The 51,160-nt window shown below is 71.8% G+C and carries 39 protein-coding genes, 1 tRNA gene and 1 pseudogene (1 of these 41 only partly in view); 23 read left to right on the top strand and 18 right to left on the bottom strand.

What is annotated here, in order from left to right; all coding sequences use genetic code 11:
* Positions 1-183 precede the first annotated feature (183 nt).
* The 4 genes and pseudogenes from AB0I68_RS27055 to AB0I68_RS27040 form a co-directional block, all read right to left on the bottom strand.
* On the bottom strand, positions 184-888 hold the full coding sequence (locus tag AB0I68_RS27055; protein WP_363179969.1) for an IPT/TIG domain-containing protein: 705 nt from the start codon (positions 886-888) through the stop codon (positions 184-186).
* Positions 867-1,232, bottom strand: a pseudogene (locus AB0I68_RS27050) (Tn3 family transposase); the annotation flags it as partial. The gene AB0I68_RS27055 and the pseudogene AB0I68_RS27050, both read right to left, overlap by 22 nt.
* A gap of 281 nt (positions 1,233-1,513) precedes the next feature.
* Positions 1,514-2,725, bottom strand: coding sequence for an MFS transporter (locus tag AB0I68_RS27045; RefSeq protein ID WP_363179968.1), 1,212 nt, complete (start codon positions 2,723-2,725; stop codon positions 1,514-1,516).
* Complete coding sequence (locus AB0I68_RS27040) at positions 2,722-5,262, bottom strand: MDR family MFS transporter (RefSeq protein WP_363179967.1); 2,541 nt, start codon at positions 5,260-5,262, stop codon at positions 2,722-2,724. Before AB0I68_RS27040 ends, AB0I68_RS27045 begins: the two co-directional genes overlap by 4 nt.
* Before the next feature lie 390 nt (positions 5,263-5,652).
* Here AB0I68_RS27040 and AB0I68_RS27035 point away from each other — a divergent pair, with 390 nt between their 5' ends.
* The 3 genes from AB0I68_RS27035 to AB0I68_RS27025 are packed head-to-tail and all read left to right on the top strand — an operon-like array spanning position 5,653 to position 10,170.
* Positions 5,653-6,480, top strand: coding sequence for an FAD binding domain-containing protein (locus AB0I68_RS27035; protein WP_363179965.1), 828 nt, complete (start codon positions 5,653-5,655; stop codon positions 6,478-6,480).
* Positions 6,477-9,194 carry a molybdopterin cofactor-binding domain-containing protein gene (locus tag AB0I68_RS27030; protein WP_363179964.1) on the top strand — a complete coding sequence of 906 codons (2,718 nt, stop codon included), beginning with the start codon at positions 6,477-6,479 and terminating at the stop codon, positions 9,192-9,194. Before AB0I68_RS27035 ends, AB0I68_RS27030 begins: the two co-directional genes overlap by 4 nt.
* Positions 9,195-9,198: 4 nt before the next feature.
* Positions 9,199-10,170, top strand: a complete 972-nt coding sequence (locus tag AB0I68_RS27025; RefSeq protein ID WP_363179963.1) for an antibiotic biosynthesis monooxygenase — start codon at positions 9,199-9,201, stop codon at positions 10,168-10,170.
* A gap of 49 nt (positions 10,171-10,219) precedes the next feature.
* Here the strand turns inward: AB0I68_RS27025 and AB0I68_RS27020 are convergent, their stop codons facing one another.
* Positions 10,220-10,945: a DUF2993 domain-containing protein gene (locus tag AB0I68_RS27020; protein WP_363179962.1), complete on the bottom strand. Its 726-nt coding sequence runs from the start codon at positions 10,943-10,945 to the stop codon at positions 10,220-10,222.
* The gene (locus tag AB0I68_RS27015) at positions 10,936-13,236 is read right to left on the bottom strand and encodes an MMPL family transporter (RefSeq protein ID WP_363179961.1); all 2,301 of its coding nucleotides are present in this window, start codon (positions 13,234-13,236) and stop codon (positions 10,936-10,938) included. Before AB0I68_RS27015 ends, AB0I68_RS27020 begins: the two co-directional genes overlap by 10 nt.
* A 98-nt stretch (positions 13,237-13,334) precedes the next feature.
* On the opposite strand from AB0I68_RS27015, the gene AB0I68_RS27010 reads away from it, so the two are divergent.
* Both AB0I68_RS27010 and AB0I68_RS27005 read left to right on the top strand, forming a co-directional pair.
* Complete coding sequence (locus tag AB0I68_RS27010; protein ID WP_363179960.1) at positions 13,335-14,048, top strand: TetR/AcrR family transcriptional regulator; 714 nt, start codon at positions 13,335-13,337, stop codon at positions 14,046-14,048.
* A gap of 167 nt (positions 14,049-14,215) precedes the next feature.
* Entirely contained in the window at positions 14,216-14,428 is a 213-nt protein-coding gene (locus AB0I68_RS27005; RefSeq protein ID WP_363179959.1) for a hypothetical protein, read from the top strand.
* A 92-nt stretch (positions 14,429-14,520) separates the two neighbouring features.
* On the opposite strand, the gene AB0I68_RS27000 is transcribed toward AB0I68_RS27005, so the two are convergent.
* The 4 genes from AB0I68_RS27000 to AB0I68_RS26985 form a co-directional block, all read right to left on the bottom strand.
* Positions 14,521-15,402: a geranyl diphosphate 2-C-methyltransferase gene (locus AB0I68_RS27000; protein WP_363179958.1), complete on the bottom strand. Its 882-nt coding sequence runs from the start codon at positions 15,400-15,402 to the stop codon at positions 14,521-14,523.
* A 14-nt stretch (positions 15,403-15,416) separates the two neighbouring features.
* Positions 15,417-16,664: a family 2 encapsulin nanocompartment cargo protein terpene cyclase gene (locus tag AB0I68_RS26995; RefSeq protein ID WP_363179957.1), complete on the bottom strand. Its 1,248-nt coding sequence runs from the start codon at positions 16,662-16,664 to the stop codon at positions 15,417-15,419.
* 107 nt (positions 16,665-16,771) lie between these two features.
* Positions 16,772-18,184, bottom strand: a complete 1,413-nt coding sequence (locus AB0I68_RS26990) for a family 2B encapsulin nanocompartment shell protein (protein WP_363179956.1) — start codon at positions 18,182-18,184, stop codon at positions 16,772-16,774.
* Between the two features lie 255 nt (positions 18,185-18,439).
* Entirely contained in the window at positions 18,440-19,480 is a 1,041-nt protein-coding gene (locus AB0I68_RS26985; RefSeq protein WP_363179955.1) for a PP2C family protein-serine/threonine phosphatase, read from the bottom strand.
* A gap of 259 nt (positions 19,481-19,739) precedes the next feature.
* Between AB0I68_RS26985 and AB0I68_RS26980 the strand changes: the two genes are divergently transcribed.
* The 6 genes from AB0I68_RS26980 to AB0I68_RS26955 all read left to right on the top strand — a co-directional run bounded on the left by AB0I68_RS26980 (position 19,740) and on the right by AB0I68_RS26955 (position 27,685).
* Positions 19,740-20,708 carry a cyclase family protein gene (locus AB0I68_RS26980; RefSeq protein WP_363179954.1) on the top strand — a complete coding sequence of 323 codons (969 nt, stop codon included), beginning with the start codon at positions 19,740-19,742 and terminating at the stop codon, positions 20,706-20,708.
* Between the two features lie 105 nt (positions 20,709-20,813).
* Positions 20,814-23,552, top strand: coding sequence for a SpoIIE family protein phosphatase (locus AB0I68_RS26975; RefSeq protein WP_363179953.1), 2,739 nt, complete (start codon positions 20,814-20,816; stop codon positions 23,550-23,552).
* A gap of 134 nt (positions 23,553-23,686) precedes the next feature.
* A complete protein-coding gene (locus AB0I68_RS26970; RefSeq protein WP_363179952.1) occupies positions 23,687-25,300 on the top strand; it encodes a sugar ABC transporter ATP-binding protein in 1,614 nt (537 codons plus the stop codon).
* Entirely contained in the window at positions 25,297-26,379 is a 1,083-nt protein-coding gene (locus AB0I68_RS26965; protein ID WP_363179951.1) for an ABC transporter permease, read from the top strand. The genes AB0I68_RS26970 and AB0I68_RS26965 overlap by 4 nt, the downstream gene beginning before the upstream one ends.
* A gap of 47 nt (positions 26,380-26,426) precedes the next feature.
* Positions 26,427-27,566, top strand: a complete 1,140-nt coding sequence (locus AB0I68_RS26960) for a substrate-binding domain-containing protein (protein ID WP_363179950.1) — start codon at positions 26,427-26,429, stop codon at positions 27,564-27,566.
* Between the two features lie 44 nt (positions 27,567-27,610).
* A tRNA-Trp gene (locus AB0I68_RS26955) sits at positions 27,611-27,685 on the top strand.
* 24 nt (positions 27,686-27,709) lie between these two features.
* Here the strand turns inward: AB0I68_RS26955 and AB0I68_RS26950 are convergent.
* The gene (locus AB0I68_RS26950) at positions 27,710-28,459 is read right to left on the bottom strand and encodes an NPP1 family protein (RefSeq protein ID WP_363179949.1); all 750 of its coding nucleotides are present in this window, start codon (positions 28,457-28,459) and stop codon (positions 27,710-27,712) included.
* A gap of 655 nt (positions 28,460-29,114) precedes the next feature.
* On the opposite strand from AB0I68_RS26950, the gene AB0I68_RS26945 reads away from it, so the two are divergent.
* From AB0I68_RS26945 to iolD, 11 genes are all read left to right on the top strand, one after another.
* Positions 29,115-29,885, top strand: a complete 771-nt coding sequence (locus AB0I68_RS26945; RefSeq protein ID WP_363179947.1) for a CAP domain-containing protein — start codon at positions 29,115-29,117, stop codon at positions 29,883-29,885.
* A 207-nt stretch (positions 29,886-30,092) separates the two neighbouring features.
* Positions 30,093-30,836: a GntR family transcriptional regulator gene (locus tag AB0I68_RS26940; protein WP_363179946.1), complete on the top strand. Its 744-nt coding sequence runs from the start codon at positions 30,093-30,095 to the stop codon at positions 30,834-30,836.
* Between the two features lie 354 nt (positions 30,837-31,190).
* On the top strand, positions 31,191-32,243 hold the full coding sequence (locus AB0I68_RS26935; RefSeq protein ID WP_363179945.1) for a sugar ABC transporter substrate-binding protein: 1,053 nt from the start codon (positions 31,191-31,193) through the stop codon (positions 32,241-32,243).
* Positions 32,240-33,316 carry an ABC transporter permease gene (locus tag AB0I68_RS26930; RefSeq protein WP_363179944.1) on the top strand — a complete coding sequence of 359 codons (1,077 nt, stop codon included), beginning with the start codon at positions 32,240-32,242 and terminating at the stop codon, positions 33,314-33,316. Before AB0I68_RS26935 ends, AB0I68_RS26930 begins: the two co-directional genes overlap by 4 nt.
* On the top strand, positions 33,313-34,131 hold the full coding sequence (locus tag AB0I68_RS26925; protein ID WP_363179943.1) for an ATP-binding cassette domain-containing protein: 819 nt from the start codon (positions 33,313-33,315) through the stop codon (positions 34,129-34,131). Before AB0I68_RS26930 ends, AB0I68_RS26925 begins: the two co-directional genes overlap by 4 nt.
* Before the next feature lie 65 nt (positions 34,132-34,196).
* Entirely contained in the window at positions 34,197-35,234 is a 1,038-nt protein-coding gene (locus AB0I68_RS26920) for a Gfo/Idh/MocA family oxidoreductase (protein ID WP_363179941.1), read from the top strand.
* The gene (locus AB0I68_RS26915; protein ID WP_363179940.1) at positions 35,231-36,145 is read left to right on the top strand and encodes a TIM barrel protein; all 915 of its coding nucleotides are present in this window, start codon (positions 35,231-35,233) and stop codon (positions 36,143-36,145) included. The genes AB0I68_RS26920 and AB0I68_RS26915 overlap by 4 nt, the downstream gene beginning before the upstream one ends.
* The gene (gene iolC, locus AB0I68_RS26910; protein ID WP_363179939.1) at positions 36,142-37,224 is read left to right on the top strand and encodes a 5-dehydro-2-deoxygluconokinase; all 1,083 of its coding nucleotides are present in this window, start codon (positions 36,142-36,144) and stop codon (positions 37,222-37,224) included. Before AB0I68_RS26915 ends, iolC begins: the two co-directional genes overlap by 4 nt.
* Complete coding sequence (locus AB0I68_RS26905) at positions 37,221-38,153, top strand: deoxyribose-phosphate aldolase (RefSeq protein ID WP_363179938.1); 933 nt, start codon at positions 37,221-37,223, stop codon at positions 38,151-38,153. The genes iolC and AB0I68_RS26905 overlap by 4 nt, the downstream gene beginning before the upstream one ends.
* 104 nt (positions 38,154-38,257) lie before the next feature.
* Positions 38,258-39,142, top strand: a complete 885-nt coding sequence (gene iolB, locus AB0I68_RS26900) for a 5-deoxy-glucuronate isomerase (RefSeq protein ID WP_363179973.1) — start codon at positions 38,258-38,260, stop codon at positions 39,140-39,142.
* On the top strand, positions 39,142-41,070 hold the full coding sequence (gene iolD / locus AB0I68_RS26895; RefSeq protein ID WP_363179937.1) for a 3D-(3,5/4)-trihydroxycyclohexane-1,2-dione acylhydrolase (decyclizing): 1,929 nt from the start codon (positions 39,142-39,144) through the stop codon (positions 41,068-41,070). Before iolB ends, iolD begins: the two co-directional genes overlap by 1 nt.
* A 172-nt stretch (positions 41,071-41,242) precedes the next feature.
* Here iolD and AB0I68_RS26890 read toward each other — a convergent pair whose 3' ends face one another.
* The 6 genes from AB0I68_RS26890 to AB0I68_RS26865 all read right to left on the bottom strand — a co-directional run bounded on the left by AB0I68_RS26890 (position 41,243) and on the right by AB0I68_RS26865 (position 49,879).
* Entirely contained in the window at positions 41,243-42,460 is a 1,218-nt protein-coding gene (locus AB0I68_RS26890) for a cytochrome P450 (protein WP_363179936.1), read from the bottom strand.
* Positions 42,457-43,164 carry a tRNA-dependent cyclodipeptide synthase gene (locus AB0I68_RS26885; RefSeq protein WP_363179935.1) on the bottom strand — a complete coding sequence of 236 codons (708 nt, stop codon included), beginning with the start codon at positions 43,162-43,164 and terminating at the stop codon, positions 42,457-42,459. The genes AB0I68_RS26890 and AB0I68_RS26885 overlap by 4 nt, the downstream gene beginning before the upstream one ends.
* A gap of 168 nt (positions 43,165-43,332) precedes the next feature.
* The gene (locus tag AB0I68_RS26880) at positions 43,333-43,887 is read right to left on the bottom strand and encodes a hypothetical protein (protein ID WP_363179934.1); all 555 of its coding nucleotides are present in this window, start codon (positions 43,885-43,887) and stop codon (positions 43,333-43,335) included.
* Positions 43,888-43,923: 36 nt separating this feature from the next.
* Positions 43,924-48,204, bottom strand: a complete 4,281-nt coding sequence (locus tag AB0I68_RS26875) for a trypsin-like peptidase domain-containing protein (RefSeq protein WP_363179933.1) — start codon at positions 48,202-48,204, stop codon at positions 43,924-43,926.
* On the bottom strand, positions 48,201-48,527 hold the full coding sequence (locus AB0I68_RS26870; RefSeq protein WP_363179932.1) for a CU044_2847 family protein: 327 nt from the start codon (positions 48,525-48,527) through the stop codon (positions 48,201-48,203). Before AB0I68_RS26870 ends, AB0I68_RS26875 begins: the two co-directional genes overlap by 4 nt.
* Positions 48,528-48,604: 77 nt before the next feature.
* Positions 48,605-49,879, bottom strand: coding sequence for an AfsR/SARP family transcriptional regulator (locus AB0I68_RS26865; RefSeq protein WP_363179931.1), 1,275 nt, complete (start codon positions 49,877-49,879; stop codon positions 48,605-48,607).
* A 266-nt stretch (positions 49,880-50,145) separates the two neighbouring features.
* Here AB0I68_RS26865 and AB0I68_RS26860 point away from each other — a divergent pair, with 266 nt between their 5' ends.
* Positions 50,146-50,496, top strand: a complete 351-nt coding sequence (locus AB0I68_RS26860; protein WP_363179930.1) for a hypothetical protein — start codon at positions 50,146-50,148, stop codon at positions 50,494-50,496.
* Positions 50,497-50,530: 34 nt separating this feature from the next.
* Here AB0I68_RS26860 and AB0I68_RS26855 read toward each other — a convergent pair whose 3' ends face one another.
* Positions 50,531-51,160 carry the 3' portion of a TetR/AcrR family transcriptional regulator gene (locus tag AB0I68_RS26855; protein ID WP_363179929.1) on the bottom strand. It continues 57 nt past the right edge of the window, so the window shows 630 of its 687 coding nt (coding positions 58-687); its start codon lies off the right edge, out of view; its stop codon occupies positions 50,531-50,533.

Raw genomic sequence — 51,160 nt, 5'->3', positions numbered from 1 at the left:
TCGCCGCCAGCGCCACCGCTATGTCTTCGATCGCTTCCATAGCACACCAACGACCACCGAACCGGGAAGCTACGGGTAAATCATCTGCAAGCCCTTAGCGTTACCGGCTGTTCCGCTGGCCCCAAGGCCGACCTCGAAGCGGAACTGGCGCTACCGCCAACCAGTGGTCGGGTGGCGGCAGGGTCAGACGGCGGGGCCGTCGAGGTAGGTGTAGGTGCTCCTGGCGCTGCCGCCGAGGGTGGTGACCGTGATGGTGACGTCGCCGGCGGGGTGGGGCGGGGCGGTGGCGTTGATCATCTGGTCGGAGATGACGGTGAACGGTGCGGGCGCGTTGTCGAAGGTGACCTCCTGGGTGGTGGCCAGGTGGTCGCCGGTGAGGGTGATGTCGGTGCCGCCGCCGGTGGGTCCGGAGGCGGGGCTGGCGCCGGTCAGGGTGGGGGTGTCGAGGTAGACGAAGGTCAGGCCGCCGGCGCTGCCGCCGTGGGTGATGACGGTGACGGGGACCGGGCCGAAGGACGGGACGGCGGGGATGGTGACGGTGACGGTGGTATCGGTGGCGGACTCGATGGTGGCCGTTCGGGAGCCGAAGCGCACCGAGGTGGCTCCGGCCAGGTTGGTCCCGGTGATGACTGCGGTGCCGCCCCCAGTGTAGGGACCCATGGCGGAGCCTGCGTCGGTGGTGATCGCGGTCAGCAGCGGGGCGGGGAGGTAGTAGAAGGTGCCGAAGACGGCGGTGCCGCCGGGGGTGGTGACGGTGACGGGGACCGGGCCCGATCCGGCGGGGGTGCGGACGGTGACCGAGGTCGCAGTGCCACCCCCAGCGGCGAGAGGCCGACGAACGGGTGACAATAGTTGGTCGCGCGGCATCACCCGAACGGCGCAGCGCACTCGTCGTCATCGTCGAGGTCGACAGCGTCCGGGTCGCGCAGAGGCCGCAGTGACCCGGCGGCCGGGGTGGAGGCGGTGAAGCTGTAGCGGCCCAGGCAGTTGAGGTTCTCGTGCTTGAGCGGGGACAGCCCGCCGTGGCAGATGTCGCGGGCGAGCTTGTGGCGGGACTCCTGGACCGTCAGCTGCTTGTGCATCTGCCGCCGGTAGGTGCCATCGACGGGGTCGACGACGGTGAGCAGGTGCACCGTTTTGGCGATGCGTCCGTACTCGGCGAACGCCTGCCCCGGCGGGGTGGGGTGGCCCTCGCGGCCGAAGATCCGCAGCAGGTCGTAGGCGCGGAACGTCACGGCGCTTGAGCGCGCGGAAGAGCTGCTCCAGCGCGCACACCACATAGGCGTCACGGTCCACCGCCCCCTGGGGCAGCTCGGCGTCCGCGTACACCGCCTTGCGCCAGTGCGCCGGCACCAGCTTGTCGTCGATATCGCGCGGCAGCAGCGGCTTCTCGCCCACCTTCGGCCGCGCCAGCGCCGGGAGCCGTTGCACCCCGGCGAGAATCCGTCTGCCGCCGGGCGCCCGATACTGGCTGCTCCGTTGGTCCCCACGGCGGGAGTCTGCGGTGCGACGATCACAGCGCGGCCGTGTCGCGCCGTGACGGCACTTCGGCCGGGCCTTCGGACGGCTGTGTGGTGAACTCCGAGGCAGCGGCCGGCCCGTGGGGCATGCGGCGGGAGGCGGCGGTGATGAGGAGGGCGACCGCGATGCCCGTGGCGATGCCGGTACGGAGCGAGGTGGCTTCGGCGACGAAGCCGATCAGGACGGGCCCCACCAGCAGCCCCGCGTAGCCGATCGCCGACACCTGGGCGATCGCGGCGTCCGGGCGGCCGGGGGCCACGGCTCCGGCCAGGGAGATGCACAGGGGCACCACGATGCAGACGGCCAGCCCCGTCAGGGCGAATCCGGCGATGGCCCGGACGGCGGAAGGGGCCGACACCACCAGCAGTACGCCCAGCGCGGTCGTGGTGCCGGCGGCCGCGAGGAGCGACCGGCTGCCGAAGCGCAGCCGGAGCCGGTCGCCGAAGAGCCGCCCGGAGAACGTGGCGAGTTCGTACACCGGATAGGCGATCGCGGCGACGGCTTGCGTCGTGTGCAGGTCGCGGGCGAGGAGAAGGCCGCTCCAGTCGGCCACCAGCCCTTCGAGGAGGAGCGCCAGGAAGGCCACGGCGCCGATCAGGTAGACGATGCCGGGAAGGTTGCGGCGCGGCGTGGACTCCTCCGCTTCGACGGGCTCGTCGAGGTGGGTCCGGCCCACCGCGAGGGCGAACGGGAAGGCGACGGCCGCGACGCCCAGCACCGAGGCGGTATAGGGGACGTCCAGCGCGGAGAGCAGCACGGCGAGGAGTCCGCCGGCCACCGCACCGGCGCTCCATCCGGCGTGGAAGCCGTTCATCAGGGGGCGCGCGGCGCGGCGTTCGACCAGGCTGCCCTGGGCGTTCATCATGGCCTCGGCCATGCCGGAGGCGACCCCGAAGCCGGCGGCGGCCGCGAGCAGCAGGGGAAACGAGGGGCTGAGGGCGGTGAGCCCGACGGTGACGGTGACCAGCAGGGTGCCGACGCGCAGCAACAGCCGGTTTCCCGGCGCCGCGACGATCCAGCGCATGCACTGCATGGTCACCGTGGCCGCAACGCCCCAGGAGAGGATGACCAGCCCCACGTCGCCAGTGTCCAGGCCGAGTTTGGCGGCCAGCCCCGGCAGCCTGGCCGCCAGAACGCCGTTCACCACGCCGACGAGGGCGAAGGTGGCGACGACTCCTCTGCGGGCACGCCGCAGGGCGGTCACCAGGCTGCCGTGTGGACCGGCGCCGTGCTGCCCTTGGGGGCCTTGGCCGTGACCAGCAGGCCGGCGATCAGGCCCGCGAGCAGCATGCTGCCGGCCGCCCACCAAAGGAGGGTGGTGTAGCTGTGCAGAAGCGCTGCGGCGAGCGCCTCGGGCAGCCGTGACGCAAGACGCAGGCGGCTGGTGAGTACGGTGCTGAGCAGCGCCGAGCCGAGCGCCTGGCCCAGTTGGTGGGACGCGGCGATGACAGCCGAGGTGGCGCCGGAGTGCGGCGGGGTCGCGACGGTGGCGGTGGCGAAGATCGGCATGGAGGCCAGGCCGATGCCGAAGCCGGTGAGGAGCGTGCCGGGCAGTACCTGGGTGGAATACGCGCCGCCGGCCTCGAAGCCGGTCAGGAGCGCCAGGCCGAGGGCCGCGATCACGAAGCCCGCCACGATCAGGACGCGGGGCCCGGCGCGGTGCAGCAGGCGGGCCGAGACCTGGGTGGAGCCGATGACGATCGCGGCGACCATCGGCATCAAGGCCCCTCCGGCCCGGACCGGGGGGTAGCCGAGGATGTGCTGCAGGGAGAAGGCCAGGGACGCGAGCAGGGCGAGACTGCCGACGCCGGCCAGGAGCATGGCGAGGACGCAGCCGACGCGGTTGCGGTCCTTGACGATGTACGGCGCAAGGACGGGGCCCGACGTCCGGGTCTGCCACCACAGGAAGACCGCGAGCAGGACGATGCCCGCCGCGAGCAGGACCACGGTCTGGCCGTCGGCCCAACCGCGCGACCCGGCGTCGTCGAAGCCGTAGGTGAGGGCGGCGATTCCCGCGGTGCCGAGCAGCACGCCGAGCACGTCGAGCCGGGCGCCGGTGCGCCCGGGGTGGTCGTGCACCAGGGTGACCGTGCCGATCAGGGCGATTACGGCAAGGGGGATGCCGGCGTACAGGGTCCAGCGCCAGCCCAGGATCTCGAGGAGCCATCCGCCCGTGAACAGCCCGAGCGCGACACCGCCGACGGCGATCGCGGCGTAGATCCCGAAGGCCCTGCTGCGCTCCTTCGGGTCGGTGAAGCCGGTGGCCACCAGCGACAGCGCGGACGGTGTCAGCAGCGCGGCGAAGACGCCCTGCGCGGCGCGGGCCCAGACCAGCGTCCCGGAATCGCCGGCCGATCCGGCGAGCGCGGAGGCCGCCGCGAATCCGACCAGGCTGATGATCAACGTCCGTTTACGCCCCACGACGTCGGCGATGTGCCCGCCGAACAGCAACAGCCCGCCGAAGGCCAGTACATAGGCATTGATCACCGGAGTCAGGTCGGCTGCGTTGAGGTGCAGGGCGGCCCTGATGGACGGCACCGCCAGGTTCACGGTCGTGGCCTGGAACAGCACCGTCAGCTGCGCCAGGCAGATCACCACCAGGCCCCACCAGCGCCTGGGGTGCGGGGCCACCGGATCCTGCGGGTAGCCCGGGGGCGGGGGTGCGGACCAGGCGCTCGGGGGCGGGCCCGGGGGTGGTCCGAATCCCTGCGCGGGATCGTAGTGCGCGGGGGCCGTCGGGGCGTACGCAGGCGGCGGGGACGGCAGGGGTCGGGGCTGCGAGTCGGGCGTTTCGGCGGGGGCCCGGGCCGGGGCTTCGGCGGGGGCCCTGGCAGGCGCCGAGGGCGCGTAGTCCAGCAACTCGGCGGCATGGCGGCCGAGTTGCGCCAGGACCGCGCCCGGCAGCCATTCCCCGGCCTGATCCGTCGCCGTGCGCTCGGCCACCTCCTGGGGAGTGGGCCGCTGGGCCGGGTCCTTGTGCAGGCACGCGCGTACGAGGTCGACCAGCGTCTCCGGTACACCGGTCAGGTCCGCCTCCTCCTCGGCGACCCGGAAGAGGTGGGCGTTGAGGCCGGTGTCGGTGGCGCCGAAGAGGAGGCGGCCGGTGGCGGCGTAGACGAGGACGGCACCCAGGCAGAAGACGTCGCTGGCAGGGGTGAGTTCGAGGCCGCGGACCTGTTCCGGCGACATGAAGCCGGGGGAACCGATCAGCATGCCGGTGCGGGTGTGCAGGCTGTTGTCCTCGGCGAGGCTGTCCATCGCCCGTGCGATGCCGAAGTCGATGACACGGGGGCCGTCGACGGTGACGAGGACGTTGGACGGCTTGAGGTCGCGATGGATCAGGCCCGCCTCGTGCACGGCCCGGAGGGCGAGGGCAAGGCGGTTGGCAAGGGTGTGGACGGAGTGCTCGGGCAGTGGCCCGAAGTCCTTGGCGACCACGGCGTGCAGGTCGGGCCCCGGGATGTACTGGGTGGCCACCCAGGGGATGGCGGCCTCGGGATCGGCATCGAGCACGGCTGCCGTACAACTCCCGCCCACCCGCCGTGCGGCGGCCACTTCGCGGGCGAAGCGCCTGCGGAACTCGGGGTGCCCGGCGTACTCGGCCTGAACGACTTTCACGGCGACGGTACGGCCGCCCTCGGAACGACCCAGATAGACGAGGCCCATGCCGCCGGCGCCCAGCCGGGCGATCAGTCGGTAGGGACCTATGCGGGGCGGGTCTTCGGCGATCAGCTGGTCCACGGGAGGAGAATAGGCCAACTATCCAACAACGGTGGGGGTATCAGGCGTATCGCAGATACACGATGGTCCATCCGAGGGCCGTACCGGTGGCCTGCCCCGAAGATCGACGACTGCCACCGTCCGGCGCTCAGATGAGCACCGGCTTCACGGCCGGCGCCGGCCCTCTCACGGCACGGGCGCAGCCGCCCTGCGCCGCAGCGCTCGCTTGGCGGGCCTCGCCGGTCCTGCGTATCCTGGAATGGAATTTCTGCACCCGCCGGTCCTCCTTCGGGCAGTTCGACCGCAGCGGCCGGCCGGGACTCTGTCGCATCGTGACCCGTCGATCGCACATCGGTTGACCGGTCGGCAGGCGATCCGTCGCTCGATGAGCGCCGAGGGAGATCACTTCCCATGGACCTCAACACCATCACCGAAGTCATCCGTTCGCCGTCCGACCGTCCAGGCGCGGACTGGTGCGAAGGCGACGCCTGGCTCGCGGGCGGAACGTGGCTGTTCTCGGCGGAGCAACCGAGCCTGCGCCGCCTGATCGACCTGACGGCGTTGCGTTGGGACCCGCTCGTCCCGAGCGACAAGGGCCTTGAAATCGGCGCCACGTGCACCATCCGCGACCTGTATGCCTTCGCACCGCCTGCCGATTGGACCGCGGGCGGCCTTTTCGCGACGAGTTGCGAGGCGTTCCTGTCCTCGTTCAAGGTCTGGAACTCGGCGACCGTCGGCGGCAACGTCTGCATGTCCCTGCCCGCCGGCCCCATGATCACGCTGACGGTGGCACTCGAGGCGCAGTACGAGCTGTGGGCTCCGGACGGGTCCACGCGCATCGTCGATGCCCTCGATTTCGTGACCGGCGACCACAAGAACATCCTCACGCCCGGGGAAATCCTGCGGCGCATCGACATTCCGGCACACGCCCTGCGGAAACGCACCACGCACCGCCGCTTCACGCTCACCCACCTCGGCCGATCGACGGTGTTCCTCATCGGTACGCAGACGCCGGGAACGAGCGACCTGTTGCTCACCGTCACAGCGGGCACCACGCGCCCTGTGCGCATGGCTTTCGACAGCATGCCCGATGCCGCAACGCTGCAGCAGAGCATCGACGTCATCCCCACCGACGTCTGGTTCGCAGATCCCAACGGAACCCCCGACCACCGTCGCCACCTGACGAAGCACTTCGTCGAGGAGATTCGCCGCGAACTCATGCCCGGGAGCCCGTCATGACCTACATCGTGAACGGCAAGAGCTTCGACGAGGAACCGGAACCCGGCCAGTGCCTGCGCACGTTCCTCCGCTCCCTCGGCCACCACGGCGTCAAGAAGGGGTGCGACGCGGGCGACTGCGGCGCGTGCACCGTGTGGCTGGACGGCAACCCGGTACACAGCTGCATCACCCCCGCGTTCCGTGCGGAGGGCCGGGCGGTGACCACGATCGAGGGGCTCGGATCGCCGGGCAACCTGCATCCGATGCAGCGCCAGTTCCGCGACGCCCCGGGGTTCCAATGCGGTTTCTGCACCGCAGGGATGATCATGACCGCGGCCACGTTCACCGAGGCCCAGAAGGCGGACCTGCCCCGGGCGCTGAAGGGCAACCTCTGCCGCTGCACCGGATATCGGGGGATCGAGGACGCCGTGAAGGGCGTCGTCGGCGTGGAGACGGCCGCGCCGGGGAAGGCCGTCGGGACGAGCGTCGGGGCGCCGGCCGCCAACGACGTGGTGACCGGTCGCGCCGAGTTCACGATGGACACCCGCATCGAAGGCATGCTGCACCTCAAGGTGCTGCACTCACCGCACGCGCACGCCCGGATCGTCTCGATCGACAAGACGGCCGCACTCGCCGTTCCCGGCGTGCAGCGCGTCTACACCTGGGAAGACGTGCCGCGCAGGCGCTTCACCACGGCGATCCACACCGACCACCTCGTCGATCCGGACGACACCTTCATCCTCGACAACACGGTCCGCTTCGTCGGCCAACGCGTCGTCGCGGTCGTGGCCGACACGGCCGCGGCGGCAGAAGAAGGCTGCCGCAGGGTCGACGTCACGTACGAGATGCTGCCGGCGGTGTTCGACCCCGAAGAGGCGATGGCCGAGGGGGCGCCACAACTCCACGGCGCGCACGATCCGTTCGCCCGTGATCCCGTCCACAACATCCTGCTCGAAATGCATGCGCACATCGGCGACGTCGACGCGGGGTTCGCCGAGGCGGACGTGGTCCACGAAGGCACGTACTTCTCACCGCGCGTACAGCACGCGCATCTCGAGACCCACGGCTCTATCGCCTGGATGGAGAACGGCCGGCTGAACGTCCGCACCAGTTCGCAGTCGCCGTCCATCGCGAAGGTCAAACTCGCCTATCTGTTCGCGCTGCGCCCGGACCAGCTGCGCGTGTTCTGCAAACGCGTCGGCGGCGGCTTCGGCGGCAAGCAGGAAGTGATCTCGGAGGATCTGGTCGCGCTCGCCACCCTGGACACCGGGCGGCCGGTCTGCTTCGAGTACACCCGCGAGGAGGAGTTCACCACGGCTTCGCCGCGGCATCCGATGAAGCTGACGGTCAAGCTCGGCGCGAAGGCGGACGGAACCCTCACGGCGTTCCAGGTCCGCAACGTGTCGAACACGGGCGCCTACGGCAACCACGGCGGTGAAACCCTGTACGCAGGCGGCGCGGCCGTGATGATCTACCGCTGTCCCAACAAGAGGTACGACGCGTACTCGGTGTACACCAACACCGTGCCGAGCGGGGCACTGCGCGGCTACGGGATGACGCAGCCGGCGTTCGCCGTGGAATCGGCGATGCACGAACTGGCACTCGCGCTGCACATGGATCCGCTCGAACTGCGACGCCGCAACATCGTGCGACCGGGTGATCCACTCGTCGCCATGCACGACGGCCCGGATGACGTGGTCTTCACCGAGGACGGGCTCTCGAAATGCATCGACCAGGTGGACAAGGCCATGGCCCGGACGGCCGATCAGCCGCCGCCCGGCCCCGGGTGGCTCGTCGGGGTCGGCGTCGCGAGTTCCCTGCACGAGACCGCACCCCCGACCGAACACATCTCGGAGGCCTGGGTCACGCTCGGCGACGACCTCATCTACGAACTGGCCGTCGGGACCGTCGAATTCGGCGAGGGGACGTCGACCGCCCACGTCCAGATCGCCGCCAACCAGCTGGGCACGACGCCGTCCCGGATCTGCCTGGTGCAGTCCGACACCGACCGCACGGGATTCGACACCGGCGCCTTCGCGAGTGCGGGCCTCTTCGTGTCGGGCAACGCGGTACTTCGAGCGGCCAACGCCGTACGCGACCGGATCCTGGAATTCGCCGCCGCCCACACGGGCGTCCACCTCGTGATGTGCTCCATGGCCGACGACGGCGTCGTCTGCGGCGACCAGCGCGTGTCGTTGGCCGAGCTCGTCGCCGTCGCCCGGGCGCGCGGGATCCGGTTCACCGCCGCCCGCAAGGCGTACGGCTCGCCCCGAAGCGTCGTCTCCAATACGCAAGGGTTCCGGATCGCCGTCCATCCGGTGACGGGCGAGATCCGTATCCTTTACAGCGTCCAGGCGACCGATGCCGCCGTCTTGATCAATCCGGTGCAGGTCCGCGGGCAGGTGGAAGGCGGAGTCGCCCAGGGAATCGGCTTCACGCTGACCGAGAACTACCAGGTCGACGCGAACGGTGTCATGGTCAACCCGAACCTCCGCAACTACCGCATCCCCACCTACGCCGACGTCCCCCGCACCGACGTGCTCCTGGTGAACTCGGCGGATTCCGTCGGGCCCATGCGGTCGAAGGGGATGGCGGAGTGCTGCATCAATCCCGTGGCCCCCGCGTTGGCGAATGCCCTCCAGGACGCCACCGGTGTCCGATACCGCGCACTGCCTCTGACTCCCGAACGCATCTACAGCCGGCTGGGCGAAAGTCAGTCGGTACAGACGGCCTGAGAACATGAACGCCGAAAGGCTCGAAGAATCCACGGCGACCGCGATCATCGGTCAGAAGGTCCTGCCCGGACTGGAGCGGGAATACGAAACGTGGCAAGAGGACGTCAACGCCGCTGCAGCCGAATATCCCGGGGCCCTCGGATCCGAGATCTCCCCGCCGACCTCCCTGCAACCCGACTGGGTCACCGTCTACCGCTTCGACTCGATCGCCCATCTGCAAACGTGGATCAACAGCGCCACCAGACAGCGGCTCCTCGATGCCGGCAGCAAGTACTTTGACGGCCCGGCGACCCAGCAGGTGGTCAGCGGTGGCACACGGCCGGCCGATCCGCTGGTGACCGTGGTGGTCACCCACCGGGTCCACCCGGATTCCGTCGACGACTTCCTCGCCTGGCAGCGCCACATGAGCGAGGAGGAAGGCAGGTTCGAAGGCTTTCGCGGAACCGAGCTCTTCCGCCCGGTCGAGGGAATCCAGGACGAATGGACCACGCTGTACCGATTCGACAATGCCGAGCACCTCGACGCCTGGCTGACGTCGGCCAAACGGCAGGAAGTCCTCGCCGAAGGAAAGAAGTTCAGCGACTACAGGATGCGCACCATCGACAACTCGTTCGGCAGCTGGTTCGCCTTCGACGAGAACGGCAAGGAAGCACCACCGCCCTCAGTCACCAAGACCGCCATCGCGGTCTGGGTCGGCCTGTACCCGACGGTCGTGCTGCTGGCACTCGCCCTGTCGCCGCTGAAACTGCCGATCTGGATCGGGCTGCTGGTGGGCAACCTGCTGTCGAGCCTGATCATGAGCTTCTTCACCATGCCGTACTACGTGAACCCGCTGCTCAAGCGGTGGCTCCGACCGTCTCCGGACGAACCGGCGATGAAGACCAACCTCATCGGCCTCGGCATCGTCGCCGCGCTGAACCTGTTCTGGGTCGTCGTCTTCTACATGGTGACGACCCAGATCTGGAAGCTGCCCTGACCGGGCGACCTGAGCCGCGCGAGCGACGGCCCGTCGGCCCTCGGCCGCGTCAGGTGAGGTCCACGCGGTGCGCTCGGGCGTGCACGGTGACCCCGTCGGAGCCCACCGATACGGCGGTGGCCTCCAGGCCCATCGGAAGGGGCGGCAGCTGCCGGCGGCGCTCCGACAGCGCCCTGTCGATGGCGGGGGCGGCCGGGTCGATCGGGCGGCCGGCCAGGGCTGCGCTGTCCGCGTGCAGGGTGACGGCGCCTGCGTCGAGGCGGAGTTCGGCCGTGATGACCAGCGGCATGCCCACGACGCCCGCCTCGATCCGCACCCGGCCGTTGCCCGCGTCGGAAAGCCGGACGTCGCGGCCGCCGCGGGAGCCGAGCGAGTCGAACCGGGCCGTGAACGCGGCGTCCACCGACGCCGCCGCGTAACCGCCGGCACGCTCGGACACCTCGTGGAGATCGACCGCGGCCTTCACCGGGAGGCCGTCGCTCGTGCGCGCGTCGGCCTTGACCCGCACCTCGGGGTGGGTGCCGCGGGCGGCGTCGAGCAGGAAGGGATAGCCCTTGATGGTGACCTCGGGCGCGGCCGGGCCGCCCTGACGGGCGGCGATCCGGTCGGCGAACCTCTCCTCGGCCACCTGCCGGGCGACGGCGTCGACCGTGAGCAGTGCGGCGCCGGCCAGAACGGCCACGGCGACGGCACGCCGGGCCGGCCGCCGCAGCGGAGCGGTACGTACGGTGCGCTTCTTGGGAGGTGTCGGGGTGTGCGGGGACTTCAGGGGCATGGGTGGGTACCTCGGGAAGCGGGAAGCCGGTCGGGGCCGGATGCGGCAGTGGATGCGGCCGGGAGAACCGGAGCGGGGGCGACGGCCGCGGGCGGGCCGTCTGCGGCGGGTGCCGGGGTGCCCTCGATGTCCACCCGGGGGAGGATTCGGTCGAGCCGTACGGGCAGCCACCAGTTGCGCTCGCCGAGCAGCACCATGCTGGTCGGGACGAGCAGTGCGCGGACGACGGTGGCGTCCAGGGCCACGGCCGTGGCCAGTCCGATGCCGAACATCTTCACCACGGGGTCCTCGGACAGCAGGTAGCTGAGGAACACACAGACCATGATCATCGCCGCCGAGGTGATGATCCGGGCCGTACCGGCCAGTCCGTCGACGACCGCGCGCGTGTTGTCCCGGTGCCGGAGGTACGATGCGCGCACGGCGCTCAGGAGGAACACCTCGTAGTCCATGGAGAGTCCGAACAGCACCGCGAACATCAGCAGCGGGACGTATCCCGGGATCGGCACCGGGCCGTCGAGGCCGAGCAGGCGCGCCCCCCACCCCCACTGGAACACGGCGGTCAGCACGCCGTACGAGGCCGCGACCGATATCAGGTTCATCGCGGCCGCCTTGGCCGCGACCACCGGTGCGCGGAAGGCCAGGAGGAGGAGCAGGCCGGCGACGAGGACGACGGTGGCGATGATGGCCGGCATCCGGGCGGCGAGCCGCGCGTTCAGGTCGGCCTGGGCGGCCGTCGGCCCGCCGACGTGGGCGGTGGCCCCGGTGCCGGCGGTGGCCTGCGGCAGGGCGGTGTCCCGCAGCCGGTCCACCAGCGTGACGGTGGCCGGATCGCCGGGGCCGGTGGTCGGGGTGACCTGCCAGAGGACGCTGCGGCCGTCCGGGCCCAGCCGGGCCGGGCTCACCGCGGCCACGCCGGGGGTCTGCTCGAGGGTCTCGGTGACCGTCGCAACGCGGTGGTCGGACGGTCCGTCGGCCGCCGTGGGCAAGCTTTCGGCCACTTGGAGGGGGCCGTTCGCGCCCGGCCCGAAGGCCTCGGCCAGGCGCTCGTACGCGGTACGGCTCGACGTACCGGCCGCCTTGTCCCCCGCGTCGAGTTGGCCGAACGTCAGCTGGGCGGCCGGCGCGGCCAGTACGGCCACCAGGATCAGGCTCGCGAGCAGGTAGCGCCAGGGGCGGCCGGCCACGTGCGCGGCGAACCGCTGCCAGCGTACGCCCGCGGGGTCGCTCGGATCAGCCGCATCAGCCGTGTCGGCGGGTTTCGCCGGGGCGGGCCGGCGGCCCGGCTTCCGGCCCAGCCGGTGGCCGAGCAGCGCGAGCAGGGCCGGCAGCAGGGTCAGGGCCGCGAGGACCGCGACGAGTACGGCGATCGCCGGCGCGAGCGCCAGCGCGTACAGCAGCGGCAGCCCGCCGAGTGCCAGACCCGCCAGAGCGGCCGCGACCGCGCAGCCGGCGAAGGCGGCGGCCTTGCCGGCGCCCGCCGTGGTGTACCCGGCGGCGTCCACCACCCCGTGCCCGTCGGCCAGGAGCTCACGGAAGCGCGTCAGGCAGAAGAGGGTGTAGTCGATGCCCACGCCGAGGCCGATCATCGCCGCGATCGTGGCGCCCGCCGAGGGCATGTCGAGGACGTGCCCGACCAGACCGATCGCCGACAGCGAGATCACGAGCCCCACGACCCCCACCACCAGGGGAAGCCCGGCCGCGAGGACCCTGCGCAGCCCGAGGAACAGGATGACCGCGGCCGCCGCGAGACCGATGAGCTCGCTGTGGGCCGTGGACCCCTTGTCGGCGGCGGCCGCGAGGTCGCCGCCGGCCGTGACCTCGACGCCCGCCTGCCGGGCGGGCTCGGTGGCCGACCGTACGGCCTCGCTGATCTCCGGGGTGATGTCGCGGCCGGTCACGTCCAGCGCGACCGACAGGTAGGCCGTGTGGCCGTCCGGGCTCATGGCCGCCCGGCCCGAAGGCCCGTACGGCGCGGCGACGCTCACCACGTGGTCCACCCGGGCCACGTCCGCGGCCGCCGCCTCGACCGCCTTCTGCGCGGTGGCGGAGGTCAGCACCGGGCCGTCCGGTGTCGTGTGCAGTACGAGCGGCTGGTTGCCGGAGGCGGGCCCGTGGAAGCCGTCGGCCACGGCGCGGGCCGCCTGGCTGTCGCTGCCGGGGATGACCACCGCCTCGCTGGTGACCCGGCCGTGGAGCAGCACGGCGGCGGCGACGGCGATCGTCACGGCCGCCCAGACGGCGAGGATCCGTCTCGGTCTACGGGCGCACCAGCGGCCCAGGGCAAGGAACATCGTGCTGTGCTTCCCTCCAGGAATGAAGTTGCACTCCGAGTGCACATTTACCGTTGCACTCGGAGTGCAATAATGTCAATCGGAGAGAGGAGCCCCAGGTGGGACGGCATCCCGATCAGGACACCCCGCGGCGACCGGAGCACGGCAGTCCGTCGGCCGCCGGAGCCGCTGCCGCCGGCGCCGCCACCGCTGCTGCCGCCGCCACGGACGGCCGGACCGAGCGCGGCCGGCAGACCCGCGAGAAGATCGCCGACGCTTTGCTCGTGCTCCTCGACGAAGGGGTGACGGACTTCCCCGCCGACCGGGTGGCCCAGTACGCGGGGGTCTCACGGCGATCGGTGTTCCACCACTTCGACGACATGGCCCAGCTCGTGGACACCGCCATCACCCGGCGGCTGGAACAACTCGCCGAGCAGATCAGGCCGTTGCCCACCGAGGGTCCGCGCACCGCACGGGTGGCGGCCCTGGTCGAACAGCGTGCCCGGATCCTCGAATGGATCACCCCGGCACGCCTGGCGATGCTTCGCATGGACCACCCCTCGGAGCGCATCCGTCAAGTCACCGAGGAGGCCTTCGCCGACGCCCGCCGGCGCCTGGAGGCGGTGCTGGCCGAGGAACTCGACCGCCTGTCGGGCCGGCGGCGTACGGACCTGGTCAACGGGCTGGACGCGGTCACCACCTGGGGCGCCTGGCACCACTGGCGATCCACCGGGCTCGGCCCCGAGGAGGCGCGGCACGCCATGGAGGCCACCGTGCTGAACCTGCTCGCCGCGATCGACCCGCCCGGTCCGGTGCCGCACGGGTCCGCGTGAACGCGGAAAACGCGGGGCGGCGCCGCCGCGGCGCCACGGGGTGAGCGGGGGCCGCCATCCGGGTGTGGCGCGGGCCGCGTCCGGCCCCGCGGCCGGGCCGTCTCTCGCATCCTGGGCGAGGGCCGCCGCAGGTCCCGCGTCCCACCCAGCCACCCAAGGAGTACGGGATGTCTTTCGACGCCGTCGGACGTTTCCTGGCCGCCCTCGACCCGGCACACCGGGAGGCCGTAGAGGGCAGGCCGCACGAGGAGCAGGAGCGGCTCGCCGCGGCCTGGGAGGAAGAGCTGGAGCGGGACACCGACATCGACATCCTGGACGAGCTGTCACCCCCGGCTGCCGAGAGCGAGGCGGCGCGGCGGGTGATGGCGCGCAACGAGTAGCCGGCCGCGGGGGAACCGTCGTCCCCGTCGGATGCGGAAAGGCCGGGCCCGCGGGTCACGGGCCCGGCCGCCCCTTGCGGGCTTCCGCCGGATCAGACGCGGTCGGCCGCGATCAGGACGTACTGGAACGAGCCGTCCTTGTAGGAGTTGATGAACGCCTCTTCGATGCCGGTGACCAGGGAGGACGTGGCCCGCAGCTCCCAGTACGGCAGGGTCGCGGGGGTCAGGTCGATGACGGCCTGCGGTACGAGACGGTTGTCGGCCATGGCCCGCATGTACTGCCGGCGGGAGTGGATGTTGCACTCGAAGTGGGCATTGATCTGGGAGACCCACTTCGAGGGCTGGCCGTAACGGGGGTTCCAGCAGCCGGTGATGGTCACGTAGCGGCCGCCGACGGCAAGGACGCGGGAATGTTCGGCGAACAGGTCGTGCAGGTCGACGTACATGCTCGACTCGTTGTTCCACGAGCCCGCCGCCTGCCCCGTCTCGAAGGGCATGTCGAGCATGTTGCAGACGCGGGCGCGGACGGAGTCCTCGATGCCGAGCTCGCCGGCGCGCCGGTTCGCGAAGTCGGCCTGCTTGGCCGACAGGGTGACGCCCTCGACCTTGCATCCGAACCGCTGGTGGGCCATGACCATCGATCCGCCGCGGCCGCAGCCCGCGTCCACGAGCGTGTCGCCCCGGCCGATGGGTCCGAGCTGGTCCAGGAGGACGTCGGCCTGCGCCGACTCCAGGCGGTGGAGCTCGGCGATCAGCTTCTTCTCGTAAGCGCTGTCGTCGGTGTCTCCGAGGGCAGCGTGGTCGATGTCACCGATGCCGTAGTGGTGGTGGTAGAGACCGTCGACGTCGCCGAGACGCAGGTTCACCGGCCGGGCCTCGTGGTCCCAGTAACGGGCGATGTCACCCTGGTAGGGCGTCGCCGGGGCAGGGATGAACGCAGAGGTGGGGGCCATGGTGAGCTCGGTGTTGGTCACAGATAAATCCATCCTTACCAGAAGTCGGGCAGGCTGTAGCGGTAGGTATTGGTCTGGTGCCAGTGGTGGTTGCCGTCGACCCAGACGGCCACGCCCCGCAGGAAACGCAGCACGCTCGGGACGGGGCAGGCGGCGGCCAGGTCGGTGGCCGCGGCCTCGAAGGCGTGCATGAGGTCGTTGTGGACCTCGACCGCCTTCAGGTAGGCGTCGCGGACGGAGCGGCCCTCGCGCTCGGCGATCACCACGGGCAGGTTCAGGTGCCGGCCGGGGCTGGCGAGTTCCTTGGTGTAGGAGTACAGGTCGTTGACGATGGTGGTCGCGTTCCCGGCGAGCGCGATGACCCGTTGCATGGCGGGCTGGGCATGCAGGTCCGCCGGCAGTTCGTAGCCGCCGACGGTGTCGGTGATGGTGGGGCAGGGGCGGAAGTTGTTGAACTGGCGCATCGACAGGTACTCCCACACCTCCGGGACGTAGTCCGTCTCGGCCCAGGCGGCCTCGGCGAGGTACCCCAGGTGCAGCCGGGCCATGTCGTGCCGGAACCGGTCGGCCTGGGAGGGGGTGGCCTCCCGGGCGAAGTACTCCATGGCCGATCGGTAGGCGCGCCGCGGAGCGTCCGAGTGGAGCGACGCCGTCCACTCCGGTTGGTACTCCCCCGTCGTGTGGAGGGGGTCGAGAGCGGTGTGCGCCAGCAGCAGACGTCCGCCGAGGCCGACCGGCGAGCCTCCGTGGTCCTCGCAGTAGCAGTCGTCGACGACGTTCTCGGCGACCATCAGCCGCGTGGCGAGCATCAGGTGGTCGACGGTGGGGGCGTCCGGATGGCAGGCGACCATGTAGCGGCCCACGGAGAAGCCGTCGAACTGGTCCTCCCACTCCGGGGGGTACAGCTCGACCTCGTCCACCGCCCACGCCTTGATCCTGCGGCCGACCTCCTCCACCCGCACGGGGTCGGGTTCCGGCACCGGGTGGTGGTAGAGGCCCGGGATCGGACGGCCTGCCGCCGGGAGCTCCTCCGGAGGCGCCGGCGACTCCTCCCGCCGGGCCAGGGACAGCCCTGCCGTGCCCAGACCGCTGGGGCCGTGCAGGATCCGCTCCAGGGCGGGGCTCGGTGTCCCGACGGGGGCCGAGGGCTGGGCGGGCGGGGCGAACAGGGCGGGCCGCACGCAGCCGACGGCTTCGACGCCGCGGCCGTGACCGTGCGCCCCGAAGCGGGCCGCGGCCGCGGGGAGACTCGACTGCAGAGGGGAAGGCCCGGGATCGGGCATCCGTGACTCCTTGGTGAGGTGGTTGGGCTGTCCCGGATCCCGGGCATGCCCGGCCGGCCCGGGAAGCCCCGGGCCGTCGTGGCCGTCGTGGACGTGGGGCAGGTCGTCTAGTCGCGCCTGCGGGCGATCTGCACGTTCTCCAGCACGCCGAGCGCGTCGGGCACCAGGACGGCGGCGGAGTAGTAGGTGGAGACCAGGTAGGAGATGATCGACTTTTCGTCGATGCCCATGAAACGCACCGACAGGCCCGGCTCGTACTCCTCCGGCAGACCGGTCTGGCGCAGGCCGATGACGCCCTGGTTGTCCGCGCCGGTTCGCATCACAAGGATCGAGCTCGTGTTCTCCTTGCTGATGGGGATCTTGTTGCAGGGCAGGATCGGGACCCCGCGCCAGGCCGGGACCTGCTGTCCGCCGAGGTCGACGTGGTCCGGGTAAATCCCGCGGGCGTTGAACTCACGCCCGATCGCCGCGATGGTCTTGGGGTGGGCGAGGAATAGCTTGGAGCCACGACGGCGGCAGAGCAGCTCGTCGAGGTCGTCCGGAGTGGGGGGCCCGGAGTGGGTCTGGATGCGCTGCTTGAAGTCGGCGTTGTGGAGCAGGCCGAACTCCCGGTTGTTGACCATCTCGTGCTCCTGGCGCTCGCGCAGCGCCTCGATGGTGAGCCTGAGCTGCTCCTCGGTCTGGTTCATCGGCTCGTTGTACAGGTCGGCGACCCTCGTGTGGACCCGGAGCACGGTCTGGGCGATGGAGAGTTCGTACTCGCGCGGGTTGAGTTCGTAGTCGACGAAGGTGCCGGGCAGCTCGGGTTCGCCGGTGTGGCCGGCCGACATCGCGATCTCGGCCTCGCCGTGCTTGTTCTGCCGCTGGTGCGGAAGCGAGCCGAACTCCCGGACGTGGGCCTGGAGCTGCGGCGCCGAGGACAGCACCGCGGCGAAGTCGGCGCGGGACAGGGTGAGCAGGGTGCCGGCCGTGGCGGCCGTGGCGGTGTAGTCCCACCCCCCGGCACCGTCCAGCAGGGCGTGCTCGCCGAACGTGTCGCCGTCGGCGAGCACGGCGACGGCGACCTCGTCACCGTACTTGCCGACGGAGGTCTGATTGATCCGGCCGTGGGCGATCAGGTGGATCTCGTTCGCCGGGGTGCCGCGCTCGACCAGCACCTCACCGGCCCGGAAGTCACGCTGGACGCACCGGCCGGCGAGCGTGGTCAGCACCTCCATGTCGTCGAAGCCTCGCAGCATGGCGAGTTCGCCGAGCTCGCGGGGGATCACCCGGACGTGGGCACCGTCCTGGACGAACTCGATGCGCCCGTCTCCGACGGTGTAGGTCAGCCGGCGGTTCACCCGGTAGGTGCCGCCCTTGGTCTCCACCCAGGGGAGCATCCTCAGCAGCCAGCGGGAGGTGATCTCCTGCATCTGCGGGGCGGACTTGGTCGTCGTGGCGAGGTTGCGGGCGGCCGCCGTGCCCAGGCTGGTCTGGGGAAGCGGCTCAAGCTGTGCCTCCGGGCTGGTGTCCACGGTCATCGGCAGGCTCTCCTTCGTAAGGGCGGTGATCGGCGCACGGGCACACGTCACCGGTGAAAGAAGAAACAAAGAGGGCGAATATCCGGGCAATCCATCCGGATCCGGGAGCACACTAACCGTCGGCGCACCGGATCACCCCCGTAAGCCGCTGGCATTACCTCGATGCGGTGATCTTGTGGCGGGCGGTTTACGACCCTCCCCGCCGCGGTTCGGGCCCGCTCGAAAAGCTTCACCCCGAACCGGGCCGGCGGATCGTCACCGGTCGACGACGATCATCGCCACGTCGTCCGCCAGGCGGTCCCGGGTGTGCCGGATCAGGCCCCGGTGCAGTCGGTCCAGGAACTCCTGCGGTCCGCAGTCGGACATCGCCTCCGCCGCCTCCATCTCCTCGGGCAGGGCGAAGAAGTCGTTGCCGCCGTTGCGGGCTTCGATGACGCCGTCGGTGTACAGCAGCAGACGGTCTCCCGGCACGAAGGAATAGTTGTCCGCCGCGCCGGGAGGGTCGCTGATCAGATCCTCCAGACCGAGCGGTGGCAGCGGGCAGGCGGGCATCAGGGCCCGGACCTTCCCGGCCCGCAGCAGCAGTGGAGGCGGATGACCGCGGTTGACCATCTCGACGACGGATCCGTCCGGCACCTGGGCCACCAGTACGGTGACGAAGCCCTCCGCGAGTGCTTCCTCGTCGACCACGCCCGGCACGGCGGCGTCCCGTCGCAGCGCCGCCTCGCAGCGGTCGATGACCCCGGCCAGTTCGTCCTCGTAGTGCACGGCCTCCCGGAAGGCGCCCAGCACGGCCGCGGCCGCCCGCACGGCCGGCAGCCCCTTGCCCCGGACGTCACCCACGATCACCCGGACCCCGTACCGCGTCTCCACGGCCTCGTACAGATCGCCTCCGATCTGCGCCCCCGTCTCGGCCGCGAGGTACATGCCGGCCACCCGCACGGGGCCGAGCCGGGCCGGCACGGGCCGGAGCACGGTCTCCTGCGCGACCACGGCGATCCGGCGGACCTGGTCGAGCTCGCTCTCCCGCCGCCTGCGGACGGCACTGCTCGTCGCGACACCGGCCACCGACACCAGGAACAGGGCCAGAAAGTTGGTATAGACCTGCTGACTGCCCCACGCCTGGTTGTACGTCGCGGTGGTCACGCTCACGGCGGCGGCCAGCAGCACCGCCGACAGGGTGCCCAGGGGGCCCATCGTCACCGCGGCCAACGCCGGCGTCGCGACCAGGAGGGGGCCGGTGTACAGAAAGTGCGCGGGCGTGAGTTCGACGGTCAGCACCAGGAGCGCGATCACGAAGGGCACACCCTGCGCAAGTACGAAAAGGACCTGGTGATGACCGCTCGCTCCCGGTCGGGGAGGTGAGCGCAAGAGCACCCGCATGGGTCCAGCGTGCCCCGCCGGAGCCGCTTGCCGCCACCGTTCGCCCGTGCGGGGCCGCTCAGGCGTAGAGCCCGGGACCGGCGGGCATGTGATTCCGTGCGGGCGTCGGGGCGCTCGTATCCCGGTCCCGCCCCGGGCGGGGCCCCTGCGAGCCTTGGAGCGCGGAGTACGGATGAGCAGCAGCCCCGCGGACGGCCTGACGCCTCTGCCGACCCCTCCCGGCAGGGAGCCCGAGGTATCCCGTCAGGAGTTCGACACGATCTTCGCCGCGGTCCGTACGTGGGGCCGCTGGGCCCCGGCCGACCGCGGCGCCTGGAACCGGGTCACCTCGGACCACGTACGGCGGGCCGCGGCCCTGATCCGGTCCGGAACGGCGGTGCCGCTGGGTCTGCCCTGGGACACCCGGCCCGGACCGGACAACGGCAAGCCCGCCCTGCACTACATGTCGGATCTCGGCGACGTGGAGGCCCCGGAACCCGCCACGTACAAGGATTTCATCGGCGTCGACTTCCACGGCAAGGCCGTGAGCCACCTGGACGCCCTGTCGCACGTCGCCTACGGGGGGCGACTCTACGACGGCCGCCCGGCGCGGGAGGTCGTCGGCGCCGGGGGCGCGCGCTTCGGCTCGGTGGCGGCGCTCGGCCCCCTCGTCACCAAGGGCGTGCTCCTCGACCTGCCGGCCGTCCTCGGAGTCGACTGGCTGGAGCCCGGACACCCGGTCCACGCGCGGGACGTCGCCGCGGCAGAGCGGGCACTGGACGTGACGATCGACGACGGCTGCGCGGTGCTGCTGCGCTCCGGCCGCTTCCGACGCCGCCGGGAACTCGGCCCCTGGGACTCCGGCGCCGCGAGCGCGGGCTTCCACGTGGACGCCGTGCCGCTGCTGGCCGAGCGCGGCATCGCCCTGCTCGGCGCCGACGGGGACAGCGACCTGCGCCCCTCGCCGGTCGAGGGCGTCCACTCCCCCGTCCACGCCCTCGCCGTGGCGGCCATGGGGGTGCCGCTGCTGGACAACCTGGAGCTCGAGGCGCTCTCCGCAGCCTGCGCCGCGGCGGGGCGCCACGAGTTCATGATCGTCGTGACGCCGCTGAACGTGCCTGGCGGGACGGGTTCGCCCGTCAATCCGGTCGCGGTCCTATGATTCGAGCAAACCAGGAGGAATATACTCGAAAGGCACTTACTCGCTGCAAGCGCTCCGGCGCCGCCGAGGCCGAGGCCGACGGCTCGGTAAGGAGATGTGATGCGTATGGGGGTCACGGGAGACGAAATCGGCCCCGCACGCTCCCGTGAGCGGTTCCTGCTGGGCGAGCCGGTCGCGGGCGGGGTACGAAGCCCGATCCTGAACTCCTGGCTGCGCTGCCAGTCGCTGGGACTGTCACCGGACCAGACCGACCTTCCCTACCGGGACGATTTCGATCCGGACAGCCGGCTCGTCCGTGCGGCCGGACCCGTGCTCGACCAGCTGGCGTCCCGTTTCACGGGCAGCCGGATGAACGTCTCCCTCGCCGACGGCAACGGAACGGTGCTCGAGCGCCGCTTCGGGGAACCCGGTTTGGCCCAGAGCCTCCCGCCCATCCAGAGCGTCCCCGGCTTCGTCTTCGCCGAACGTTTCGCGGGGACCAACGGCATCGGTCTCGCGCTCGCCGAACGGCGGCTCGTACAGGTCTACGGGGCCGAGCACTTCGCCGAGCGCTCCCAGTCGAACGCGTGCTCCGCCACCCCGATCCGCGACCAGCTGAGCGGAGACGTCGTCGGCGTCCTCTGCTTCGGATACCCGCACGGCTACGAGGACCCCGCGCTGCCCGCGCTGGTCCGCCGGGCGGCCGAAACCATCGAGCGGCGGCTGATGGAGCAGCATTCGGCGCGGGAGCGCGCGCTGCTGCGGACGTACCTCGAGGCCAGCAACCTCGCCCGGACCGGCACGACCGCCGGGAACGGACATCTGATCGGACTGGACGAGCTCGGCGACAGCGGGCTGGACCGAAGCGATCAGATGATCCTCAAGGAGAAGGCCACCGAACTCATCTCCTCGACCCAGCGGGCCGCCGTCGCGGTGTCCCTGCCGCACGGGCGGGGCGTCACCCTCCTGAGCAGCCCGCTCGTGAGCCGCTCCGGGGTGGAGGGCGTCGTCGTCGAGGCCGTGCTCACCGACGACTCCCCGCCGGCGCACCACCTCTCCGTCCTGCCCCGCACCGGCCCGCCGCTCGGCCCGCCGCCCGGACCCCTCGCCGGTACCGCCGCTCCGGCCGGCGGCGCCCGCGGGAAGGTCAGAGGACTCGTGCTGGTGGGCGAGCCGGAAGTGGGGAAGTACGCCGTCGCGGCACGCCGCCGCCTGGAGCTGCTGGCCGAGGCCAGCACCCGTATCGGCACCACACTGGACGTGACCCGCACCGCCTGGGAACTCGCCGAGACGGCGGTTCCGCGCCTGGCCGACTACGTCACCATCGACGTGCCCGAGGCCGTGCTGCGCGGCGAGGAGTCCGCCGATCCCTGGACCGAGCTGCACCGCGCGGTGGTCCACGGCATTCGCGATGACTGCCCCTTCTATCCCGCCGGCCAACGGGTGGAGCTGCGCGCCGGCACTCCCCACATGCGGTGCCTGGACAGCGGGCAGGCGGTGCTGGAACCCGACCTGCGCAATGCCCTCGACTGGATCGACCAGGAACCCGAGCACGCCCGGCGGATCTTCGCCCACCACGTGCACTCCCTCGTCTGCGTCCCCCTGCTCGCCCGCGGCGTCCTGCTGGGGGTCGCCAGCTTCTACCGCTCGGAGGACCCCGCCCCCTTCGGGGACGACGACACCTGGCTGGCCCAGGAACTCGCGGCCCGCGCCGCCCTCTGCATCGACAACGCCCGCCGCTACACCCATGAGCACACCCTGGCCCTGGCCCTGCAGCAGAGCCTGCTCCCGCGGGGCGTTCCCGAGCAGGGCGCCGTCGAGGTCGCGCACCGCTACCTGCCCGCCGAATCCGGGGTGGGCGGTGACTGGTTCGACATCATCCCCCTCTCCGGCACCCGCGTCGCCCTTCTCGTGGGAGACGTCGTCGGCCACGGCCTGCACGCCGCCGCCACCATGGGCCGGCTGCGTACCGCCGCGCGCAACTTCGCCGAACTGGAACTCGCACCCGACGAGCTCCTCACCCACCTGGACAACCTCCTGGTGCGCCTGGACCGGGAGGAGGGCGGCGAGAACGACTCCGGCAGCACCGGCATCGTCGGCGCCACCTGCCTGTACGCCGTCTACGACCCCACGACGCAGCAGTGCACCATGGCCCGCGCCGGCCACCCCCCGCCCGCACTGGTCCACCCCGGCGGCGGCGTGACGTTCCCCGACCTGCCCGCCGGACCCCCGCTGGGCCTGGGCGGTCTGCCCTTCGAGACGGCCGAGATCCGGCTCCCGGAGGGGAGCACGCTGGTCCTCTACACCGACGGCCTCATCGAGGACCGCCATCGCGACATCGACGTCGCCCTCGACCAGCTGAGCCGTGTGCTGGCCCAGCCGAACCGCACGCCGGAGGACACCTGCCAGGCGGTCATCGACGCCGTGGCACCCGACCACCCCGCGGACGACATCGCACTGCTCGTCGCCCGCACCCGCACCGTGCCCGCCGGCCGGATCGCCACCTGGGACGTACCCGCGGACCCGGCCCTCGTCTCCGGGATCCGGGCCGCCGCCACCCGCCAGCTGGCCGAGTGGGGGCTGGACGAGCTCGCGTTCGCCGCCGAGCTGATGCTCAGCGAGCTGGTGACCAACGCGGTCCGCTACGGCACCGAGCCCATCCAGGTACGCCTGGTCCACGACCGCCACCTGATCTGCGAGGTCGCCGACGGCAGCAGCACCGCGCCGCACCTGCGGCGGGCGGCCACGACGGAGGAGGGCGGGCGCGGTCTCTTCCTCGTCGCACAGCTCGCCCACGCCTGGGGCACCCGCTACACCACCCACGGCAAGGTCATCTGGGCCGAATGCACGCTGGACGCGGCCTGACCGTCACCCCGCGGCACTCGACCATCGGAGGCACAGGCGGCGACATATCGCCTATATGACCGTAGCCACCAGTAGCATCACCGATGTCCTCATCGCTTCAGGAAGCACCTCCCCAGGCGGCCCCGGAGAAGTCCGTGCATGACACTCCCGTCACCTCGACGAGCCCGCCCTCGCACCCCGGCGGAGAACCCCTCGTCCGCATACGCGGTCTCGGCAAGCGGTTCGGCGGCACCCTCGCTCTGGACGGGGTCAGCCTCGACGTCCACGGCGGCAGCGTCCTCGCCCTCCTGGGCCCGAACGGTGCCGGGAAGTCCACCCTCATCAAGGTGCTCGCCGGGGTCCACCGCGCCGACGAGGGCGAGGTGACCGTGGCCGGGCACCCGCTCGGCTCCGATGCGGCCCGCCGGACCATGTCCTTCATCCACCAGGAGCTCGGCCTGGTCGATTGGATGACCGTCGCCGAGAACATCGCCCTGGGGACCGGATTCCCCCGCCGCGGCGGTCTGATCTCCTGGCGGCAGACCCGGAGGAACTGCGCCGAGGCCCTGCGGATCGTCGCCGGACACCTGGACGCCGACGCCCGCATCGCCGACCTCGCCCCCGCCGAGCGCTCGCTGGTCGCGATCGCCCGCGCCCTGGCCAGACGGGCGGAGCTCTTCGTCCTCGACGAGCCGACCGCCACCCTCCCCGCCGCGGACTGCGCCCGCCTCTTCGGCGTACTGCACACCCTGCGCGACCGGGGGCACGGCATCCTCTACGTCAGCCACCGGCTCGACGAGGTGTACGAGGTCGCCGACACCTTCGCCGTGCTGCGCGACGGCCGGCTGGTCAGCCACGGCCCCCTCGCCCCGTACAGCCCTGCCCGTCTGGTGCGCGACATCGTGGGCCGCGAACCGGCCGGCGGCCCGTTCGTGGGCCGCGAACCGGCCGGCGGCCCGCCTCCCACCGCCCCCGCGCCGCCTTCCGCGCCCGGGTGGCCTTCCGCGCCCGCCCACCGCCCGCCCGTCCTCAGCCTCGACGGCGTGACGACCGAGCGCACCGGACCCGTCAGTCTGGATCTGCGCGAGGGCGAGATCCTCGCCATGGTGGGTCTGACCGGGGCCGGCCACATGCACCTGGGCCGCGCCCTCGCAGGTGCGCTGCCGCTCCTCGGCGGGCGGGCGCTGCTCGACGGCCGTCCGTACCACCCGCGCACGGTCGCCGCCGCCCTCGGCTCCGGCGTCGGTTTCGTGGCCGGCAACCGGCAGGAGGGCTGCGCCGCAGAACTGACGGTACGGGAGAACTTCCTGGCCAATCCCCGGGCGGCCGGGGTGCCGGCCTGGCACTGGGTCGCTCCGCGGCGCGAGCGCGCCGAGGCCGCAGCCCTGATCGAACGGTTCTCGGTGATCCCCCGCGACAGCGAGGTGCCGATCGCCACCCTGTCGGGCGGCAACCAGCAGAAGGTCATGGTCGGGCGCCGCCTCCGCGGGAGCCTGCGCCTGCTGATCCTCGAGGAGCCGACGGCCGGCGTGGACGTCGGCGCCAAGGCGTCGATCCACCGGCTCCTCGACGAAGCGCTGGCCGCCGGGCTGGCGGTCCTGCTCATCTCCACCGATTTCGAGGAGGTCGCCGGCGTGTGCCACCGCGCGCTGGTGTTCGGGCGCGGGACCGTGGTGGCCGAGCTGGCGGGTGAGGCCCTGAGCGTCACCGAACTCACCCGCACCGCGTCGGCCCTGCCCGCGATCACCGGAAGCACGGAGAGCCGGTGACCCCGTCGCCCTCTTCTCCCTCGCGCCGGTCCCTGTCGGGCTGCCTGCACGGGCACTTCATCGGCACGTACGGCCTCTTGGCCCTCACCGTCCTGCTCTTCCTGGTCTTCTCCCTCGTCCTGCCCGACACCTTCCCGACCCTGGACAACGTCTCCTCGATCCTCTCCAACCAGTCGATCCCGGCCATCCTGGCGCTCGGCGCGACGATCCCCATCGCGAGCGGCAAGTTCGACCTGTCCCTCGGTTACGCACTGGGCCTGGCGCACGTCATGGTGCTGTACCTCATCGTCGACGAGGGCTGGCCCTGGCCGCTCGCCTGCCTCGCCGTCGTCCTCGGGGGGACGCTGTCCGGCGCCGCGAACGGTGTGATCGTCGAGTTCGCCCGCATCGACTCCTTCATCGCCACGCTCGGCACCGGCAGCATGATGTACGCCGTCACCGGCTGGATCACCGGCGGGGGCCGGATCGTCCCCGGCCCCGACGGTCTTCCGGCCGCCTTCACCGGCCTCTACGACTCCAGGTTCCTCGGCCTACCGCTGCCCGCCTTCTACGTCCTCGGCCTCGTCACCGCCCTCTGGCTGCTGCTGGAGCGGCTGCCGTTCGGCCGGTACCTGTACGTCATCGGCTCCAACCCCCGCGCCGCCGAGATCATCGGCATCCCCACCCACCGGTACTGCGTCTACGCCTTCGCCGGATCGGGCACGGTCGTCGGCTTCGCCGGTGTGCTGCTCGCCGCGCAACAGCAGATCGGCAACCCGAGCGTGGGCCTCGAGTATCTGCTGCCCGCGTTCGTCGGCGTCCTGCTCGGCTCCACCGCGATCAAGCCGGGCCGCGCCAACGCCCTGGGAACCCTCGTGGCCGTGACCGTGCTCGCCGTCGGACTCGCCGGGATCGGCCAGCTCGGCGCCCAGTTCTGGGCCACCCCGCTGTTCAACGGCGCCACTCTGCTCGTCGCGGTCGGCCTGGCCGGCTACTCGGCCCGCCGGCGGCTGCGCGCCGACGCCACGACGACCGGCCGGCCACCCGAGAACCCGTCGACGGCGACGGCTACGGCGGACGACGGCGCAGGCACCCCCTGAAACGTCCTGGAGAACACCTCGCAGCGCACACCAGCGTCAGGAGCACCGTGTACCCGAACCGCAAGACCGCCATCGCGGCCGCAGCCCTGCTGGCGGCAGCCGTCGTCGCCGTCGCCGGATGTGAGAGCGGCTCGCCGAACGCCACCGGCCCTTCCTCGGCCGCCGGCTGCCCGGCCGTCCTCCAGGAGGCGAAGGCAAGCGTCGAGCGGGCCGAGAGCAAGGACACCTCCTGGAACGGTCCCACCACCGGCCCCAAGGCGGTCCCCGGCAAGACGATCGTCTACGTCGCGCAGACCATGACCAACCCCGGCGTCGCGGGAGTCGCGAAGGGCGTCAAGGAAGCGGCGCAGGCCATCGGCTGGGATGTCCGGGTGATCGACGGGGAGGGCACCCCGGCCGGCATCCAGGCGGCACTCAGCGAGGCCGTCACCCTCAAGCCCTCGGGCATCGTCATCGGCGGCTTCGATCCCCGTCTGACCTCACAGCAGGTGGCGCAGGCCCAGGCGGCGGGGATCCCGCTCATCGGCTGGCATGCGGTCAGCTCCCCCGGCCCGAGCACGAGTCCCAGGCTCTTCACCAACATCACCACGAAGGTGGAGGAGGTGGCGAAGGCCGGTGCGGACTGGGTCATCGCCCAGTCCGGCGGCGACGCCGGAGTCGTCGTCTTCACCGACGACTCGATCCCGTTCGCCGGTACGAAGTCCAGGCTGATCGAGCAGCGGCTCGCCGCCTGCCCGGGCGTGAAGCTCCTGGCCCACGAGAACATCCCGATTCCGGACGCGAGCCGGCGCACCCCGCAGGAGGTCTCCTCGCTCCTGTCCCGTTTCCGGAAGCGCTGGGCCTACTCCGTCGCCATCAACGACCTGTACTTCGACGATGCCGCCCCGGCCTTGCGCGCCGCCGGCAGGCCCGGCGCCGGGCCGCCCTTCAACATCGGCGCCGGCGACGGCGACCCCTCCGCCTTCCGGCGCATCAACAACAGGCAGTTCCAGGCCGCCACCGTCCCGGAGCCGCTCTCGCAGCAGGGTTGGCAGATCGTCGACGAGTTCAACCGCGCCTTCGCGGACCAGCCCGCCAGCGGGTACGTCGCCCCCGTCCACATCGCCACGGCGGACAACAGCGGCGGGGCCACCGCCTGGAACCCCCGGGGCTACCAGGAGGCGTACGAGAAGATCTGGCACGGCTGACCAGGCCTGCGGTGGCGGCAGACCTCGTACGATGGGGGCCGGGCGGAGCCGTAGCGCAGAGGTCGTCGCGCACGGTCTCCACAACCGTGAGGACGCCGGTTCGAATCCGGCCGGCTTCGACCCGTGACAGTCCCGCCCTGCGCCTACTGGTACGGGTCGAAGGGGATGCCCGCCGGCTTGGCCTCCGCGAGATGGGAGGAGAAGGAACCGTCCTTCAGGCCGAAGTGCGCGCTGCCGAAGTCGGCCGCGCTGAGCTTCTCCCGCAGCGTCGCCGGGTAGCCCGACCAGCCGACGAGCGCGGGGAACTGCCAGGCGTGGCGGTGGTTCTCGGGCGGTTCGTCGTTCGTGTTCGCCGCGCGGAAGCAGTGCGTACCGATGCCGTCCTTGTGGTAGACGATCTTGGGGTGGGTGCCGTCCCAGCGGATCTGGTCGCGGGTGTGGATCTCGAAGTCGCCGTGGGCGGAGGTGGCGACGTACTTCGCCTCGGTGCCCTGGATCCACACCACCACGTGTTCCCAGTCGTGACGGTGGCCGCCGATGCCGATGCCGGGGACGGCCTGGTCCTTCTCGAAGTACAGCGCGTACACCACGGCGCACCAGCCGTTGTTGCAGGTGGCGCGGGAGTAGCCGTTGGTGTTGGCGAGGTCCGAGGCGTCGCGGCAGCTGCCGTCGAGGGCGCCGCTGGGTTTGAGACCGCCGTTCAGGACGCCGGTCGGTCCTATGGCGGGTGTCGGGTAGCAGCCGTCCGTGTCGTAGTCGTACGCCGGCTGGAAGGTCAGCTCGATGGCTTCGGCGTGGGAGGGGAGCGCCGGGGGCGGAGCCGCGAAGGCCGTCTGGGGGACGGCGACTACCAGCGCGAGGGCGGCGCCGACGACGAGGGATGATCTCCGCATGTGCTGACTCGTCCGCAAAACAGGCCTCCGGGCCGGTCGGTTCGGGGGTGGCGGTCGGATCCCGGCCGTGTGGCCGGCGCACCGGGAGCATCATTGGCGAACCCCGACGACACGGCAAGAGTCCCGGCAGCAGCTGTTCGCCCGGAGCCGCGATTCACAACAGCACTATTTCCAGGGCGAGTTGATGACACCCTGGGGAACCGGAGCGCCCCCGCCGCACCGCGCCGTCACAGCACTCCGCGGACGCCCGCCCGACAGCGCCCGGTTCCCGCGCGAAACAGTGACATGCATCACTACGGGATGGGGGGTCACGGAAGCATTACGTCCACTCACGCCTCCCCGACATATAGAGATTTGTCCCATCGGAATCGGCATTTCCCTCTTCTCCGAAATGGGTATTTCAAGGGGCGGGGCGTTCCGCAGTAACTTGCCACGTCACAGGCATGTCTGATGGTCGATCTTCATCTCGCGCGACCCGCCGACCGCACGGTCTGCATGACTGTCCGCCCATTTCAAGCCCGCTGCACGGCGGTACCGCGCGGCCCGGCGGCGAGACTTGCCAGCCCCTTGCAGGGCTTCTAAGAATGGCGCCCCGGCCCCGGCGCTCCAGCAGCTCAGGCGCAGGACGCATCGCAGAAACCACGTGAGGTCACGCATGCACAAGCACCGCAAAAGGTCGCACTACAAGAAAATATCCATCGCCGCCGTCACGCTGGGCATCGTGGGCATACCCACGGCCGCCCTGGCGTGCCTGCACTCCGGGGCGGCGGGCACGGCGAAGGCGGGCGGCCGGCACGGCGTGCACCCCTCCCACAGCGCACCCTCCCCCAGCGAGTCGCTCCAGGTCCAGGCGGGGCCGACGGGCACCCCGGTCGAGACGGCCACGGCCACGCCGGCCGGGCAGACCACGCAGAGTCCGGAGACGACGCAGCCGTCCACCGCGACGACGAAGCCCCCCACGGCGGCGCCGAAGCCCGCGCCGCCGGCCCCGGCCCGGCCGACGGCTCCGGTCACCCCGGCGAAGCCGGCCACCCCGACCGTTCCGTCCTCCGGCCCGGCAGCAGAGGTGGTGGCCCTCGTGAACCAGGAGCGCGCCAAGGTCGGCTGCTCGGCGCTCACCGTCAACGCGAAGCTGACGGCCGCCGCGGTGAACCACAGCGAGGACATGGCCGCGCACGCCAACATGTCGCACACCGGCTCCGACGGTTCGGACCCGGGCGAGCGCATCACCCGTACCGGCTTCAGCTGGATGACCTACGGCGAGAACGTCGCCTACGGCTACAGCACGCCCGAGCAGGTCATGACCGGCTGGATGAACAGCCCCGGGCACAGGGAGAACATCCTCAACTGTGCGTTCAAGGAGATCGGCGTGGGCCTCGCGCAGCCGAACTCCTACTGGACGCAGGACTTCGGCACGGCGCGCTGACACCGCCGGCAGCCGACCCGGGTGCCCCGCAGCGGCGCGGTCGACCTGCGGGCACGCCGACGGCGTGCGGCGCCGCAGTGCTCGACCTTGCCCCGGCCGGCGGGGCCGGGATCCTGCCGGGTAGGTCATCAGGACATCAGGACATGCTGATCAACCGGGTGGCGGGAGGGATAATGTACTTCTCGCCCCCGGCCGCTGGAGCCCAGGATGCCTTCCCTCGCCTCGCTGATCAGCATCGACCGCTCCAGCCCGGTTCCCCTGTACTTCCAGGTGGCCGTGCGGCTGGAGGAGCTGATCTCCGGCGGCGAGCTTCCGGCGGGCTCCCGGCTGGAGAACGAGGTCGCTCTCGCCGGTGACCTGGGCCTGTCGCGTCCGACCATGCGGCAGGCCATCCAGCATCTCGTCGACAAGGGGCTGCTGGTCCGCAAGCGCGGCGTCGGCACGCAGGTCGTGCACAGCAGGGTCCGCCGCCAGGTCGAGCTGACCAGCCTCCACGACGACCTGCTCCGCGCCGACCGGCATCCGCGGACCGAGGTGCTGTCCATGGAGCGCGTTCCGGCGTCTGACGAGGTGGCGGCCGCCCTGCGCCTGCCGCAGGGCACCGAGGTCGTGGCGCTCGAGCGGCTGCGCTACGCGGACGGCGAGCCGCTCGCCCTGCTCCGCAACCACGTGCCCGCCGAGCTGTGCCGGTTCACGGCGGACGATCTGGCGGACCGGGGCCTGTACGAGCTGCTGCGCGCGGCCGGTACCCGGCTGAGCCTCGCCGACCAGTCGATCACCGCCCGGCGGGCGTCCAGCGCCGAGGGGCGGCTGCTCGCCGAGGTCCGGGGTGCCCCGCTGCTGGCCATGCGGCGCACGGCGTACGACAGCGACGGCCGCCCCGTGGAGTACGGCGACCACCTCTACCGGGCCTCGCTCTACTCCTTCGAAATCACCCTCATGGCGCGCTGAGGCGCACACCCGGACCCGTCGCGGGCCCACCTCCCACACCAATCAACCAAGTCCGTATGTCTTGACATACGGACTTGGTCGGCATGAAGGTGGTGCCACATCGCTTCGGCACACCCGCCACCCGGGATGCCCCAGCGGCCGGCGCACGCAGCCTCCTGCGTTTCGGAACATGGAGCCCCTCCCGCGGCAGCACCCCCGTCGGCGGAAGGCACATCGACCGCCGTGCGTGCCGCCGGACGACCGGTGATCCGTATCCGGGCGACGGACGCGCCCGGATACGCATCCCCCGCACTCCCCCTTCAGGGCCGACACCTCGCCTCCGGCCCCGCAGCCCCTCATCGGAGGTCGCACCCCATGAACGAGAACCACTCCGCACCCGGACGCCGCCCCTCCGCGTCCCGCAGACGCACCCTGCCCCGCCTGGTGCCCACCGCCGCCGTCGCCGTCGCACTCACCTTCGCCGCCGCCTGCAGCGGTCCCGCCGCCGAAGGCGGTTCCGCCAAGACCCCGGCCGCCGGGGCATCCGGGGCCAAGCCGGCCCCCGGCGGATCCCTGCACATCGCGGTGATCAGCCACGGCGGTCCGGGCGACGCCTTCTGGAACGTGGTGAAGAACGGTTCCACCGACGCGGGCAAGCAGCTCGGCGTACAGGTGGACTACAACTCCGACCCGGACCCGTCCGGCCAGGCCAAACTGATCGACAACGCGGTCGCCCAGCACGTCGGCGGCCTGGTCGTCTCGATGGCGAACCCGGACGCCCTCCAGAGCTCGGTCAAGGCCGCCGTCGCGGCCGGGATCCCGGTGATCACCATCAACTCGGGATCCGCCAAGAGCCGGGAGTTCGGCGCCATCGGGCACGTCGGCCAGGAGGAATCGGTCGCCGGCGAGGGCGCGGGCGCCAAGCTCAAGCAGAACGGACGGCACAAGGTCCTCTGCGTGATCCACGAGGCCGGGAACATCGGCCTCAACCAGCGCTGCGACGGCGCCCGCAAGGGCTTCGGCGGCGACGTGGTCAACCTCCAGGTCGACGCGGCCAACCCGACCGACGTACTGTCCCGGATCCGCGGCGCCCTCCAGGCCGACCCCGCGGTCGACGGCGTCCTGACCCTCAACGCCCAGGTGGCCGCGACGGCCACCGAGGCGGTCAAAGCCCTGAACTCCAAGGCGCAGGTCGCGACCTTCGACCTCAACACCGACGTGATCAGCGCCGTCAAGGCCGGCACGATCGCCTTCGCCGTGGACCAGCAGCAGTACGAGCAGGGGTACCTGCCCGTCGTCATGCTGAAGCTCCAGCACGACAACGGCAACAGCGTCGGCGGCGGCCTGCCCGTGCTCACCGGCCCCGCCTTCGTCGACGCGTCCAACGTCGACCAGGTCGCCACGTACGCGGCCCGGGGCACCCGATGACGGCGGCCTCCCCCGCCACGGCCACCCCCGCCACTCCGCAGCGGGGCTCCGCCCCGGACGAGCGGCTCGCCCGGCGCGGCCCGCTGGGCCGGCTGCTCCTGCGGCCCGAACTCGGCGCCCTCCTCGGCGCATTGCTGGTCTTCACCTTCTTCTCCGCGGTCACCGGCCAGTTCCTCAGCCCGCTGGGCGCGGCGACCTGGCTCGACGACTCGGCGACGCTCGGCATCGTCGCCGTCGCGGTGGCGCTGCTCATGATCGGTGGCGAGTTCGACCTCTCGGCCGGTGTGATGACGGCTTCCACGGCCCTGGTGACGGCACTGCTGTCGGTCGAGCTCGGCTGGAACGTCTGGTTGGCGCTCCTCGTGTCGCTGGCCTTCGCCCTCGGTGTGGGAGCCCTCAACGGCTGGCTGGTCATGCGCACCGGCCTGCCGAGCTTCATCGTCACCCTCGGCTCGTTCCTCGCCCTCCAGGGCCTCAACCTCGGCGTGACCCGCGCGGTGACGGGAACCGTGCAGGTCAGCGGTATGCGCAGCACGTCCGGCTTCGGCTCGGCAGGCTATGTGTTCGCCTCCACCGTCGACATCGGGGGCACGTCGTTCCAGATATCGCTGGTGTGGTGGATCGTGGCGACGGTGCTCGCCTCGCTCGTCCTGATGCGCACCCGCGGCGGAAACTGGATCTTCGCGGTGGGCGGCTCGGCGCTGAGTGCCCGTCAGGTGGGCGTGCCCGTCGAGCGTACGAAGATCACGCTGTTCATGACCACGGCGGCCGCCGCCTGGCTGGTGGGCACCATCAACATCCTGCGGTTCACCACCGTGCAGGCCAACCAGGGCGTCGGGCTGGAGTTCCAGTACATCATCGCCGCGGTCATCGGCGGCTGCCTGATGACCGGCGGGTACGGCTCGGCGGTCGGCGCCGCGATCGGCGCGCTCATCTTCGGCATGGCCCGCCAGGGCATCGTCTTCGCCCAGTGGAACAGCGACTGGTTCATGGCATTCCTCGGCGTGATGCTGCTCTCCGCCGTCCTGGTGAACAACACGTTCCGGCGTCGGGCGGAAAGGGTACGGCGATGAGAGAAGCATCCCGGGCGCTGCGCCCGCTGCTGGAGGCCAAGGGCATCGGCAAGTCGTACGGCTCGGTCATCGCGCTGCGCGACGTGAGCGCGGTCGTCAACCCCGGCCAGGTCACCTGCGTACTGGGCGACAACGGAGCCGGCAAGTCCACCCTGATCAAGATCCTGGCCGGCGCACACCGGCACACCGGCGGCGAGCTGCTCCTCGACGGGGAGCCGGTGCACTTCACCTCACCGCGCGCGGCACTCGACCGCGGGATCGCCACCGTGTTCCAGGACCTCTCGGTCGTGCCGCTGATGAGTGTGTGGCGCAATTTCTTCCTGGGCTCCGAGCCCGTACGCCGCTACGGGCCGGTGCGCCTCCTCGACCGGAAGTCGGGCCGGGAGACGGCGCGCACCGCACTGCGCGAGATGGGCATCGACCTGCGCGACGTCGAGCAGCCGGTCGGGACGCTGTCGGGCGGCGAGCGGCAGTGCGTCGCCATCGCCCGGGCGGTGCACTTCGGGGCCCGGGTGCTCATTCTCGACGAGCCGACCGCCGCTCTGGGCGTCAAGCAGGCCGGAGTGGTGCTGCGTTATGTGGCGCAGGCGCGGGACCGGGGGCTCGGCGTGGTCCTGATCACGCACAACCCGCACCACGCCTACCCGGTCGGCGACCGGTTCCTGCTCCTCAAGCGGGGCCGGAGCCTGGGCTGTTTCGAGAAGGCGGACATCTCGCTGGCCGAGCTGACCCGCCAGATGGCCGGCGGAGCCGAACTCGAGGCCCTGGAACACGAGCTCCGCGCCCCCGCGCCCGCGCCCGCGCCCGCCGACTGACGGGCAGACCACCTCTTCCTCCCGCTCCCCCTCCCCTGATGTCCGCTTCATCGAAAGGCGACACCATGCGCGTCGGTCTTCTGGGAACGGGCCGTATCGGCTCCTTCCACGCCAGAACACTGGCCACCCATCCCGCGGTCACCGAGCTCCTCGTGGCCGACACCGATCCCGCCCGCGCACGCGACGTGGCGGACGCCCTCACGGACGCCCAGGCATCCGTCACCGCTCTCGGCTCGGTCGAGGCCGTGCTCCAGGCGGGTGTCGACGCCGTGGTCATCGCAACCGCCACGGACGCCCATTCGGATCTGATCATCCGCGCTGCCCGGGCCGGGCTCCCCGCCTACTGCGAGAAGCCGATCGCCACCGACGTCCCGGGCACCCTCGCGGCCCTGCGCGAGGTGGAACGCTGCGGCACCGCCCTCCAGCTCGGCTTCCAGCGGCGCTTCGACGCCGGGTACGGTGCGGTCCGCGAGGCGGTCCGCACGGGCGGGCTCGGCTTCGTGCACACCATCCGGGCCGTCACCGCCGACCCGGCTCCGCCCCCGGCCTCCTACGTCCCCACCTCCGGCGGCCTCTTCCGCGACTGCGCCGTCCACGACTTCGACATCCTCCGCTGGATCACCGGACGAGAGGTCGTGAGCGTCTTCGCCACCGGCTCCAACCTCGGCGAGCCCTTCTTCTCCGAGGCCGGTGACGTCGACACGGCGGCCGCGCTCCTGACCCTCGACGACGGGACCTTGGTCAGCTGCAACGCCACGCGCTACAACGGCGCGGGGTACGACGTGCGCATGGAGGTCGTCGGCAGCCGGGGCACCCTCGTCGCCGGCCTCGACGCCCGGGCGCCGCTGACCTCGGCCGAGCCCGACGGGCCCAAGGCCCCCACCGACCCCTGGCCGGACTTCCTCGCCCGCTTCCACGACGCCTACGTCGCCGAACTGGACGCCTTCCTCGATGTCGCGCGGGGCCTGCGCCCCAGCCCGTGCAGCGGGAACGACGCCCTCGAAGCGCTGCTCGTCGCCGAGGCCTGCGAACTCTCCCGCCGGCTCGGCAGCCCGGTCCGCGTCGACAGCGTCCGCGCCGAAGCCGAAGGGGACGCCCGATGAGCACGACGGACACCCGGCCCCTGGCCGACCGGATCGCGGCGGCCCCGATCTCCTGGGGCGTGTGCGAGGTCCCCGGCTGGGGCCACCAGATGCCGCCCGCCAGGGTCCTGGGCGAGATGCGGGAACTGGGGCTCAGGGCCACCGAGTTCGGGCCCGACGGATTCCTCCCGGCCGGCCCCGACGAGCGCCTCGCCGTGCTCGGCGCGCACGGGATGCGCGCGGTGGGCGGCTTCGTCCCCGCCGTACTGCACGATCCGGAGGTCGATCCGCTTCCCGCGGTCCGCGCGGCCCTCTCCACCTTCGCCGCCTGCTCCGCGGACACCCTCGTGCTCGCCGCGGCCACCGGCCGGGACGGGTACGACAGCCGCCCGGGCCTCGGCGCCGACGGCTGGCGCACCCTGCTCACCCGCCTCGACACCATCACCGCGGTCGCCCGCGAGCACGGCATCACCGCCGCCCTCCACCCCCACGTGGGCACGATGGTCGAGCGGGCGGACGAGGTCCTGCGGGTGCTCGACGGCAGCGACGTCCCGCTCTGCCTGGACACCGGCCACCTCCTCGTCGGCGGCACGGACCCGCTCGCGCTGGCCCACCGGGCCACCGACCGGATCGCCCACGTCCACCTCAAGGACGTCGACGCCTCGGCGGCCGAGCAGGTCCGCGACGGCCGGCTCGGCTACACCTGCGCCGTCGCGGCGGGCATGTACCGACCGCTCGGCCAGGGCGACGCGCGGATCGCGGAACTGGTCGGGGTGCTGGAGAGCAGCGGGTACGACGGCTGGTACGTCATGGAGCAGGACGCCGTCCTCACCGCCGAGCCCGCGCCCGGCGAGGGACCCGTCCGCGACGTCACGGCCGGGCTGCGGCTCCTCGCCGGCCTGGGCGCCGGCCAGTGGGCGGTCGGCCGATGAGCGGCGCGGGCACCGCCGGGGGCGCGGGCCGGACCCCGTCGACCCCGTCGTACGACCTGGTCGCCCTGGGGCGCGTAGGGGTCGACCTCTACCCGCAGCAGACCGGCGTTGCCCTGGCCGATGTGCGGACCTTCGCCAAATCACTCGGCGGCACCGCCACCAACGTCGCCGTGGCCGCCACCCGGCACGGACTGCGTACCGCGGTCGTCACGGGCGTGGGAGACGACCCGTTCGGACCCTATGTACGGCGGGCCCTGCGCGAGTTCGGCGTGGACGACCGCCAGGTGGTCACGATCCCCGGCACGCAGACCCCGGTGGTCTTCTGCGAGATACACCCGCCGGACGACTTCCCGCTCGTCTTCTACCGCCGGCCGGTCGCCCCCGACCAGTGCATCTCCCCGGACGACGTGGACCTCGACGTCCTGCGCACCGCGGCGATCGTCTGGATCACCGGCGGTGGGCTGGCCGTCGACCCTTCGCGGGCCACCACCCTGCTCGCGGCGGCCCAGCGCGCGCCCGGGGCCGACGTGGTGTTCGACCTCGACTGGCGCCCGTCCTTCTGGGGCGACCCGTCCGAGGCCCGCGCCTGGTACGCCCGGGCGCTGGAGCTCGCGACCGTCGCCGTCGGCAACCGCGACGAGACCGAGGTCGCCGTCGGCACCCGGGACCCGGACCGGGCCGCCGACCTGCTGCTCGAGCGGGGCGTACGGCTCGCCGTCGTCAAGCAGGGGCCGGCGGGCGTGCTGGCCCGTACCGCCACCGAGGAGGTCCGGGTCTCCCCCCTGGCGGTCAAGGTCGTCAACGGACTGGGCGCCGGTGACGCGTTCGGCGGCGCGCTGGCCGCCGGGCTGCGCCGGGGCCGGCCGCTGCGGGAGGTCATCGAGACCGCCAACGCCGCCGGCGCCCTCGTCGCCGGACGTCTCGCGTGCGCCGACGACATGCCCGAACCCCACGAGATCCAGGCGCTGCTCGCCCGCAACTGGCGGCGGCGCCCGGACGATCCGGTCCTGCCGGTCCCCCCGGCCGCGTACCGGCTCAGGGACTCCCGTACCGAAGGCCACCGAGAGATGATCGTATGACCGAGATGTCCGTGGCGGCCGCGCCGACCACATCCTCCCCGCCCCTCCTGCGGCGGCCGTTCGATCTCCGCTCCCTCACCGAGCTGCGGGCCTGCGATCCCGAGGGCGTCCGACGGCTGGTCCGGCAGCGCCCGCGGTTCGCCCGGGAACGGCTGGCCCGCCCGATGTTCGTCCTGGCCGCCGACCATCCCGCGCGCGGTGCCGTGGCCGCGGGCGGCGACCCCGCCGCCATGGGCGACCGGCACGAACTGCTGGCGCGCTGCGCCGAGGCACTCGCCCGGCCCGGCGTGGACGGATTCCTCGGAACCGCCGACCTGGTCGAGGACCTGACCCTGCTCGGGGCCCTCGACGGCAAGCTGGTGCTCGGCTCGATGAACCGCGGCGGCCTGAGCGGGGCCACCTTCGAGATGGACGACCGGTTCACCGGGTACGACGCCGCCGGCATCGCCGATTCCGGTCTCGACGGCGGGAAGATGCTGCTGCGCATCGATCCGCACGACTCACGCACCATCCGGACCCTGGAGAGCGCCGCACGGGCGGTGGACGCTCTGAACGAGCGATCGCTCATGGCGATGATCGAACCGTTCAGCTCCCGCCGCCAGCGGGGCAGGATCGTCAATCTGCTGACCGCGGACGAGCAGATGTGGGCGAACAACATCGCTCAGGGCCTGGGCCGTACGACCGCCCACACCTGGCTGAAGCTCCCGATCGTCGCGGACATGGAGCGGATGATGTCCTCGACGACGCTGCCGACGATGCTGCTGGGCGGCGAGGGCGGCCCGGACCGCGACGCCATGTACGAGTCCTGGCGGCAGGCCCTGCGCATCCCTCAGGTACGCGGGCTCATGATCGGGCGCACCGTGCTGTATCCGCCGGACGGGGACGTCTCCCGGGCCGTCGACACGGCCGTCGGCCTGCTGGACCGCTGACCCGCCCCCCTTTCGTCCAGCCCCCGCACCTGGAGCACCACGTGACGCACCCACACCACCACCCGTCGGTCACCGGGCCGGCCGCGGCCGGCCGGGGCACCGGCCTGCACCTGCCTGACGGCGCCGCTGCGCGGGACGGCTACCGCTGCCGGATCGATCCGGAGTCCGCGGGCTGGACCCACACGTCCCTGCGCATCCTCGACCTGGCACCGGGCGGCTCCCACACCCTCGAAACCGGCGACAGCGAGTGGATCCTGCTGCCGCTGTCCGGCGCGGCCGACGTCGTGTGCGACGGGGCGCGGCTGCGGCTCCACGGACGCCCGGACGTGTTCGGAGCCGTCAGCGATTTCGCCTACCTGCCGAGGGACGCGACCGCGCGCGTCGACTCGGCGGAAGGAGGGCGTTTCGCACTGTGCGGGGCCCGCTGCACCGCGAAGCTGCCGTTCCGCTACGGACCGGCGTCCGGGGTACCGGTCGAGATCCGCGGGGCGGGCCGGGCCGCCCGCCAGGTCAACAACTTCGCCTCCGCCGAGGCCTTCGAGGCCGACCGGCTGATCGCGGTCGAGGTCCTGACCCCTGCCGGGAACTGGTCCTCGTACCCGCCGCACAAGCACGACGAGGACCGGCCGGGGGTGGAGTGCCGGCTGGAGGAGGTCTACTGGTTCACCATCGGCGAGGGGCCGCACGGGAGCGACGGCGTGGGCTACCACCGGGTGTACCCCTCGGGTCCGGGCGGTCCCACGGACGTCCTGGCCGAGGTACGGACGGGTGACGCCGTCCTGGTCCCCGACGGCTGGCACGGCCCCTCCATGGCCGCCCCCGGCTACCCCATGTACTACCTCAACGTGATGGCCGGCCCGGGCACCGAACGGCGCTGGCTGATCTGCGACGACCCCGCGCACGCCTGGGTCCGCGGGACCTGGCCGGACGAGCCCGCAGACTCCCGGCTGCCCTTCTGCACCGCCCCGTCCCCGGAAGGCACCGACTGATGCTGACCCCTCCCGGCACCACCCCCGCTCCCGTCTCCCCCGCGGGCACCGTCCGGCTGACCACCGCCCAGGCGCTCGTACGCTTCCTCTCCCGCCAGTACACGGAGCGCGACGGCCGCCGGCAGCGCCTGATCACGGCCTGCTGGGGCATCTTCGGCCACGGGAACGTGGCCGGCCTCGGCCAGGCACTGGTCGAGGCCGCGGAACAGGACCCGGCCCGCCTCCCCTTCCTCCAGGGCCGCAACGAACAGTCCATGGTCCACGCCGCCGTCGGGTACGCCCGCCAGAGCGGACGCCTCAGCACGCACGCGGTGACCACCTCGATCGGCCCCGGTGCGACCAACCTCGTCACGGGAGCCGCCCTCGCCACGATCAACCGGATCCCGGTGCTGCTCCTGCCCGGTGACGTCTTCGCGGGCCGCCCGGCCGACCCCGTGCTGCAACAGCTCGAGACCCCGTGGGCGGGCGACGTGAGCGTGAACGACACGCTCCGGCCGGTCTCCCGGTTCTTCGACCGCGTCTGGCGGCCGGAGATGCTGATCACGGCGGCGCTCCAGGCGATGCGGGTGCTCACCGATCCCGTGGACACCGGCGCCGTCACCCTGGCCCTCCCCCAGGACGTCCAGGCGCAGGCCCACGACTGGCCGCAGGAGTTCTTCGCCGACCGGGTCTGGCACATCCGCCGCCCGCAGCCCGACCTCGCCGAACTCGAGCGCGCCGTACGGCTTGTCCGCGCCGCCGAGCGCCCGCTCCTCGTGGCCGGCGGAGGCGTCCACCACAGCGCCGCCGAAGAGGCGCTGCGCGCGCTGGCGGACGCCACCGGAATCCCGGTCGCCGAGACCCAGGCCGGCCGGGGCGCGCTGGACTGGGACCACCCGTCCGCCCTCGGCGGCCTCGGGCACACCGGGACGGCGGTGGCCAACGCGGTGGCGCGACGGGCCGACCTGGTGATCGGGGTCGGCACCCGGTGGAGCGACTTCACCACTGCCTCCGCGACGCTCTTCGCCGAGCCCGGCGTCCGGTTCGTCAACGTCAACGTCGCCGCCTCGGACGGGCACAAGCTCGCCGGGCAGCCGCTGGTCGCCGATGCCCGCGTCGCCTTGGAGGCACTGACCGCGCGCCTGGGCACGTACCGGGTCCCGGAGAGCCATCGCGCGCAGTACGCCGACGGGGTGGCGCGCTGGCAGCGGGCCGTCGACGCCGCCGTCGCGGCCCCCGACGGCACCCGCCCTCCCACGCAGGCCCAGCTGCTCGGCATCCTGGGCGAGCTCCTGGAGCCGACCGATGTCGTCGTCAACGCGGCCGGATCGATGCCGGGCGACCTCCACAGGCTGTGGCGTCCGCGCGAGCGCCGCCAGTACCACGTCGAGTACGGCTATTCGTGCATGGGCTACGAGATCCCGGCCGCGCTCGGTGTCCGCCTCGCCGCGCCGGAGCGCGAGGTGTTCGCGCTGGTGGGCGACGGCACGTACCTGATGATGCCGACGGAACTGGTGACGGCCGTCCAGGAAGGCATCAAAATCATCCCGGTGCTGGTGCAGAACCACGGCTACGCGTCCATCGGAGCCCTGTCCGAGAGCGTGGGCGCCGAACGCTTCGGCACCGACTACCGTTTCCGCACGGCCGACGGCCGCTACGCGGGCACTCCGCTGCCGGTCGATCTCGCCGCCAACATGGAGAGCCTGGGCGTGGACGTGCTGCGCGCGCACACGGTGGCGGAGTTCCGGCAGGCGGTGCTCGACGCCAGGAAGGCGGAGCGGCCCACGGCCCTCTACGTCGAGACGGCGCCCCCGGCGGCGGACCTGCCGGCCCTCGCGTCCCACGCCTGGTGGGAGGTCGCGGTGGCGGAGGTCTCCGCGACCCCTGCTGCCCGCGGAGCCCGGGAACGCTACGAGACCGAGAGGCGCGCCCAGCGCCGGCACCTGTGACCGGCAGGGACCGTCCTGGTGGCGGTAGCACCCGCATCCTGCCGGTCCTGGTGCTCCCTGTCGCCGCAATTGCGCCCCGCTGCGCGCGGGAACCGGCAGCCGAGCATCTCGGCTGCCGGTATCCGGCCGGCTGGGACGGAGCGGCGCGGTTCCGGAGGAACCTAGGCCGACATCACCAGAGCACGGGCATCCGCTCCGGGATGCGCTTCATGAACCCGGTGCGCCATACGAGTTGCTCGATCGGCACGGCGAGGTCGAGGCCGGGCAGCCGGTCGAGGAGCACCTCGATGGCGATCTGTGCGTGCCGCTTGCCGAGGGCGGTGGCGGGGCAGTAGTGGCCGCCGCCGCCGAACGACAGGTGCGCATTCGGGTTCGGCCGGTCGAGGCGTACGGTGTGCGGGTCCTCGAACTCGGCGGGGTCGTGGTTGGCGGCCTCGACCAGGACGAGGACCAGTTCCCCCTTCTGCACGGTGACGTCACCGAGCTGCATGGTCTCGGTGGCGATCCGGGGCAGGCCGTCGGCGATCGACAGGTTGATGCGCAGCAACTCGTCCACGGCGGCGGGGATGAGGGCCGGGTCGGCGATCAACCGGGCCTTGAGTTCGGGGTGCTGGATCAGGGAGACGAGCGCCATGGTGAGGAACCCCATGACGCTGATGACGCCGGCGCCGAACATCGTGACGCCGACGGTGGCGAGCATCTCGTCCGTCAGGTGCGCGTAGTCGGGGTCCTTGCGCAGGGCGGCGAGTTCGGCCATGAGGCCGGTCGTTGCCGGGTCGTTGAGGCGGTCGATCATGTGGCCCATGTCGCGGTCCCAGTTGATGCCCGCCGCGGGGATGGCGCGGGGGCTGTTCATGAACGCGACGTGCAGCGACCGGTAGAGACCGGGCCCGTCGGTCTGGGGGATGCCCAGGATGTGGCAGTGCAGCCCGGTGGAGTAGGGGACGGTGAAGTCGCGGCGCAGGTCTGCCGGAACTCCTGCGGTGACGAGCTGGTCGACGAGTTCGTTCGCGTGGCCGGTCAGCCAGTCCTCCAGCCCGGGGGCCTTCGGGTTGAGGGCCTTCATCACGGCCTTGCGCAGCCCGGCCCCCGTGATGTTCCCCATGTTGTTGACCACCTCCGGGGGGATGGTCAACGCGTACTGGCGGGGCGCGCCCGGGGCGGAGGTGTCCTTGAGGGAGAACCGTGGGTCGTCGAGCACCTGCCTGCACAGGGGGTACGAGGACACCAGCCAGGCCTCTGCTCCGGCTATGGTGCGGACCTTCTTGACCGGCTCGTTGGTGAGGAGGTGCGCGATCTCGTCGGGCAGTCGTGTGCCGTTGGCGTCGAACGGGAACCGGGTGAGCTCGTCGGCCGGGGCCGCCGTGGCGGGGTCGAGGGTGGTGGTCATGCGGAGCGGTCCTGTTCTTCGGCGGGGGTGATGACGGCGTGGCCCTGATTGCGTGAGGCGCGCAGGCCCCAGCCTCGTGCGTACAGCAGCTCGGCGAGCGGCAACGCCTGGTGGTAGCAGTTGAGCGAAGACGCGACGCCGAGGATGGCCGGGGTGTCGAGGAACAGCGGTACCTCGGCGCACACGTACTTGATGCACACCTCGCGCTGCAGCTCGGTGGGCGGCCGGCCGTTCAGCTTGTCGGCGAGGAACCGGGCCGCGAGTTGGTCGCACACCTCGCGGAACTCGGGATCGTCGGTCATCAGGATGTCGAGACGCGAGCGGATGCGCTGGTAGGCGGGGAGCTCCAGGAGCGCGGACATCGGGCGGCCGCGCAGCCGCTCGCCCTCGGGGTCGAGGGCGGCGACGGCGGCGGTGACCTTGGCGCGTACACCGCGGAGGTTCTTCACCGCCTTGCGCTGTGCTTCGACCTCGGGGTAGCCGAGGGCCACGAACATCTCGGCCACGTGCATGTCCGTCCAGATGAGATCGACCTGCCGGAAGTGGTCGAGTCCCCAGCGGGCGAGATCAAGGACGCGGTCGTGGGTGAAGTAGGAGTTCCCCGAGGAGATGCCGATGACGGCATGGTCGCCCTCGTCGTGGATGACCTGGCAGTGAGGTGTATAGGGACGGACGGCGAAGATGCCTTGAATGGCAGTCGTCAACGTGAGTAATTCCCCTGCGCCGCTAGTCCCGGCAGGGCCGTGTGCCCTGGGTGTGGCGGCGCTGGGACGACGCTAACCGAGAACACGTCAGATGATCTAGAGCTACCGGCCGGTCACTCTACGGATTTCGTCGTGGCCGTAGAGCGGGCCCGGCCTTGGCGGCAGCTCTCAGCACACGTGCTGAGGGGTGTTCGGGCTGCAGTAGACGGCGCCGGCGACGGAGATGCTGTCGGCGGCGGGATTCAGCGTCACTGTGACCGAGCCGGTGGGAAGCCATTGCGCGCCGTTGCTCTCGGTCACCTCACCGGTGGCCGTGGTTCCGTCGACACCGGTGAGTCGGCCGGAGGCGTGATAGCCGTCGGTGATGCTGCCGTTGGACACCGAGTCGCAGGGTGCCGGGGCCGCATCGCATGTGCGGTAGACCCGCGCGCCCACCTCGAACGAGCCGTCCTGACTGATCTCGATCCACCTGCCGTGGGCGGTCCGGTGCCCGGCGAACAGAGAGAAGTCGGCCGGCTTCGGGCGGGGCGATGCGCTCTTGGACGGGTTGGCCGGAGCGGGGCTGGCGGTGGGCGCGGGCTCTTTCGGCGGGTGACTGCCGGAGCACGCGGTGGCCAGGACGGACGCTGCCGCCGCCGCCAGGGTCAGGGCAGCCAGGCGGTGAAGCCGTGGACGTCGGGGGCGTCGGGTCGGGTCGCAGGTGGAGAGCAGCGGCGAAGGCATCAGGACTCCTTTGCGGTGGGAGGGCGTCGGAAGGTGTCATTCCTCGGGCCCGCAGGGGGCTGTGTAGCTGACCTCGGGTAGGTACTGGTGCCATTGGGACGTGCTGAGCGGGGCTCCGACGGTCGAGCACAGGCGCCGGGCCAGTGCCTCGGGGTCGGTGTCGCGGAGGACGACCGTCCCCGGGGAGCCCGCGCTGAGGACGAGCCGTCCTCCGCCTGCCCGTGGGGCGGTGAGTTCGACGTTGTTGTAGAGGTCGTCCACGAGCGGGGGGAAGTCGCCGGTCACGGTGGCGTGCTCGGGGGTGGACACGTCCCACAGGTGAACTCCGCCGTGGTCGTCGATGCCCGCCAGGGCCGTGCCGTCCGGGCCGAACCGGAGGGCTCGGAGCGGGCCGGTGATGCCGGATGCGGTGCCCAGCGGCTTCGGGGCGCTGAGCTGTCCGATGTCCCACAGGGTGAGCGTGCCGTCGGAACGGGCGGCGGCGAGGACCGGCTGCCGGGGTGACAGTGCGGTCGCGGTCACCTTGCCGAGCCGGGCCATCAGCGCTGTGGCCGGAGCCGGGTGGGTCGGGTCGCTCAGGTCCCAGAGCCGGCTGCCGAAGCCGATGTTGTCAGTGGGGGCGCCTTCGCTGAGGGAGAGCACGGTGTTGCGCGGATCGAAGCTCGTCATCGGGGTCCCGCGGCCGCTGCTGGGGAGGGTGGCCTGCAGGGACGGGTGGGCCGGGTCCGCGACGTCGAGGACGCTGAGTTCGCTGGTGAGGAGGGTGACCGCGAGCCGTCGTCCGTCCGCGCTGAAGGCCAGCGTGACCGGATCGGCCGGGCGGGCCTGCCCGAGGTGCGCCGAACCGAGCTCGACGGGCTGCCGGAGATCGGTGAGATCCCAGAGCGACACACGGCCGGCCGTGCCGACGGCGAGCACGTGTCCGTGAAGGGCCACGCGGTCTCCGACCCCCGTCAGACGGGCTGTCAGCCGTGGTTCCCGGGGATCGCCGAGGTCCCACAGGTCAACCCCGTCGTACGCGCCGGTGGCCAGGAGACGGCCCTCCGGGGTCATCGCGATATTCGGAGTCACACCGGACTGTGACCATGCGGGTTGGGTCACCGTGGCCAGGGCCGACCGGACCGGGCCGCCGCCGACGTCCCAGAGTTCGACCTCGTCGGCGGGCGCCACGATGCGGTGGTTCGCCCGGCCCAGGGTGGCCAGGGTCCGCCCGTCGGCGGTGAAGGCCAGTGCGGCGCTGCCGCCGGCCAGAGGGGGCAGTTCCTTCGGCCGTGCCGGAGTGGAGACGTCCCAGAGGGCGACGCCGCCGAATTCGGGCGCCATCCCGGCGGCCGCGAGCGTCCGCCCGTTCGGACCGAATGCCAGGGCCGCGGGCGACATTTGTGGTGTGTCGAGCACCGCCGGCGAGTGCGGATCACGCGCGTCGGTGAGGTCCCAGAGGCGTACGGCGCCGTCGTCGCCGGCGGCTGCGAGGGTGCGACCGGCCGGGGCGAAGGCGACCGCGCGCGCTGCCTTCGGAAGTTCCGTCTTCGACAGGACATCCGGGTGTTCGGGGTCGGACACGTCCCACAGCCGCACGCTGTGGTCCAGGCCCGCGCTGGCGACCGTACGCCCGTCCGGGCTCACGGCCACACCCGCGACCTGACCCGTGTTGCCTTCGAGCAGTGGAAGGGGCCGAGGATGACCGGGGTCGGTGAGCTGCCAGGCCCGCACGTTCTTGTCCCAGCCCGCACTGGCCAGAATGTGACCGTCCCGAGCGAAGGCCAGGCCCCGGACCGGACCCTGCGCACCGGGCAGCTCGGCCAGTCGCCGCGGCTGGGCGGGGTGTGCCGTGTCCCAGAGCTGTACCGTCCCGTTGCCGGACCCGACTGCCAGCAGGGCCCCGTCCGCGGTGAGCGCGACGGCGGTGCCTGTGCCGTCCGTGTTCAGGCCGGCTCGGCTGGTGTGGTCGCTCAGGCTCCACAGGCGCGTCGTCTTTCCCGCCGCGATGGCGAGGAGCCCGCCTCCGGAACTCAGTGCGGTGACGTCGGGCGCGGCGATGGTCCCGGGCAGGGGCAGGGCTGCCGAAAGGGCGTTGTAGGTGTCCCTGGTCGGCGCGAGGCGGTGGGCGACGATGCGCAGTTGCTTGGCCGTGTCCGGCTGGGAGGCCTCCAGTGCGGCGGCCTCCGTGACGAGCCGGCGCGAGAGGCCGGCCCGTTGCCGGGCGCTGCTGTTCTGATGCTGCTGGACCGCGACCACGGCTGCGAGCGAGGCGACGACCAGCGCCAGGCAGAGGGCCGTGTAGCGGATGCCGCGCCGGCGTCGCAGGCGCGCCCGCAGAAGGTGGCTGTGCCGGACGAATTCCGCTTCCTCGGCGGAGATTTCGGCCGGTCGGGCGCCGAGCCATCGTCGTGCTTCGTCGATCCGATGCCGGTCAAGGGTGAGCTCAGGTGGTCGGCCCTGTTCCTGCCAGGCCCGCACGGTGCGCCGCAGTTCCTCCTGCCACGTACGGAAGTCACGGTTCTGCTCGATCCAGCGCTGCAGTCGCGGCCAGCTCTCCACCAGTGCCTGGTGGGCGAGTTCGGCCGTGTCCAGCCCCGTAGGGCGGCGGGTCACGACGACCAGTCGGGTGCTGGCCAGTCGGTGGATCAACGACCAGTCGTGCTCGGAGAACTGTGTGCGGTCGGCAACCCTGCGGGTGTCGGGGCCGCGTTCCCCGGCGTCCAGCCGCTCGGCGGGGCGGACCAGCTGGATGAAGATCCGCTCCAGTGCTTCGTGCTCGGAAGCGTCCGCCCACCCCCACAGGCTGCGTTCCGCGTTGCCGACCAGTGCTCCGTCGATCCCGCCGAGCTCCTGGTAGGCGGTGGCGGTGAGGAAGCCGCGCTCCTGTCGCGCCCACAGCTTGCTCAGGGCGTATTCCAGCATGGGCAGTGCGGCCGCGCCCCGCGGGGTGTCGTGCAGCAGTTGCTCGACCAGACCGTCGGCGAAGCGAACGCCTGGGTGCCCCTCCAGCGGGCGGGTGATGGCCTCGCGCAGCTGATCTCGCGTCATCGGTGGCACGACGACGTGGGTCGCCTCCCAGGCGGCTCGCAGGACGGGCAGTTGCTCGATCTGGGGCAGGAAGTCGATCCGGGTGACCACCACCGCCTGGGCCGGGCGGCTGCCGTCGGTCCGGCGCGTGGTCAGGGCGCCCATCATGGCGTCCAGCTTGCGGGCGGTCTCCGGAGCATCCGCGAGCAGGGTTTCGAACTGGTCGACCACCAGCAGAAGCCTGGACCGGCCTTCGTGTCGGGCCAGTGTCTGCTCGAGCGCAGCCCGCAGCCCGTTCTCGTCTCCCACCTGACGGGCCAGGGCAGCCCAGCGGTCGTGCCAGTCGGCCTTCCGCGTGTCCGCGTCGCCCGCGGATGCCAGCGCCCAGGCCAGCAGCTCCTCGGCGGTCAGCCGCAGCCCGGAGGGGAGACGGGCGGTCAGGTGGATGCCGTGGCCGGTCTGTGCCAGCAGCCCGGCGCCGACCAGCGAGGACTTGCCGACGCCGGAGGCACCGAACACCGGCAGTACCGGTACCTGTTGTTCCCCGAGGAGTTCGAGCAGCCGTCGTGTTTCGTTGGCCCGCCCGTGGAACACCGCGCCGTCGTGCTCGGTGAACGGCCACAGCTCGCGAAACGGACTGTCGGCGAGCAGCAGTGAGCGTAACTGCGGCCATTCACGGGCGAGTGACTCCACGGTCAGGGCATAGCCGGTGCGGCGCCGCTGGTCTCCTTCGACAGCGACGACGACACCGATGACGCCCTGGTACTCCTCGTCCCACACGGGCGCCCCGCTGAAGCCGCCGGCCAGCGGAAAGCCCGCCTGCTCGTCGCACGTCAGCTGCCACCAGCCGGTTCCCTCGCGGCCCTCGATGGTGCCGCGGGTCCAGATCCCGGCGTCCTTGCTGCCGTCCGGCCCGGGGTATCTCGGGAACCCGAAGGCCCGCCAGCGGTGCCCGGTGAGGTCGTCTGCCTCCAGGATCCGCATCGGTACGGCGTCCGCCGGCGGCCGGCCGGCCAGCTGGAGCACGGCGACGTCACCGCTGTTGTCGGCGGCCACCGGCACACTGAAGTGCACCGTGGCTGCCGCTGTGGGGTGGCCGGGTAGCAGCGGGAAGTCGAGGGTCACCGGAAAGTGCGCGGGCAGCGGCCGGCGGTCCGGCAGGTCGGCGATGGCCGAGATGACGTGGGCGCACGTCAGCAGGAGCCGGCCGGGGATCAGGAACGCGACGCCGACCGGCCGTCCGTTGTGGAGTACGCGTGCCGTTCCGCGCTCCCAGGCGAGTTGGCCCGGGCTGCCGGGGGAACTCACCCGTCGCTCTCGCGGCGGCTCCATTCCAGCTCCAGTGCAATGTGCGCGTCGCCGGAACCCTTGGCCACGACGAGGCCCGCCTCGGCCGTGACACGGATCCCGAACTCGGCGCGGATGTGGTCGGGGCTCCGGGGCAGCTCCGTCAGCCGCTCCAGCAGGGCCTCGGCGACGTGCCGGACACGGGCCAGGCCCGCTTCGAAGGTGTCGGCCGATGTCTCGATCAGCCCTTCACCACGACTCGCCCGGATGACTCCGGAGCCCTGGCCTTCGGACAGTTCGACGACAAAGGTCTCGCCATTCTCGAAGGGCACACTCAGGTACACGCGACAGCCTCTCTGATGATCCGTCAACTCACATACATCATCGGTAGGTTAATCGGAACCGTGCCGTGCGGGCCAGCTCAGGAGCCGATGAGATCGTCGTACGCGTACGCGGGCACGCCGACCGGTCGGACCTGCTCTGCCGAAGCCGCGTTGTCCAGCACGACGAGCAGACGCCGGCCCGTCGTCAGAGTCCGGTAGACGCGGGCCTGCGCCTCGTCGTTCGAGGGAATCTCCGAGGCCGCGAGCCCGAGACTCCGCAGGAGAAGCTCGAGGGCCTCGTGGGACTGAAGCGGCTGCCGATCGTGATCGAATCCGTGCAGGTTCACGAACACCTGGCCGTCGGGGAAGCGCTCACGCGCCTGGTGCGCCCAATGGACCGCGAGAGCCGTCTTGCCGATCCCCGCGGCGCCGCCGATCGCGGAGACGACCACCGTGCCCGCCGGTCCACCCTGGCCCTGCGTGGGCGGAAGCAGTGCGTGCAGCCGGGTGAGCTCGCCGGTTCGTCCGGCGAATCCCGAGGCGTCGTGCGGCAGTTCGGCCGGCACCGGCGGAGCGCTGCCGCGCGTCGGCCCGGCAGCCCGCTGCGGTCGCATCGCCGCTGCTGCCGCCGGATCGTTGCGGAGAATGAGCTTGTGGAGCGATTGCAGGCGCGGTCCCGGGCTGACCCCCAGATCCCCGGCAAGCCGTCTGCGCATGCCTTCGTAGTGCTGAAGGGCTTCGGCCGGCATCCCACATCGGTACAGCGCCGTCAGCAGCTGCCCGGCCACCCGTTCATCGAGCGGATGGCCACCGGCCGCCTCGCGCAGCCGGGGCAGGATCTCCTCATGGCGCGCTCTGCGTAACTGCACCTCGTGGTATTGCAGCAGTGCCTCGGTGCGTTCACGCTCCAGCCTGACTCTCGTCCCCTCCGCCCACAGACCGGTCAGCCCGGCCAGTGGTTCACCGCGCCACAGCTCCAGGGCGTGCTCCCAGTGCTCGGCGGCCTGTTCACCGTCGTCGGGCTCCGCTGCGCGGGCCTGGCCCACGAGGTCACGAAATTGGTACAGGTCCACTCGCTCGACCGGCGTTCGCAGCAGATAGCCGCCCGAACTGCGGTTGAGATGCACGCCTGCCGAACCTGCTTCAGCCTGACGGAGCACGGCCCGCAGCCGGGTGACATAGCCGTAGAGAACGTTGCGTACCGAAGCAGGCGGGTCCTCGCCCCAGACGCGGTCGATGAGCGTCTCCATCGGCACCACACGGTTGGCCTCCAGGAGGAGCACCGCCCACACACACCGCTGACGAGGCCGGCCGAGGTCGACGTCATGGTCGTCGGCCCGTGCATGTACCGGCCCCAGCAACCGTATCTCCACCGGCTTGTCCTTCCGTCAGCAGGCGACTTCGGGAGGCCGCAAGATCCCCGGCTCCCGGTCGGCCATGTTTGCGGCCCCGCGATCTGCGCGTCCAGGTTTTCTCAACATTCCGGCCTCCTCCCTTTCGGCAGGCTGACGGCATCACTCGGCCCGGCGCCCGCCACACGTCGAGCGCGGGACACACGCTGCCGTCCGCCGGTCCCGGGGGGGGGGGGGGGAACCGGCGGGCGGCGTCCGTCTCCCCACCCCTGCACACCCGCTGGAGCATGCGCCGGCCCATCGCCGACGACTCCGGCATCCGGCATCCGGCATCCGGCATCCGGCCATCCCGTATCACCGACAGCCAGGAGGGTCCTGTGCGCCGCGTCTACCCGCCCACCCACACCCCGCCCGACCCGCAGCCTCCCGCGTTCCGGCCCGCCCGGTCGCCGGCGCCGCGGAACTGGACCGGTCCGGCGCTCATGGTCGTCGCCGTCTCCGCCGGAGCCTGCGGCGTCCTCTGCGCACTTGCCCTGGTCCTCCATGCCGCCGGCGCCGCCGCCGGCGCGATGGCCGCCCTACCCACCGGCGGCATCCTCACCGGCCTGGCCGCGCAGTTCCTGCGCAAGCGGTCCTGACCCCCGGTCGTTCGCCGGAGGACCGGTCCCGCGGTCAGCGGGCGGTCAGGGTGTCCACCTCGGCCTCGAAGAGCAGGCCGGGGTCCAGGCCCATGCCGGTGAAGTGGCCCGCCAGTTCCAGGGACAGCACGCCGTGCAGGCGGCTCCAGAAGGTCAGGGCCAGGCGGAGCGCCGACGGCGGGGCGTCCGGGTGGCTGCCGGCCCATTCCCGGTGGCCGGCCAGGTGATCCTCGAAGGCACGGGCCTCCGGGCCCGGGGCGGGGTCCGGCCCGGCGGCGGGGTCCGGCCCGGCGGCGGTGCAGGCGTCGAGCAGGACGGACATCATCTCCGAGGCGATCGCGGTGACGTCCTGCGGCGCGTGGTAGCCCGGTACGGGGGTGCCGTAGACGAGGAAGTAGCGGTGCGGGTCCTCCAGGGCCCACCGGCGCAGCACCCGTGCCAGTGCGGCGAGGCCGGGTCGGCCCGCTCCCCCGTCGCCGGCGGCGATGAAGGCGTCGGCGAGGCTGCGGTAGGCGTCCCGGATGAGCTCGGTGATCAGCTCGTCGCGGTTGGAAAAGTACCGGTACAGCGCCGGTCCGCTCATGCCCATCTGCTTGGCGATCGCGTTGAGGGAGAGTGCGGAGGCGCCGGAGCCGGCGATCTGCTGCCAGGCCTTTTCCTTGAC

It is taken from the genome of Streptomyces sp. NPDC050448 (genome assembly GCF_040655295.1).
Taxonomy (GTDB): domain Bacteria; phylum Actinomycetota; class Actinomycetes; order Streptomycetales; family Streptomycetaceae; genus Streptomyces.
Note: the sequence above shows the minus strand (reverse complement) of the source record. Positions and strands in the feature narration are given on the sequence as shown.

Excerpts from the sequence above, each read along its gene's own strand:
- AB0I68_RS27005 (WP_363179959.1), top strand. The coding sequence starts at position 14,216 with ATGTCTTTCGACGCCGTCGGACGTTTCCTGGCCGCCCTCGACCCGGCA.
- AB0I68_RS26990 (WP_363179956.1), bottom strand. The coding sequence starts at position 18,184 with ATGACCGTGGACACCAGCCCGGAGGCACAGCTTGAGCCGCTTCCCCAG.
- AB0I68_RS26930 (WP_363179944.1), top strand. The coding sequence starts at position 32,240 with ATGACGGCGGCCTCCCCCGCCACGGCCACCCCCGCCACTCCGCAGCGG.
- AB0I68_RS26940 (WP_363179946.1), top strand. The coding sequence starts at position 30,093 with ATGCCTTCCCTCGCCTCGCTGATCAGCATCGACCGCTCCAGCCCGGTT.
- AB0I68_RS26925 (WP_363179943.1), top strand. The coding sequence starts at position 33,313 with ATGAGAGAAGCATCCCGGGCGCTGCGCCCGCTGCTGGAGGCCAAGGGC.
- iolD (WP_363179937.1), top strand. The coding sequence starts at position 39,142 with ATGCTGACCCCTCCCGGCACCACCCCCGCTCCCGTCTCCCCCGCGGGC.
- AB0I68_RS26915 (WP_363179940.1), top strand. The coding sequence starts at position 35,231 with ATGAGCACGACGGACACCCGGCCCCTGGCCGACCGGATCGCGGCGGCC.
- iolC (WP_363179939.1), top strand. The coding sequence starts at position 36,142 with ATGAGCGGCGCGGGCACCGCCGGGGGCGCGGGCCGGACCCCGTCGACC.
- AB0I68_RS27015 (WP_363179961.1), bottom strand. The coding sequence starts at position 13,236 with ATGTTCCTTGCCCTGGGCCGCTGGTGCGCCCGTAGACCGAGACGGATC.
- AB0I68_RS27025 (WP_363179963.1), top strand. The coding sequence starts at position 9,199 with ATGAACGCCGAAAGGCTCGAAGAATCCACGGCGACCGCGATCATCGGT.
- AB0I68_RS26890 (WP_363179936.1), bottom strand. The coding sequence starts at position 42,460 with ATGACCACCACCCTCGACCCCGCCACGGCGGCCCCGGCCGACGAGCTC.
- AB0I68_RS26995 (WP_363179957.1), bottom strand. The coding sequence starts at position 16,664 with ATGCCCGATCCCGGGCCTTCCCCTCTGCAGTCGAGTCTCCCCGCGGCC.
- AB0I68_RS26935 (WP_363179945.1), top strand. The coding sequence starts at position 31,191 with ATGAACGAGAACCACTCCGCACCCGGACGCCGCCCCTCCGCGTCCCGC.
- AB0I68_RS26945 (WP_363179947.1), top strand. The coding sequence starts at position 29,115 with ATGCACAAGCACCGCAAAAGGTCGCACTACAAGAAAATATCCATCGCC.
- AB0I68_RS26860 (WP_363179930.1), top strand. The coding sequence starts at position 50,146 with ATGCGCCGGCCCATCGCCGACGACTCCGGCATCCGGCATCCGGCATCC.
- AB0I68_RS26975 (WP_363179953.1), top strand. The coding sequence starts at position 20,814 with ATGGGGGTCACGGGAGACGAAATCGGCCCCGCACGCTCCCGTGAGCGG.
- AB0I68_RS26920 (WP_363179941.1), top strand. The coding sequence starts at position 34,197 with ATGCGCGTCGGTCTTCTGGGAACGGGCCGTATCGGCTCCTTCCACGCC.
- AB0I68_RS27035 (WP_363179965.1), top strand. The coding sequence starts at position 5,653 with ATGGACCTCAACACCATCACCGAAGTCATCCGTTCGCCGTCCGACCGT.
- AB0I68_RS26980 (WP_363179954.1), top strand. The coding sequence starts at position 19,740 with ATGAGCAGCAGCCCCGCGGACGGCCTGACGCCTCTGCCGACCCCTCCC.
- AB0I68_RS26905 (WP_363179938.1), top strand. The coding sequence starts at position 37,221 with ATGACCGAGATGTCCGTGGCGGCCGCGCCGACCACATCCTCCCCGCCC.
- AB0I68_RS26950 (WP_363179949.1), bottom strand. The coding sequence starts at position 28,459 with ATGCGGAGATCATCCCTCGTCGTCGGCGCCGCCCTCGCGCTGGTAGTC.
- AB0I68_RS27030 (WP_363179964.1), top strand. The coding sequence starts at position 6,477 with ATGACCTACATCGTGAACGGCAAGAGCTTCGACGAGGAACCGGAACCC.
- AB0I68_RS26880 (WP_363179934.1), bottom strand. The coding sequence starts at position 43,887 with ATGCCTTCGCCGCTGCTCTCCACCTGCGACCCGACCCGACGCCCCCGA.
- AB0I68_RS27020 (WP_363179962.1), bottom strand. The coding sequence starts at position 10,945 with ATGCCCCTGAAGTCCCCGCACACCCCGACACCTCCCAAGAAGCGCACC.